The 53723-nt window shown below is 66.2% G+C and carries 58 protein-coding genes (1 of these 58 running past the window's edge); 31 read left to right on the forward strand and 27 right to left on the reverse strand.

The window, feature by feature from the left end; translation table 11 throughout:
- Positions 1-320: 320 nt before the first annotated feature.
- The 12 genes from AABN02_RS16310 to AABN02_RS16365 are packed head-to-tail and all read right to left on the reverse strand — an operon-like array spanning position 321 to position 10129.
- Positions 321-1040, reverse strand: coding sequence for a YebC/PmpR family DNA-binding transcriptional regulator (locus AABN02_RS16310; RefSeq protein WP_338415979.1), 720 nt, complete (start codon positions 1038-1040; stop codon positions 321-323).
- Positions 1041-1076: 36 nt separating this feature from the next.
- Entirely contained in the window at positions 1077-1736 is a 660-nt protein-coding gene (locus AABN02_RS16315; protein ID WP_338415980.1) for a class I SAM-dependent methyltransferase, read from the reverse strand.
- Between the two features lie 5 nt (positions 1737-1741).
- Positions 1742-2992, reverse strand: coding sequence for a glycosyltransferase family 4 protein (locus tag AABN02_RS16320; RefSeq protein WP_338415981.1), 1251 nt, complete (start codon positions 2990-2992; stop codon positions 1742-1744).
- Positions 2993-3008: 16 nt separating this feature from the next.
- Positions 3009-4145 (reverse strand): glycosyltransferase, encoded by a 1137-nt coding sequence (locus AABN02_RS16325; protein ID WP_338415982.1) that lies wholly within the window; start codon positions 4143-4145, stop codon positions 3009-3011.
- Positions 4142-4762: an acyltransferase gene (locus tag AABN02_RS16330; protein ID WP_338415983.1), complete on the reverse strand. Its 621-nt coding sequence runs from the start codon at positions 4760-4762 to the stop codon at positions 4142-4144. The genes AABN02_RS16325 and AABN02_RS16330 overlap by 4 nt, the downstream gene beginning before the upstream one ends.
- A 50-nt stretch (positions 4763-4812) precedes the next feature.
- Entirely contained in the window at positions 4813-6006 is a 1194-nt protein-coding gene (locus tag AABN02_RS16335; protein WP_338415984.1) for an oligosaccharide flippase family protein, read from the reverse strand.
- A 1-nt stretch (position 6007) separates the two neighbouring features.
- A complete protein-coding gene (locus tag AABN02_RS16340; protein ID WP_338415985.1) occupies positions 6008-7120 on the reverse strand; it encodes a DegT/DnrJ/EryC1/StrS family aminotransferase in 1113 nt (370 codons plus the stop codon).
- Positions 7121-7136: 16 nt separating this feature from the next.
- The gene (locus AABN02_RS16345; RefSeq protein WP_338415986.1) at positions 7137-7640 is read right to left on the reverse strand and encodes a hypothetical protein; all 504 of its coding nucleotides are present in this window, start codon (positions 7638-7640) and stop codon (positions 7137-7139) included.
- A complete protein-coding gene (locus AABN02_RS16350; RefSeq protein WP_338415987.1) occupies positions 7640-8848 on the reverse strand; it encodes an AAA family ATPase in 1209 nt (402 codons plus the stop codon). The genes AABN02_RS16345 and AABN02_RS16350 overlap by 1 nt, the downstream gene beginning before the upstream one ends.
- Positions 8845-9441 (reverse strand): acyltransferase, encoded by a 597-nt coding sequence (locus tag AABN02_RS16355; RefSeq protein ID WP_338415988.1) that lies wholly within the window; start codon positions 9439-9441, stop codon positions 8845-8847. The genes AABN02_RS16350 and AABN02_RS16355 overlap by 4 nt, the downstream gene beginning before the upstream one ends.
- Positions 9442-9473: 32 nt before the next feature.
- Complete coding sequence (locus AABN02_RS16360) at positions 9474-9881, reverse strand: type II toxin-antitoxin system VapC family toxin (protein WP_338415989.1); 408 nt, start codon at positions 9879-9881, stop codon at positions 9474-9476.
- The gene (locus AABN02_RS16365; protein ID WP_338415990.1) at positions 9878-10129 is read right to left on the reverse strand and encodes an AbrB/MazE/SpoVT family DNA-binding domain-containing protein; all 252 of its coding nucleotides are present in this window, start codon (positions 10127-10129) and stop codon (positions 9878-9880) included. Before AABN02_RS16365 ends, AABN02_RS16360 begins: the two co-directional genes overlap by 4 nt.
- A gap of 273 nt (positions 10130-10402) precedes the next feature.
- Here AABN02_RS16365 and zorA point away from each other — a divergent pair, with 273 nt between their 5' ends.
- Genes zorA through AABN02_RS16385 form a run of 4 tightly spaced genes read left to right on the forward strand, consistent with a single transcriptional unit; the run spans position 10403 to position 18970 of the window.
- Positions 10403-12916 (forward strand): anti-phage ZorAB system protein ZorA, encoded by a 2514-nt coding sequence (gene zorA / locus AABN02_RS16370; RefSeq protein ID WP_338415991.1) that lies wholly within the window; start codon positions 10403-10405, stop codon positions 12914-12916.
- A 3-nt stretch (positions 12917-12919) separates the two neighbouring features.
- On the forward strand, positions 12920-13615 hold the full coding sequence (locus AABN02_RS16375; protein WP_338415992.1) for an OmpA family protein: 696 nt from the start codon (positions 12920-12922) through the stop codon (positions 13613-13615).
- Positions 13612-15219, forward strand: coding sequence for an EH signature domain-containing protein (locus AABN02_RS16380; protein ID WP_338415993.1), 1608 nt, complete (start codon positions 13612-13614; stop codon positions 15217-15219). Before AABN02_RS16375 ends, AABN02_RS16380 begins: the two co-directional genes overlap by 4 nt.
- A 1-nt stretch (position 15220) precedes the next feature.
- Positions 15221-18970, forward strand: coding sequence for an SNF2-related protein (locus AABN02_RS16385; protein ID WP_338415994.1), 3750 nt, complete (start codon positions 15221-15223; stop codon positions 18968-18970).
- On the opposite strand, the gene AABN02_RS16390 is transcribed toward AABN02_RS16385, so the two are convergent.
- Positions 18971-20029, reverse strand: a complete 1059-nt coding sequence (locus tag AABN02_RS16390) for a Gfo/Idh/MocA family oxidoreductase (protein WP_338415995.1) — start codon at positions 20027-20029, stop codon at positions 18971-18973.
- 76 nt (positions 20030-20105) lie between these two features.
- Between AABN02_RS16390 and lysS the strand changes: the two genes are divergently transcribed.
- Positions 20106-21623, forward strand: a complete 1518-nt coding sequence (gene lysS, locus AABN02_RS16395; RefSeq protein WP_338415996.1) for a lysine--tRNA ligase — start codon at positions 20106-20108, stop codon at positions 21621-21623.
- 61 nt (positions 21624-21684) lie between these two features.
- Here lysS and AABN02_RS16400 read toward each other — a convergent pair whose 3' ends face one another.
- Both AABN02_RS16400 and AABN02_RS16405 read right to left on the reverse strand, forming a co-directional pair.
- Positions 21685-22059 carry a DUF4148 domain-containing protein gene (locus tag AABN02_RS16400; RefSeq protein WP_338415997.1) on the reverse strand — a complete coding sequence of 125 codons (375 nt, stop codon included), beginning with the start codon at positions 22057-22059 and terminating at the stop codon, positions 21685-21687.
- 57 nt (positions 22060-22116) lie between these two features.
- The gene (locus tag AABN02_RS16405; RefSeq protein WP_338415998.1) at positions 22117-22500 is read right to left on the reverse strand and encodes a DUF4148 domain-containing protein; all 384 of its coding nucleotides are present in this window, start codon (positions 22498-22500) and stop codon (positions 22117-22119) included.
- A gap of 164 nt (positions 22501-22664) precedes the next feature.
- On the opposite strand from AABN02_RS16405, the gene AABN02_RS16410 reads away from it, so the two are divergent.
- The 6 genes from AABN02_RS16410 (at position 22665) to AABN02_RS16435 (ending at position 28249) form a co-directional block, all read left to right on the forward strand.
- Positions 22665-23252 carry a pyridoxamine 5'-phosphate oxidase family protein gene (locus AABN02_RS16410; protein WP_338415999.1) on the forward strand — a complete coding sequence of 196 codons (588 nt, stop codon included), beginning with the start codon at positions 22665-22667 and terminating at the stop codon, positions 23250-23252.
- A gap of 111 nt (positions 23253-23363) precedes the next feature.
- A complete protein-coding gene (locus AABN02_RS16415; protein WP_338416000.1) occupies positions 23364-23840 on the forward strand; it encodes a DUF3429 domain-containing protein in 477 nt (158 codons plus the stop codon).
- Between the two features lie 27 nt (positions 23841-23867).
- Entirely contained in the window at positions 23868-25589 is a 1722-nt protein-coding gene (locus AABN02_RS16420) for a peptidase M61 (protein ID WP_338416001.1), read from the forward strand.
- Between the two features lie 64 nt (positions 25590-25653).
- Positions 25654-26796, forward strand: coding sequence for a DUF3108 domain-containing protein (locus AABN02_RS16425; protein ID WP_338416002.1), 1143 nt, complete (start codon positions 25654-25656; stop codon positions 26794-26796).
- A 90-nt stretch (positions 26797-26886) separates the two neighbouring features.
- The gene (locus AABN02_RS16430) at positions 26887-27669 is read left to right on the forward strand and encodes an enoyl-CoA hydratase (RefSeq protein ID WP_338416114.1); all 783 of its coding nucleotides are present in this window, start codon (positions 26887-26889) and stop codon (positions 27667-27669) included.
- A 13-nt stretch (positions 27670-27682) separates the two neighbouring features.
- The gene (locus AABN02_RS16435; RefSeq protein ID WP_338416003.1) at positions 27683-28249 is read left to right on the forward strand and encodes a CAP domain-containing protein; all 567 of its coding nucleotides are present in this window, start codon (positions 27683-27685) and stop codon (positions 28247-28249) included.
- Between the two features lie 28 nt (positions 28250-28277).
- Here the strand turns inward: AABN02_RS16435 and AABN02_RS16440 are convergent, their stop codons facing one another.
- Together AABN02_RS16440 and AABN02_RS16445 are read right to left on the reverse strand one after the other, a co-directional pair.
- On the reverse strand, positions 28278-29003 hold the full coding sequence (locus AABN02_RS16440) for a DsbC family protein (RefSeq protein ID WP_338416004.1): 726 nt from the start codon (positions 29001-29003) through the stop codon (positions 28278-28280).
- A gap of 36 nt (positions 29004-29039) precedes the next feature.
- The gene (locus AABN02_RS16445) at positions 29040-30200 is read right to left on the reverse strand and encodes an FAD-dependent monooxygenase (protein WP_338416005.1); all 1161 of its coding nucleotides are present in this window, start codon (positions 30198-30200) and stop codon (positions 29040-29042) included.
- 39 nt (positions 30201-30239) lie between these two features.
- Between AABN02_RS16445 and AABN02_RS16450 the strand changes: the two genes are divergently transcribed.
- The 4 genes from AABN02_RS16450 to AABN02_RS16465 all read left to right on the forward strand — a co-directional run bounded on the left by AABN02_RS16450 (position 30240) and on the right by AABN02_RS16465 (position 33983).
- A complete protein-coding gene (locus AABN02_RS16450) occupies positions 30240-31145 on the forward strand; it encodes an MOSC N-terminal beta barrel domain-containing protein (protein WP_338416006.1) in 906 nt (301 codons plus the stop codon).
- Between the two features lie 64 nt (positions 31146-31209).
- Positions 31210-32301, forward strand: coding sequence for a redox-regulated ATPase YchF (ychF, locus tag AABN02_RS16455; protein ID WP_338416007.1), 1092 nt, complete (start codon positions 31210-31212; stop codon positions 32299-32301).
- 78 nt (positions 32302-32379) lie between these two features.
- Entirely contained in the window at positions 32380-33279 is a 900-nt protein-coding gene (locus AABN02_RS16460) for an aldo/keto reductase (protein ID WP_338416008.1), read from the forward strand.
- Complete coding sequence (locus tag AABN02_RS16465; RefSeq protein ID WP_338416009.1) at positions 33279-33983, forward strand: hypothetical protein; 705 nt, start codon at positions 33279-33281, stop codon at positions 33981-33983. The genes AABN02_RS16460 and AABN02_RS16465 overlap by 1 nt, the downstream gene beginning before the upstream one ends.
- 19 nt (positions 33984-34002) lie before the next feature.
- Here the strand turns inward: AABN02_RS16465 and AABN02_RS16470 are convergent, their stop codons facing one another.
- The 5 genes from AABN02_RS16470 to AABN02_RS16490 form a co-directional block, all read right to left on the reverse strand.
- On the reverse strand, positions 34003-35616 hold the full coding sequence (locus AABN02_RS16470; protein WP_338416010.1) for a peptide chain release factor 3: 1614 nt from the start codon (positions 35614-35616) through the stop codon (positions 34003-34005).
- Between the two features lie 67 nt (positions 35617-35683).
- Complete coding sequence (locus AABN02_RS16475; protein WP_338416011.1) at positions 35684-36013, reverse strand: HepT-like ribonuclease domain-containing protein; 330 nt, start codon at positions 36011-36013, stop codon at positions 35684-35686.
- A complete protein-coding gene (locus tag AABN02_RS16480) occupies positions 36003-36320 on the reverse strand; it encodes a nucleotidyltransferase domain-containing protein (protein WP_338416012.1) in 318 nt (105 codons plus the stop codon). The genes AABN02_RS16475 and AABN02_RS16480 overlap by 11 nt, the downstream gene beginning before the upstream one ends.
- Before the next feature lie 30 nt (positions 36321-36350).
- A complete protein-coding gene (locus tag AABN02_RS16485; RefSeq protein WP_338416013.1) occupies positions 36351-36902 on the reverse strand; it encodes a YaeQ family protein in 552 nt (183 codons plus the stop codon).
- A 28-nt stretch (positions 36903-36930) separates the two neighbouring features.
- Positions 36931-37599, reverse strand: a complete 669-nt coding sequence (locus AABN02_RS16490; protein ID WP_338416014.1) for a hypothetical protein — start codon at positions 37597-37599, stop codon at positions 36931-36933.
- Between the two features lie 135 nt (positions 37600-37734).
- Here AABN02_RS16490 and AABN02_RS16495 point away from each other — a divergent pair, with 135 nt between their 5' ends.
- A complete protein-coding gene (locus tag AABN02_RS16495; protein ID WP_338416015.1) occupies positions 37735-38046 on the forward strand; it encodes an antibiotic biosynthesis monooxygenase in 312 nt (103 codons plus the stop codon).
- A gap of 11 nt (positions 38047-38057) precedes the next feature.
- Positions 38058-38678, forward strand: a complete 621-nt coding sequence (locus AABN02_RS16500; protein WP_338416016.1) for a methyltransferase domain-containing protein — start codon at positions 38058-38060, stop codon at positions 38676-38678.
- A gap of 22 nt (positions 38679-38700) precedes the next feature.
- On the opposite strand, the gene AABN02_RS16505 is transcribed toward AABN02_RS16500, so the two are convergent.
- Together AABN02_RS16505 and AABN02_RS16510 are read right to left on the reverse strand one after the other, a co-directional pair.
- Positions 38701-38949, reverse strand: coding sequence for a hypothetical protein (locus AABN02_RS16505; RefSeq protein ID WP_338416017.1), 249 nt, complete (start codon positions 38947-38949; stop codon positions 38701-38703).
- A gap of 244 nt (positions 38950-39193) precedes the next feature.
- Positions 39194-41065: a phosphoenolpyruvate carboxykinase (GTP) gene (locus AABN02_RS16510; RefSeq protein WP_338416018.1), complete on the reverse strand. Its 1872-nt coding sequence runs from the start codon at positions 41063-41065 to the stop codon at positions 39194-39196.
- Positions 41066-41313: 248 nt separating this feature from the next.
- Between AABN02_RS16510 and AABN02_RS16515 the strand changes: the two genes are divergently transcribed.
- Together AABN02_RS16515 and AABN02_RS16520 are read left to right on the forward strand one after the other, a co-directional pair.
- A complete protein-coding gene (locus tag AABN02_RS16515; RefSeq protein ID WP_338416019.1) occupies positions 41314-42216 on the forward strand; it encodes a recombination-associated protein RdgC in 903 nt (300 codons plus the stop codon).
- 99 nt (positions 42217-42315) lie between these two features.
- A complete protein-coding gene (locus AABN02_RS16520; RefSeq protein WP_338416020.1) occupies positions 42316-42624 on the forward strand; it encodes a hypothetical protein in 309 nt (102 codons plus the stop codon).
- Here the strand turns inward: AABN02_RS16520 and AABN02_RS16525 are convergent.
- Together AABN02_RS16525 and rfaE2 are read right to left on the reverse strand one after the other, a co-directional pair.
- Positions 42596-43351 carry a 16S rRNA (uracil(1498)-N(3))-methyltransferase gene (locus AABN02_RS16525; RefSeq protein WP_338416021.1) on the reverse strand — a complete coding sequence of 252 codons (756 nt, stop codon included), beginning with the start codon at positions 43349-43351 and terminating at the stop codon, positions 42596-42598. The two genes, AABN02_RS16520 and AABN02_RS16525, sit on opposite strands and share 29 nt — an antisense overlap.
- A 33-nt stretch (positions 43352-43384) precedes the next feature.
- The gene (gene rfaE2 / locus AABN02_RS16530) at positions 43385-43894 is read right to left on the reverse strand and encodes a D-glycero-beta-D-manno-heptose 1-phosphate adenylyltransferase (protein ID WP_338416022.1); all 510 of its coding nucleotides are present in this window, start codon (positions 43892-43894) and stop codon (positions 43385-43387) included.
- Between the two features lie 89 nt (positions 43895-43983).
- Here rfaE2 and AABN02_RS16535 point away from each other — a divergent pair, with 89 nt between their 5' ends.
- The gene (locus tag AABN02_RS16535) at positions 43984-44688 is read left to right on the forward strand and encodes a glutathione S-transferase (protein WP_338416023.1); all 705 of its coding nucleotides are present in this window, start codon (positions 43984-43986) and stop codon (positions 44686-44688) included.
- An 8-nt stretch (positions 44689-44696) separates the two neighbouring features.
- On the opposite strand, the gene AABN02_RS16540 is transcribed toward AABN02_RS16535, so the two are convergent.
- A complete protein-coding gene (locus tag AABN02_RS16540; protein ID WP_338416024.1) occupies positions 44697-46211 on the reverse strand; it encodes a YifB family Mg chelatase-like AAA ATPase in 1515 nt (504 codons plus the stop codon).
- 264 nt (positions 46212-46475) lie between these two features.
- On the opposite strand from AABN02_RS16540, the gene AABN02_RS16545 reads away from it, so the two are divergent.
- From AABN02_RS16545 to rpsE, 11 genes are all read left to right on the forward strand, one after another.
- Positions 46476-46814, forward strand: a complete 339-nt coding sequence (locus tag AABN02_RS16545) for a P-II family nitrogen regulator (protein WP_179633193.1) — start codon at positions 46476-46478, stop codon at positions 46812-46814.
- 31 nt (positions 46815-46845) lie between these two features.
- Entirely contained in the window at positions 46846-48633 is a 1788-nt protein-coding gene (gene amt / locus AABN02_RS16550) for an ammonium transporter (protein WP_338416025.1), read from the forward strand.
- A 127-nt stretch (positions 48634-48760) separates the two neighbouring features.
- Positions 48761-50056 carry a glutamate--cysteine ligase gene (gene gshA / locus AABN02_RS16555; protein ID WP_338416026.1) on the forward strand — a complete coding sequence of 432 codons (1296 nt, stop codon included), beginning with the start codon at positions 48761-48763 and terminating at the stop codon, positions 50054-50056.
- A 233-nt stretch (positions 50057-50289) separates the two neighbouring features.
- Positions 50290-50658: a 50S ribosomal protein L14 gene (gene rplN / locus AABN02_RS16560; RefSeq protein WP_173805738.1), complete on the forward strand. Its 369-nt coding sequence runs from the start codon at positions 50290-50292 to the stop codon at positions 50656-50658.
- A gap of 21 nt (positions 50659-50679) precedes the next feature.
- Positions 50680-50997 carry a 50S ribosomal protein L24 gene (gene rplX / locus AABN02_RS16565; protein ID WP_179633191.1) on the forward strand — a complete coding sequence of 106 codons (318 nt, stop codon included), beginning with the start codon at positions 50680-50682 and terminating at the stop codon, positions 50995-50997.
- A gap of 14 nt (positions 50998-51011) precedes the next feature.
- A complete protein-coding gene (rplE, locus tag AABN02_RS16570; protein WP_338416027.1) occupies positions 51012-51569 on the forward strand; it encodes a 50S ribosomal protein L5 in 558 nt (185 codons plus the stop codon).
- A gap of 7 nt (positions 51570-51576) precedes the next feature.
- Positions 51577-51882: a 30S ribosomal protein S14 gene (rpsN, locus tag AABN02_RS16575; RefSeq protein ID WP_338416028.1), complete on the forward strand. Its 306-nt coding sequence runs from the start codon at positions 51577-51579 to the stop codon at positions 51880-51882.
- A gap of 32 nt (positions 51883-51914) precedes the next feature.
- Positions 51915-52310, forward strand: coding sequence for a 30S ribosomal protein S8 (rpsH, locus tag AABN02_RS16580; protein WP_179633188.1), 396 nt, complete (start codon positions 51915-51917; stop codon positions 52308-52310).
- Positions 52311-52326: 16 nt separating this feature from the next.
- Entirely contained in the window at positions 52327-52860 is a 534-nt protein-coding gene (rplF, locus tag AABN02_RS16585; RefSeq protein ID WP_179633187.1) for a 50S ribosomal protein L6, read from the forward strand.
- Positions 52861-52871: 11 nt separating this feature from the next.
- Positions 52872-53237, forward strand: a complete 366-nt coding sequence (gene rplR, locus AABN02_RS16590) for a 50S ribosomal protein L18 (protein ID WP_310460636.1) — start codon at positions 52872-52874, stop codon at positions 53235-53237.
- Between the two features lie 30 nt (positions 53238-53267).
- Positions 53268-53723, forward strand: the 5' portion of a protein-coding gene (gene rpsE / locus AABN02_RS16595) for a 30S ribosomal protein S5 (RefSeq protein WP_179633185.1). The gene runs 63 nt beyond the window's last position; only the first 456 of its 519 coding nucleotides appear in the window; its start codon is at positions 53268-53270; its stop codon lies beyond the right edge, outside the window.

Below are 53723 nucleotides of genomic sequence, written 5' to 3' on the forward strand. Positions count from 1 at the left end.
GCGGGCACAGCGAGAACGCGGACCTGAACGCCGCAAAGAACATACGGGCCGCGGGACACGCGGTCTGGGTCGAAAGGCCCGAAGCCTGTGGAGCGGAGGTCAGACGCGCCAGACCCGTGAGGGGACGACGCGCAGCCGCGATGAAGCAGGAACCCGCCGAAGGCTCGGCCGCGCAAGCGGTCACGCCCGCCGGAATCCCCGTCCTTTAGGGCGGGGAGGATGTCAATGTGCCGGCATCATGCGCACGGAGTCGGTGCGGGCCGGGGCGCTGATCGACGAGAACCTGTACCTGCTCGAGACCGCGCCCGAGGCGACCGAGGTCAGCCGCCCAGCCCCGCGAACACGTTCTGCACATCCTCGTTCGCATCCAGCGCGGCGAGGAAGCTTTCGACCTCTTCGAGCTGCTCCGCGCTCAGGCTGTCCGGCGCGACCGGGTTCTTCGGCTTGTAGCCCAGCTTGGTCGACAGCACCGTGAAGCCGTGGGCGGGCAGGGCGCGGCTGACCAGATCCAGCTCGGTGGGCGCCGTGTAGAACAGCGTCGTGCCGTCCTCGTCGCCGGCTTCCAGGTCCTGCGCGCCGGCTTCGATGGCGGCCATTTCCGGGTCGGAGCCGGCCTTGGCGTCGGTCGGTTCGGCTTCGATCATGCCGAGGTGGTCGAAGTCCCAGGCGACGGAGCCGGAGGTACCGAGCTGGCCCTTGCGGAACAGCACGCGCATGTCGGAGGCGGCGCGGTTCACGTTGTCCGTCAGGCACTCGACCATCACCGGGACGCGGTGCGGCGCAAAGCCTTCATAGACCACGTGCTCGAAGTTCACCGATTCACCCGTCAGGCCCGCGCCCTTCTTGATGGCCCGGTCCAGCGTGTCCTTGGGCATCGAGACCTTGCGCGCCTGCTCGATCACCAGCCGCAGCCGCGAATTGGCGGCCGGGTCGGCGCCGTGGCGGGCGGCGATCATGATGTCCTTGGCGAGCTTGCCGAAGAGACGGCCCTTGGCGTTAGAAGCCAGGTCTTTGTGCTTTGCTTTCCACTGCGCGCCCATGGCGATTCCTGTGAGTCTGGAGGTGAGCCGGGCAGTCTAGCGGGCGCGGGCGTCCTTTTCGATCCACGCCAGCACATGCGTGCGCAGCAGCGGCATGGCATTCAGCACCGGGTACAGCCCCGGCCAGACCCGGCACGCCGGCCGCGCCAGTGGCGGCGCCAGCGTCACGCGCTGCGCGCGGATCCGCCCTTCGGGAAACAGCGCCCGCACCCGCTGCAGCGGCACACCGCGCACGTTCCGGTTGCGCGGGTTGTCCACGGTGAAGTCGTACCAGAGCACCGCGCCGCCCGGCTTCACCCAGCGCCACATCGCGGCCGCCAGCTGCTGCTGGACGGCGTCGTCGAGCAGCGACGAGAACACGGTCGCCTGGAAGACGAGGTCGCAGCCCGCCTCGGCGATCGGCACCGTGCGGGCATCGCCGAGGTGCAGCGCCACGCGCTCGGGCAGCACGTCGCGGGCATGCGCGTGGCGCTCGGGCAGCAGCTCGATGCCGGCGAGGTGTTCCGGCCGCCAGCCCATGCGCAGGAATTCGAGCAGGTTGCCACCCGTGCCACAGCCGACTTCGAGCAGCGTGCGCTCGCGCAGGTCGTGCCAGCCGTGGAGCGCCAGCAGGCCCAGCAGGGCGCGCTGGCGCTCCTGCACGGTCTGCCAGACATCGGGGTGCAGCAGGCTGTAGCGGTCGGCGGGCGCGCCCATCGCCTTCAGCCGCCCGTGCAGGCGGCCAGGAAGCGCCGCGCCAGCACCGGGTAAGTGTGGTGCGCCTGCACAAACGCCTGGCCGCGCTCGCCCATCGCGTGGCGCTCGGTGGGCGTGAGGGCGGCCATGCGGCGCAGGCCCTCGGCCACGGCGTCGGCCGACTCGGGCGCCACGGTCAGGCCGCAGCCGGCTTCCGCGACCGGGTCGTTGCCGGCTTCCACCGAGTGCAGCACCGCGCAGCCGGCCATCATGTAGTCCATCAGCTTGTTCGGCGCGATGCCGAAGCGGTAGATCGGCACCCGCTGCCAGCCGATGTAGGCGATGTCGATCTCGGCGAGGAAGGCGGGGATCTGCACCTTCTGGATCGGCGGCAGCATCTGCACGTTCGCCAGTCCCTCGGCCTGCACGCGCGCCGCGAGCCGTTCGCGCTCGTGGCCGCCGCCGACCATGACGAGGGCGATCGGCGCGCCCTCGGCCTGCAGCTGGCGCATGGCGTCGAGCAGCGTGTCCAGCGCATTCGGCAGGCCCATCGAGCCGGCGTAGCCGACGACGGTGGTGCCGCGTGCACGGGCCTGTTCGACCGCGGCCGCCACGTCGGGGCGCAGCGGGGGTAGCTCGCCGGTCCACTCGTCGAGCGTGATGCCGTTGGGCACGATGTGCAGCTTCTTCAGGTCCAGTCCGCGGCTGGCCATGTGCTCGTGCACTTTGGGCAGCATCGAGACGACCACGTCCGCGTCGCGGTAGGCGTCGTCCTCGGCCTTCTGGCACAGCACGATGAAGGGGTGCCGCGGCGACATGCCCGACAGCTCGATCGGCGACAGCGGCCAGAGGTCGTGCACCTCGAACACCAGCTTCGCCCGCGCCATCCGTGCCAGCCGCCGCGCGACCCAGATGTCCATGGGATAGGTGCTCGACGCGATCACCACGTCCGGCCGGAACTGCGTGGCGATGCGGCGCGAGGCCCGCCAGACCTGGCGCAGGAAGGCCCAGATGTTCTTCACCCGTCCCAGCCCATTGCCCTGGTAGGCGGGGCCGGGGAACCAGAGGTAGTCGATGCCGTCGATGTCCTGGTGCGTGGGCGCGTTGATCGGGTGGTCGCGGTGGGTCGGGGCGACGGCGCGGTAGTGCGAGGTCGCGCACGCCAGGATCTGCACCCGGTGGCCCAGCCGGGTCCACTCGCGGGCGAGGTAGTAGGGCCGGTATTCCATGCCCAGCGCGGGCGCGCCGGCGTAGTGGTTCAGGTAGAGGATGTTCATGCGGCAGCGCCGGGGTTCACATCAGTTCGGACAGCCGCCCGAGCAGCCCTTCCACCGCGGGCGCGAACTGGCCGTGCAGCCGCACCCACTCGTGGTTGTCGCGGCCGATCTGCACCGCCTGCGGCAGCAGCGGCGCGAGCTGCTGCGGCAGGTTCATCAGCTCGATCGGGGCGTCCGTCAGGATCAGCCCGTTCAGGCCCGAGCGCACCAGTTCGTGGTTGGCCGGCAGGTCCGACAGCAGCGGGATGCAGCCGTGCGCCATCGCCTCCAGCACCGACACCGCCACCGAATCGCTCGACGGCAGGCTCAGGTACCACTGCGCGCGTTCGTAGCAGCGTGCCTGCGCTTCGGCGTCGAGTCGGCCGACGAACTCGATGTGGTTCGCCAGGCCTAGCTCGCCCACGCGTTGTTCGAGCGCGGCGCGCAGCGAGCCGTCGTTGGCGATCGTCAGCCGCGCCTCCGGGTAGGCCGAGACGATGGAGGCGAACGCGGTGATCACCCGGTCGGGCCGGTAGATCGGTTCCAGCCCGCGGTTGGCGAAGAAGCTCCACGGCGCCTTGTGCGGCGGGCGGGGCGGCATCTGCTCCAGCCCGAAGGGGAACACGCGCACCTCGCCCGCGCCGAGCTGGCGCATCTGCGCGGCCATGTGCTCGGAGTCGCTGGTGGTCAGCGTGCAGGCCTTGAGGATCTGCGAGGTCACCCAGCGGTAGTGCGGGCCGCGCTTCGGGGTGACGAGGATGTCGCTGCCCCAGGCGGAGCCGACGATCTTCCCGCGCAGCTTCCAGCCCTTCTTGGCACCCATGGCCAGCGTGCCGTGCGAGGTCAGGTAGTGCGGGTGGATCCAGTCGGCGTCCACCTCCTGCAGCCAGCGGCCCAGCTCGGGCAGGCGCCTGAGCAGGCCGACGTTGCCGCCGGAGTGGTCCATCGATTCGCCGAGCGCCAGGCGCCCGCGCGGTGGCACGAGGTCGTCGAATCCGGGCAGGAAACCGCGGCTGGACGCCACCCACAGGTCCACCTGCGGGGCGAGGGCGCGGGCCCATTTCAGCAGGTGCGGGCTTTCGCCATCGCCAATGAGCACATGGCGCCAGCGGCCATAGGCGGGCGGGTCGGTGGCGGGGGGCAGGTCGACGAGGGGGCGATACGGTCGGGTCATGGGAGGCGGCGGTCGCAGTCGTCCGGCTCGGGCATGGTGGCCCAAGCGTCGTGGTTCACCCTGAATGCTGGATTTTGTCGAAGCAGTGTCGCATCCCCGTCACGGCTGTCACCGACCACCCGCGCAGGTGCGCCATCGAGAATTGCGAAATCCGGAAATGCCCCCCGCACTCGGGCGCCTGCGCAGACGATGGTGCCGCGCCCGAGCTGCGAATTGGCCTCGATGACGCTGTGCGGGCCGATGAAGCTCCAGGCGCCGATGTGCACCGGACCGCCGATCCAGCCGGGTCGCTCGCCGGGTCCGGCCCAGGTGGCGAAGGCGCGGCCGAGCAGGCGCTGGCTGCGGTGCGAGCTGTGCGTGACGATGGCGCAGTGGCTGGTGATCTGCACGCCTTCGTCGATGGTCAGGCCGCCGCTGGCGTCGAGCAGGTTGAAGTGGCCGATGTAGACGTGGTCGCCCAGCACGAGGCGGTCCTCGCACTCGATGCAGGTGGACGGCGAAATGCGCGTGTGCGGCAGGTCGCGGCCCTGCGAGCGCTCGCCGAAGAGCACGCGGAACTGCAGTCCGCGCACCAGTCGGCGTCGCCAGCGGTTCAGCGCCGCGCGCAGTCTCAGCATGTCTCCATCCGTTCGGTCCTTGCCTTGCCCAGAGTTGCCTGGTTGTCGTGTCAGTCCGCCACCGGCCAGGTGGCCAGCCGCCAGAAGTACCAGCCGAAGTAGCCCGCCATCGCCGCAGAGACGCCCCAGCCCGCGCCCGCCAGCCCGCCCAGATGCAAGCCCAGGGCCAGCGCGCCGACAAACGCCGCCTGTCCCCACAGCGCCAGCCGCAACGCCCAGGCCTGCGCGCCCCAAGCCATCGTCACCACCGCCAGCGGCGCGGCCACGAAGTGTGCCCCGATGTAGGGCGCCAGCGTCCGGGAGAGTTCCCCAGCTTGACGCCACTCGGCGCCGAACAGCCGCTCGAACGCCCATGGCCCGAGCACCCAGAGCACGGCCACCAGCGCCAGTCCTGCGGTACCCAGCACGGCCATGATCCGCCGCACCGCTGCCCGCGCAGCGCGCGTCGGCCCCGGTCCCTTGGCCGCCAGCTGCGGATACAACGCCTGCGACACCGCGCTGCCGACCAGCGTGGCTGGCGCCTTCAGGTAACGCAGTGCCAGGCCCCAGAAGCCCGCGGCGGCGGGGCCGAGCGTGGCGGCGATCAGCGCCAGCGAGACCGTGTCCTGTAACGCGCCAAGGAAGGCGTGCGGCGTGTTGAGCAGGGGGAATTCCTTGTAGCGCCGGGCGATGTCGCGCAGTGGTGGCGTGTCGGTTGCGGGCGTCACGGCCGGGCCGCGCAGCAGCAGCGTCGCCAGCGTCTGCGCCGCGATGGGCGCGATCACCAGCCCGACCACCCCGCCGTGCAGCCACCCGGCCAGCGCCTGCGCCAGCGCTGCGCCGCCGTACTGCAGCACCCGCGCCACCGCCAGCGACTGGAAGCGCGCGGCCCGCGTCGCCCACATCGTCGCCAGCGACAGCGCCCCGCCAACCGCCACCGCCGGCCCCAGCCACAGCGCCCAGCGCAACCCGCTCCACCACGCCCAGCCCAGTCCGCCCAGACTCGCCAGCCCCGCCACCAGCCCGAGGATGCGCAGGCACAGCCGCCGCAGCGCTTGCGCCTCGCCGTCGCCCCGCGCCAGCGGCAGCGCGAACTCGTAGCGCCCGCAGGCGACCACCGCGAGGTTGGTTGCTACCGCTGCGAAGAGGTGGAAGGCGCCGAAGTCGTCCGGCGTGTACAGCCGCGTCAGCAGCGGCCCGAGCAGCAGCGGCAGCGCCTGCGCCAGCGCGCCGCCGGCCAGCAGCGTCAGCGTGGCGCGCAGCAAGTCAGAGGCCTGCGAGCGCGTCGGCCAACGCGGCGACCACGCGGTCCTGGTCGGCCTCGGACAGGTCCGGGCTCATCGGCAGGCTCATCACGCGGGCGGCGGCGGCCACGCTGTGCGGGCAGCAGTCGGGGCAGCAGAACGCGGCGTAGGCGGCCTGGTGGTGCAGCGGCTTCGGGTAATGCACGGCGGTCGGGATGCCCGCGGCCTGCAGCGCGGCCTGCACCTTCGCCCGCTCCGGCACGAACACCGTGTACTGGCCCCAGACGCTGTCGCGGTCCGGCCGCACGGTGAGCAGGCCGAAGCCGGGGTGGCGTTCGGCCAGTGGCGCGAGCAACTGGTGGTACCGCGCTCCGAGTTCGCGGCGGCGCTGCAGCTCCCAGTCGAAGCGCGGCAGCTTGGCGAGCACCACGGCGCACTGGAGCGTGTCCATCCGCCCGCCGAGGCCGACGCGGGTGTGGGTGTAGCGCGCGCTCTGGCCGTGGACGCGTATCTCGCGGGCGGCCTGCGCCAGCGCGTCGTCGTCGGTGAACAGCGCGCCGCCGTCGCCGTAGCAGCCCAGCGGCTTGCTCGGAAAGAAGCTGGTGCAGCCGATGGTGGACAGGTGCCCGCTGTGGTCGCCGCGGTAGGTGGCGCCGAAGCTCTGCGCGGCGTCCTCGATCACCGGCAACTGGTGGCGGGCAGCGATGGCGTTGACCTCGGCCATGTCGGCGACCTGCCCGTACAGGCTCACCGGCATGATCGCCCGCGTCCTGGGCGTGATCGCGGCTTCGATGAGCGCTGCGTCGATGTTGCAGGTGTCCGGCTCGATGTCCACGAATACGGGCCTGGCGCCGAGCAGCGCGATGACCTCGGCGGTGGCCGCGAAGGTGAATGGTGTCGTGATGACCTCGTCACCGGGTTGCAGGTCGAGGGCCATCAGCGCGATCAGCAGCGCCTCGGTGCCGCTGGAGACGGTCACGCAGTGCTTCGCCCCGACGCGCTCGGCCAGCGCGGTTTCGAGCTGCTTGACCTCGGGGCCCATGATGTACTGGCCGTGGTCGAGCACGCGGTGGATCGCGGCGTCGATGTCGGTCTTGAGGGTGGCGTATTGGGCCTTGAGGTCGATGAAGTGCATGGGGCGATCTGGAAGTTCAGGGAAGCTCGACATGGCGTTGTGGTGACGACAGACCCGCCTGTGCCAGTCGCCGCGCCTCCCGGCTATTGGGCAGGATGCGGATGGCGCCTGTCATGGCCAGCCAGCGGTAGGCGGACACCTTGTGCTCCAGCGTGCGCAGTCCGTCGAAGTCCGGTTGAGTCAGCTTGGCTTTCAGCCACGCCAGCTTGTCGAGCATTTTCTGGACTTCGCCCGTGCTGGAGGCCGGATGCGCCTCCAGCCAGACGAGTAGTTCCTGGCCTGCTTCGCTGCGCATTCCGATGCCATAGTCCCACCGAGAGGATGTCGGTTCGGTCGCCAGAAAGGCGGCGTCGATGTCCAGACTGGCTGTATGGCGATGGCCGGAGCGCAACGCGACCCCTGCTCGGTATTCGGCCTTGATGGCGCCTAGCCCGGGCTGCGTCGGCAATCCGGCGACCTTGGCAGCCGTTTCAAATGCGGAGTCCGTCCGAGCGGTCCGTGAAGTGCGGCGGGTGGCCATCAGCCCGTGACCCCGGCGGCCCGGTTCACTGCGGATGCGATCGCATCGTTGACCCTTGACGAGAATCCGGTGATGCCGCCCCATTCGGATTCGGCGACTGCTTCGGCACCCGGGCTGAGGTTCGAGATGTCGCGCACCGCGTGTTGTCGATCAAAGTAATAGACCCGGTAGTCTTTCTCCAGCGCTGTTCGCCCCAGTTCCTTGGCTGGGGCTGTGGCCTTCAGGTCGAACAGCCTGCGGACATCCGATTCGTCCGCGCCGAGTTTCTTGAACTCCTGCAAGGCCCAGACCATCTCCAGCACCACAGGCGAATGCGTCGAAATCACGACCCGGTATCCGCGCCGCAGCAACTCCAGCACCATCAGCAGCACGGCGGCGATGCCCTGGGGATGGAGGCCCATCTCGGGTTCCTCGATGACCACCCATTCGATGACTTCTTCTTGCGCCTTGCCGGACATGCGCTGTGGGTGTCGTACGGCGCACAGCCAGTAAAGCCCCATCAGCATCGGCGCAAATTCACGCTGCCCTGCTGACCACGACAGGAACCCCAGCGGCTTCGACTGCCCTGGTATCGCCAGCGCCAGCCGCTTGGTGAAGTCCGAGTCGTCGATCACCAGCTTGTTGCCCCCGAACAGATGGGCATTGATCGGCTCCCGCAAGGTGGCGTTGAGACGGTTGGGAGCAGGGAACAGCTCCCCCTTCGCTCCGAACTCGTTCTGGATCAGGCCATGCACTGCGTCGCTGAAGACGCGCAGCGTGTAGGGGTCGCCATAGTTGAACTGGCCGAAGTTTTGCGATACCCCGCCCGGCAGGCTCATGACGCGCTGGGCCGGGATGTAGAACAGGCGCTCGTGCAAAACCTTGCCCTTGGGGGATTTGGTGGGGGCGGCGTAGTCGGGCAACTGGATGCGCTTGCCGTTCCAGACGAGGCGCGACTGTTCGATCTGCCAGGCCCCTGCCATGCCGCGGCCGAAATAACCGTCCAGGAACGCCTCCGTCCGCCCGCTGAAATGCATGCTGTGGTGGCGGAAGGTCTCGTGGATCTGGTCGCGGTCGATCAGCAGCTTGAGCGTCTGCAGGAAGATGCTTTTTCCGGTGGCCTGCGGACCGACGATGACGGTCAGATCCCCGAAGATCACGTCTGCCTGCTGGATCGGCCCCATCCGCTCGACCTGAAGGCGCGGCTGCGCCTGCGTAGCGCCGTTCACGGGGTTTCCAGGCGTGTCACGATATCGCCGCTGAGCCGATACCGCTCCCCCGTCGCCGGACACGCCGCCTCGCCCTCGCCGCGCACCGCCAGCCCCAGCCGCTCGCCGTTGCGGCTCATCCAGCCGATCCGCCGCGCCGGCACGCCCACCATCAGCGCGTAGTCCGGCACGTCGCGGTTGATGACGCTGCCCGCACCGACGAAGGCGTATTGCCCGACCGTCGTGCCGCAGACGATGGTGCAGTTCGCGCCCAGCGTCGCGCCGCGTTTCACCACAGTGCGCAGGTATTCGTTCTTGCGCGAAACGGCCGCCCGCGGGTTGTAGACGTTGGTGAACACCGCGCTCGGCCCGCAGAACACGTCGTCCTCCAGCGTCACCGAGTCGTAGACCGACACGTTGTTCTGGATCTTCACGCCCGAGCCGATCACCACGTCGTTGCCGACGAAGACGTTCTGGCCGAGCGAGCAGCCCTCGCCGACGCGGGCGCCGGCGCAGACGTGGCTGAAGTGCCAGACCTTGGTACCGGCGCCGATCTGGGCGCCGGTGTCGATGATGGCGGTGTCGTGGTGCCAGGCGGGGGCGGGTATCGTCATTTGTAAGTCCTTGGTATCCATGGAGCCACGGGTCAGTTGACGGTGCCCAGTAGCGTGACACCGGCCAGATGGCGCATCTTGCGATCGAAGGTGACCACGGCGTCACACCCTTGCCGCTGTGCCTTGACCGACAGCAGGCAGTCCGCGAAATCAGCCGGGCCTTTCTCGTAAAGCACCAGCGCAGCGCGGATGTCGGTGGCCGACTCCAGCGCGACCGTGGCGTGACGCACCAAGGCGGTCAGCGCGGTGGCGATGTCGGCCCGACTGCGGTCGTAGGCACGTGCCAGTGTCCAGGCGATTTCCACGACCACGACGTCGCTCAGCCACAGCGAGCCGTCCTGGTCGGCGTGGTCGTCGAACAACTGGCGGGCGAGCTGGGCCTGGTGGGCGTCGTCACCGACCAGCAGTCGCACCACCACGTTGGTATCGACGGCGATCACGGCGCCTCCTGCCGTTCGCGCACGGTGTCGGTGATGGCTTGGTCCATCTCTTCTAGGCTGCGCGTGCGCTCGCCTGGGCGGCTCAGCAGACCGAACAAGCCCTGCGAGCCACGCGCCAGCACCCGCACCCGCAGCGAACCGTCTTCCAGCGCTTCGACATCCAGCCGTGTGCCAGCGCTGATGCCCAGGTGCTGTCGCAGGCTGTGGGGCAGGGTGATCTGACCTTTGTCGCTGACGGTGACTTGCATGGTGGTTTCCGACTGACTATCACTTATCTTACTGCATGTTCTGCATCAGAAATCTGACCCGCAGTGTGCATGGCTGCTGCTGCGACAACCCCGAGCCCAGCCGACGTGTCGAGTTCGGTGATGGACTGATCTGTACCGAATGATCTGAAAATTCACGGAATTCACGATTTTTCGGGCTCGGCGAGTCTGTACGTATATGGCTTTCTTGGCAGTGTCAGCAATAGTCATGTTTTTCGCAGTCGTGCATACAATACAAAAGCTGTAATTAAAACCATGAATTCATCCGCATTAAATTTGACTGAATTGCTTAAAAGCAAGGGTATCGATGGTCCTGCTGGTATTTTGGTGGTGCTTGCGATTATTGGTCTGTCACTGGCATTTTTATGGTGGTTCTTCCTGCCTGCAGTTTTTGGCTGGATAAAACTAGTCAAGATTGGGGCGAGTCTCAAAGAATTCTCTGCTCGACCTACGCCGAATGACTTGGAGAAGGTGTTCTCTAGTGATGAAAGGTTGAAGGAGCAATGGGCGCAATACTCTGAATCACTGCATCAGCAGCACCAAGAAAAGAACGGGATGATGCAAGCCGGTGCTTGGCGTGCGACCTTGCCGGCCGAGGTATTTTTCAATCCTCAAAATATTGTGGATGGCCGATTGAATGTTGAATTCTTCAAGCATTTGCCTGGGATATTGACAGGCATTGGGATAATTGGGACATTTGCAGGACTGATCCACGGCCTGGAAGGTTTCAACGTCAGTGGTAGCGATCCCGATCAAGTCAAGAAGAGCTTGGATGGGCTAATGAATTCCGTCAAGCACGCTTTTTGGGTGTCGGCTGGGGCAATTCTGGCAGCAATGGTAATAACTGTGCTGGAAAAATTTTTGCTGTCCCGCCTTTATTCCAGAGTGGAGTGGATCGCCGGTTCAGTGGATAAATTTTTCGAAGGTGGTGCCGGTGAGGAATACTTGTCTCGCTTGGTGCGTGCGTCCGAAGATTCAGCCAGTCAGTCAAAAATCCTCAAGGATGCCTTGGTCAAGGATCTGGGGGATCTCCTGAAGAATTTAACATCTACCCAACTCAATGCCTCGAACAAGTTCAATCAGGAATTAATAAACCAGATCAGGGAAAGCGCAGAGCAGCAAAAAAAATCAGCCAAAGACAATGCCGACATCATGAGTTCTGCGATTGCGGAAAGTATTCGGCAAAGCTTGGATGGGCCGTTGCAGCACATTGCGCAAGCCGTTCAGAGCTCCACGCGTGATCAAAGTTCTTCCGCCGCTCAGATGCTCGGTGATGTCATGGCGGGATTCAGCGAGCGTTTGAACAGCCTGTTCGGCGAGCAGATCAGCGGCATCAACGAACTGAATCGCCAGACAGCCCAGGGTATGCAGGGGGCCGCTGATTCGCTCAATGCGCTGGTGACTCGATTGGAAGAGTCTAGCTTGCGCTCGGCCAATGACATGGCCACCCACACGACGCATGCCATTCAAACCATGGGTGAAGGACTGACCCATATTCAGGACCGCGTGCTCGAAAACAACCGCGCACGCGAGGAGGCAATGAATGAGCGTACCCATGCGCTGGTTAACGGAATGGCGGAGCGGGTCGAAGTGGCGATGCATGAAGTCAGCGCGACAACTTCCGGTTCACTTGGGAACCTTGTTACGAGCATTGAACAAGCCAGTCAACGTTCTGCGAATGATCTGACTGTGCGGATGACGGCATTTATCGATCTTATGGAAAATCGCCAGCGCGATATTTCAGCGCAGACTCAAGGTTTTGTTGAGCAGATTCATTATTTGGCTGGAAACTCTCAGGATCAGACGCAAAAGAAAATTCGGGAAACAATGGATGTGTTGGGTCAGAATGTGAATGGACTGGTGGCCGCGCTAGAAAATTCTCAAGCCCGTGTGCTGAAAAATAATCAGGATCGCGAAGAGAAGATGACCCAGAGAGCGCAGGACATGGTGAATGTTCTGGCTGAGCAGGTCGGGGTCGCTGTCAATCAACTCAGCACGGCCACGACCGGTTCGCTGGCTGCACTGGGGCAGGAAACCTCGGGTCTTCTCAATACCTTGCGTGATGCACAGTCCGATGTTTTCGAGAAGCAGGGGGCTCGGGAGAAATCGATGGTGGCTCGGGTGGAAACCTTGGTCAGTGAAATGGCTCGGATGGTGGACAAAGTGGTCAAGGCGTCAAACGATGCCACGCAGAAGATGGCCCACGGTGTAACCGAACTGACGAGCGTCAGCACGACAGCGATCCAAGGCATGAAAACCGGCGCCGAGCTTATCAATGTTGCGGCCGATAAATTCGCGGACGCTGGCCGGAGTGTGGCGGGCGTAATGACTCAAACCGCGGTGGTCGCTAAAAGCATGGACATTGCCTCGCAGGGTTTGTTAGATGGCGCCAAATCGCTCTCTGCAGAACTGCAGGATCACCAATCGCGGCGCAATGAAATGGCGCAATTGCAGCGCGAGGTCTGCGCGATTGCGGAGTCTTCTCGTCGTGAAGTCGGTATGACCGCTGATGTTCTTCAACGCATTGAAGGATCAGTTTCCAAGATTAAAAATGCGCAGGTCGAACTGGCTGAATACTTGGATGGGGTCAATGATGTGCTAAAAGATTCCAACGACGCATTTGCCGATGCTGTGACTAATGCAATCGGGCGTGTGAATAACAAGTTTCATGAGGATCTGGTGCGATCCGTCAACTTGCTGCGCGGCGGAATCGAGCATCTCCAGCAGGTTCTCGATGACCTTCCCTCGGCGAATGGCAACAAGATTTGATGTATGTTTGGTCCAAAATTTTCCATCAAGCGCGGCGCCCGTGATGAGGCGGAAAAACCATTCTGGATCTCATTTGCCGACCTCATGACAGCGTTGATGGTCTTGTTTCTGGTGGTCATGGGGGTGGCATTGCTGGCTGTGACCGATACATCAGGGGCAGATGAGCACGAGACACAGATTCAAACCTTCCTCAATGAGCTTGAGTCGGCTGCCAACAGGCAAGAAGGCATCCAGATTGATCGGAATCGCCACGTCGTGAATTTCGGTGAAAAAGCTAGGTTTGCATTTGCTAAATCCAGTCTTTCTCGTGAGCAGGAGTCCGTGTTGCGGCAGTTTGTCCCTGAGTTGCTGGTGCTGGCGAATAAACCACGTGGCATGAAAGTTCTCAAGCGCGTGGTTGTAGAGGGCTATACGGACAAAACTGGGTCGTATCTTTCCAATCTGAACCTGAGCTTGCAACGAAGCCAGCGTGTCATTTGCGCCATGTTTTCCGCCACTGGATCCTATTTGCTCACGGATGTTCAGAAAGAGGAAGTCCGTGCGCTGTTTCTGGTGGGAGGGTATTCTTTCAATGCAGCCAAGGATACCGATGAGGAAAGTCGTCGTGTCGAGATCAGGCTGGAGTTTCTCAAGCATGGCGAGACTCGTCCGCCCGCACCGAACGCCGTTGGTAATTTTGGAGCCTGTGCCTTGCCATGAATGCGCTGACCAGACTCGCTGCTGCCTTGTATCACGACAAGAAGGTGATTGATTTTCCCGTCAGCGACAGCATGGAAAAAGTTGCTAACTCCTTGGAGTTGCAGTTCAAAGCTGCAGAAAAAGCACCGGAGTCGCACGACCTGTTGCTGCAAGCAGTCAAAGCGTTCTGGGTTGACTCCCAATTGCATAGCGTCCGACAGGCTCGGTTGGTGTCCTATGCACTGACGCTGCCTGTTCATCTGTCAGGGCAATGCTTGATGGATGATGCTAATCGATTTGGTTGTCTGCTGGAGGGACTCAAGCGATTGCGGAATCGGCCCCTGGAATATCGCCGCTGCTATCAAGGCCTGCTGCATTCATATTTTGGCTACGATACCTACCGCGATCAAACGTCTGATGCAGGCCGTATCAACTGGCGAGCCTTGCGTCAGCATCTGCATGAGAATCATGCGCTTCTCAATTGCGGCCGGATCACTCTGGACTGGGCACATGCAGTCGCCGAGAACTTGCATGTGTTCGGTGATGATCCATGCGCACCATATGCCAAATTGTTGTTGGAGGGAAACTCATCGGTCATCAATAAACTCTGCGAAAGACTCAGAATAACCAAAGGGTCATGGTTTTGGCGTGAGTTGGTCATCGCTCAAATTCGATGGAGTGTTCGAGAAAAACGCGATGTGTTCCTGAAGTACATGCCGAGACTTCTTGATTTGCTTCGCGATAATGAAGTCTTGCGGGACAAAGGACTGACGATCATTCTGGGTCATTACGCTTCTGTGCCCCATCCGGAAATCAATGTGGTGTTGAGAGATGCTGCGGTGGAGTTCTGGGGGAGTCCTTGGCTACCTTCCAACAAGGCGCGCTGGGGTGGCGTAGCGATCGAAGCCAAGGACATGATTTCCGATTGGCTCAAGCGCGATTTGATCAAGGCATTCTTTGATGTCTTGTCTGCCGATGGTGTTGCAAATCAGCGGCGTGTCAATTTTTGGCTCAAATATGTCGGTTCAATTGATAATATCCATTTTGCATTGGGATCTTGGGCTTTGGACGGGAATAATAAGAACATGCAAGCGCTACTCAGAAGAATGGTGGGTTTGACAACTGAGTTGAAAGATGGTGGGCGGCATAACAATGCATTTATTATGTGCATGGGAGATTTTGTTGCGGTTGAGTTTGGTGGCGTTGGGAATAGTTGCTATGTTTATGACAGGAAGTCTGGGCTGCCTTTTTCCTTGGATCGGCGTGTCACAGTGGGTGTGAATGCGGAAAATTCTCTGAAAAATGATAGGCGTTTGTTCAAGTTGCCGCACCACGATGGTGCAATGGAGTCGTGGGAAGAGAGATTTTCCGTAGAGCTGCAAAGGGAGTTGAATGTATTCCCGGATGGTATGAGAAGTTCTATAAGGAAATCAGTTTCGCCTGCATCATCTCGCGCGACTTCCGATGTTTTGATGATGGCGAAAGCCAAGGGTCTAGTCATTGAGGATTTACGGGAGAAAAACGGAAACCTTTGGATAAAAACTGACTCATCAGACCTTGAGTTTGGTAGGTTATTGGCGAGGACAGGTTTTAAGTACAAGTTTGGCAAGGGCTGGTGGAAGTAATATGTTCGGATTGACAGGCAGGAAGACAAAAGCAGTTCGAGAACATCCGGCGGCATGGCACAGACAGTTGTCAGCATTGGGCTTGCTTGTCACGCGTGAAACGCAAGGTACCGCGCTGAACGATCCGTTGCTGGGTGGTTATCTGGACCAGCTCAGTGATGATGGCTATCTGGTTGAATCCCGCATCGGACGCCACCTGTCTTGGGAAAAATTGATGGCGGCGCTGGAGCAGCCGGGCTATGAGGGTTTGTCGCAGGCGCTCGCGCTTCCAGCCGTCACCACGCTTCGTCCAGCCTTGTGCAGCCGTGATTCGCTGTCCGACAGCAGTTTTTCGATTGCATTGGCTGGCTGGGTGGACGAAACCGGGCGTACCCGAGTTGCCGAGGTGACCGGACCCATCGTGTCGCTGGGCGAGCGTGCGGAAAGAATGTCCCCCGCACAGTGGAAACTGGTCCGTGCGGTCATCGAATTCGCGCAGCGCCCCGCGTCACAGCACACTGATCAGGTTCATCGCGAAGCATGGGGTCGGATTCGCCAGATCGCCTTGGCCGCTGACGCCCGATTGGACGATTTTCTATCCCGGTCTGTCGTGCTCACGCCTGAAAAGCTTGACCTCCAGATGCGCCGCTCGCCGGTGCTGAAGGAAGAAAACGTCATCGAGATCGTGCCCGGTTTTGCGCAGGCGCCCGCGGATTGGCTGGATCGCTTCGATCGCAACCCTGCCGTGTTGGACCGCTACGACCTGCCGACACACGAAGGCATCGTGCAGGTGCTCATCACCCCCGAGGTCAAAACGGTGCTGCAGGAAATCAAGCGATTTCCGGCGCGGCGGGTGGCCGGTGTGCGGGCGCAGGCATTCATCCTCAACCCCTTCGCTGCGCTGGGTGCGGAAGCCCACGCGGTCATCCAGGAACAGCAGTTCGAGCAGGCACGCGAGGCGGCCGGCTTGCGTTACGAACGGTTCCTGCCCGTCATTGACCGCGATGCGAGCGGCTATCCCCTCAGCGTCTGTCTGTCGATCGAGTCCACTGGCGCATCCCTCTCGACTGCCTCGGAACTGGTCCCTTTGTCCGATGAGACGTTGGCGGCCTTCGTGGACAAGCTGAAACGCTCCTTGTCACGTGGCTTCCTGCTGATGGGCTGGAACGGCTACGACCTCGAACTTCAGGGTGATGCACCTGCCCATCTGGCGGAACTTCAGGAAGCCTTGGCTGCACGCACACGGCCCCGGCTGCTGATCCTGTATGCCCAGGTGCATGACCTGAGCGCCTATTCGCCTCGCGTCGAAGGTATCGGAATCGAGAAGCCGTACTACTCGCTCTACATCGCTAAGCAAAAGGAGGCGGACGGCTGGTTTCCTGACGATGTCCCGCCGATCATCGTTTTCACTCCGCCAGGGCAGACCGAGCCGGTTGCCATCCATGCGACCAAAGAGGTGATCCGGCAAATAGCGCAGGGAATTGAGGCGGCGCAAGCTAGCGGGGCGACCACCCTCACGCTGCCCGGGCTGCCTGTGCCGATGCCAGTGTCCGAGGCCAAAAATATCCTCGAGATATTCAAGCCTGTTGGGGACGACATCAAGACTGGATGCCCACCGAAACCATCGGGTCCTGGAGCGACGAGACCGGTGGTGGATGGGAAAACCCTGGTGCTGCGGCCCAACATCGACACCCTCGACCACGACGAATCACGCCGCCAGACGCTGCTGGTCCAGCCTGCGGCGCCGGAGTTGCCCACCCGTTTCAGGCAAGGCACGGCGCTGCTTGCGCACCAGCACGACGGTTTGGCTTGGTTGCAGCATCTGCACCGCCTGCGTTCCTCCCATCAAGTGCGCGGCGCCGTGCTGGCCGACGACATGGGGCTGGGCAAGACACTGCAACTGTTGTCGTTCATGGTGAGCTTGAACGAGCGGCAGCCGCAAGGTGATCCGATGCTGGTCGTGGCACCCGTGTCGCTGCTGGAAAACTGGAAGGAGGAAGTGGACAAGTTCTTCCCACCAGGCACGCTGCCCGTCCTGGCCGCCTATGGTGCCGATCTGAAAAAGCTGCGTGTCCCGCGCGAGGCCATCGATGAACGTCTGCGCACCGAGGATGGGCTGGTGCGTTTCCTGCAGCCGAATTGGATCGGCTCGGCCCGCCTCGTTTTGACCACCTACGAGACCTTGCGCGATCTGGAGTTTTCGTTCGCGGCCCAGCGGTGGTCGGTGATGGTGTGCGACGAGGCGCAGCGCATCAAGAATCCCGCTGCCATGGTGACGCGGGCCGCCAAGAAACAGAACGCTGATTTCCGGATCGCCTGCACCGGCACGCCAGTCGAGAACACGCTGGCCGATCTGTGGTGCCTGTTCGACTTCATCCAGCCCGGTTTGCTAGGGACTCTGAACGAATTTGGCCGGCGCTATCGCAAGCCGATCGAAGCTCGCACGGACGAGGAACGATCGCGGGTCGGGGAACTGCGTACCCGCATCGCGCCGCAGCTCCTGCGCCGGACCAAGGCAGAGGTGGCCAAAGATTTGCCGCGCAAGATGACTGATGAGTCTTGTGCCCGTCTGCCGCTGTCAATGGCTCAGCGCAACCTGTACGCACAAGCCGTCAAGGACTTCAAGTCGCGTGATGTGGATGGTTCGGCGGCCCCTTTCCGGAATCACCTGAGCCTGCTGCATTACCTGCGGCTGATTTGTACCGATCCATGTCGCCCCGGTATGACGGCCTTCAAGCCCGAGCCGATCGCCGCGTATCGTGCCAACGCGCCGAAGCTGGATTGGCTGCTGCGGCAGCTCGATCGCATCCGAGCGCGCCAGGAAAAGGCCATCGTGTTCTGCGAGTTCCGCAACATTCAGCGCCTGCTGCAGCATTACATTGCCGAGGCATTCGGCCTGCGTGCGGACATCATCAATGGCGACACCAGCGCGGCGGTTGGCCACGAGGCCAGCCGGCAGAAGCGCATCAAGGCGTTCCAGTCGCAGCCGGGGTTCGGCGTCATCATCCTGTCGCCGGTTGCTGTCGGCTTTGGCGTCAACATTCAGGCTGCCAACCATGTGGTGCATTACACCCGGACCTGGAATCCCGCCAAGGAAGACCAAGCGACAGACCGGGCCTACCGCATCGGCCAGACGAAGGACGTGTTCGTGTATTACCCCGTCGTGCAGGCGGACGATTTCTGCACTTTCGATGTCAAGCTGGATCGTTTGCTGACCCACAAGCGCGAGCTGGCGCAGGACATGCTCAACGGTTCCGGTGACATCGGCCCCGGCGATTTCGGTGATCTGGGCGACCAAGTGCCACCAGATCAGGCCGGAGGGCTGGATGAGCCTGTCACTGCGGATCTGGTGTTGCGCATGGATGGCCGCTATTTCGAAGGCTTGATTGCCATCCTGTGGCAGAAACAAGGGTTCGGAACCTGTTACTGCACACCGGCTTCTGGGGACAACGGGGTGGATGTGGTCGCAATCGGAGGGGCACAGGGCGTTCTGTTGCAGACCAAAACCAACAGCCGGGAAGGGGGGCGACTGGGGTGGGACACCGTGAAGGAGGTGGTCGGCGGAGAAGCCTTTTACCGCAGGCGCCATCCGGACACGGTGTTTCGCAAAGTGGGCGTGACGAACCAATTCTTCAATGCCCAAACCCATGAACAAGCCGCACTGAACCAGGTCGATCTGGTCGAACAGCCGCTCTTGCTGGAATTGCTGCGTCAGTTTCCAGTCACGATGCTGGAGGTCGAGCGCATGCTCTACACCGACTGGCAGACTTGATCAGAACACCAGCGGCAACCCGACCCGCACCCCATCCCGCGCACTCCGGTACCCCGCGATCAGCACCTCCAGCGACCTCAGCCCGCTGTAGCCATCGACCTCCGCGTGCGCCTCGCCGCGCAGCGTGTCGATGACGTTGGCGTAGTAGAGCGGATGGCCGAAGCCGTAGACCGAGGTGGTCGCGTAGCTGGCGGCCTTGATCTGCTCGTCTTCCGGCGTGGGCGTGTCGAACTCCCAGTGCTGGATGTCGTTCACCGCCACGCCGCCGATGCGCACCGTGCCGCGTTCGCCCAGCACCGTGATCGAGCCTTCGAGGTTCTTCGGGTAGGTCAGCATCGTCACGTTGATGCTCGCCAGCCCGCCCGCGCGCAGGCGCAGGCTCATGACGCCCGAGTCCTCGGCCTCGATGTCGCGGCCCTGCGTCGCGGTGTAGGCGTGCACGTTGTCCACCGGCCCGACCAGCCAGTCGACCATGTCCACGTAGTGGCTCGCCTGGTTCATGAAGGCGCCGCCGTCCATGTCCCAGCGGCCACGCCACGGCGCCTCGTCGTAATAGCTTTGCGGGCGGGTCCAGAACACGTTGACCGTGACCATGTGGATGCGGCCGAAACGCTTGTCGTCGATGGCCTTCTTCAGCAGCTGCATCGTGGCGTTGAGGCGGTTCTGCTTGACGACGAAGAGCTTGACGCCCGCGTCGCGGCACTCGCGCACCATCGCCATGCCCTCGTCCCACTTGGTGGCCATCGGCTTCTCGCTGAGCACATGGCGGCCGGCGCGGGCGACGCGGATGGCTTGCTGCGAGTGCAGGCCGCTCGGGGTGGTCAGCACGACGATGTCAGCATTGCTCTCGGCCAGCAGCGTGTCCAGCGAGGTGAAGGCCTGCGCGCCGGTCTGCGCAGCAGCGGCCTCGGCGCGCTCGGGCAGCTTGTCGCAGACCGCCACCAGTTCGGCGCGGTCGGCGTGCTGCTGCAGCGAGCCGAAGTGGTTCTTGGCGATGCGTCCGCAGCCCACCAGGGCGAAGCGGATCTTGCGGTCGGTGATCGGGTGGGCAACAGTCATGGGAGCAATTTTAGAGGCGCCCCTGCGCGCAGCCTAAAATTGCAGCAAATTCAACAAGTTGAAGTCGAGTCCGCCGATGAGCCACGCCCCCACCCCCGCCGTTCCTGTCGATGACAACCAGCAGATCGCCGAACGCCGCGAAAAACTCGCCGCGATCCGCACCCAGGGCATCGCCTTCCCGAACGACTTCAAGCCGCGCGACCATGCCGCCGACCTGCACCGTGTCGCCGATGGCCTGGACAACGAGGCCCTCGAAGCCGCGCCGATCCCCGCCTGCGTCGGCGGCCGGATGATGCTCAAGCGCGTGATGGGCAAGGCCTGTTTCGCGACGCTGCAGGATGGCTCGGCCAAGGGCACGGACCGCATCCAGCTCTACATCACGCTCGACAACGTCGGCGCCGAGAAGCTGGCCGCCTTCAAGCACTGGGACCTGGGCGACATCCTCGGCGCCGAGGGCACGCTGTTCCGCACCAAGGCGGGCGAGCTGTCGATCAAGGTGACGGGCCTGCGCCTGCTGACCAAGGCGCTGCGCCCGCTGCCGGACAAGCACCACGGCATGAGCGACCAGGAGCAGAAGTACCGCCAGCGCTACGTCGACCTGATCACCGACGAGGCCGCGCGCACCCGCTTCCGCGCCCGCAGCAACGCGGTCTCCAGCATCCGCCAGTTCATGATCGAGCACGACTTCCTCGAAGTCGAGACGCCGATGCTGCACCCCATCCCCGGCGGCGCCAACGCCCGGCCCTTCACGACGCACCACAACGCGCTCGACCAGGAGATGTTCCTGCGGATCGCCCCCGAGCTGTACCTGAAGCGGCTGGTGGTGGGCGGCTTCGAGCGCGTGTTCGAGATCAACCGCAACTTCCGCAACGAAGGCATCTCGGTTCGGCACAACCCCGAATTCACGATGATGGAGTTCTACGCGGCCTACTGGAACCACCACGACCTGATGGACTTCACCGAGCAGGTGCTGCGCCACGCGGCCGTGTCGGCGACGGGTTCTGCGCGGCTGAGCTACGCCGGCAAGCCGGTGCATCTGGACGAGCCGTTTGCGCGCCTGTCGGTGCGCGACTCGCTGGTCGTGCACGCTGGCCTGACCGAAGCCGAGGCCGATGACGCGCACGCGGTCCACGCCAAGCTGAAGTCGCTCGGCGAAGAGCCGCCGAAGCACTGGAAGCTGGCGCAGCTGCAGTTCGGCCTGTTTGAAGCCGCCGTGGAAGACAAGCTCTGGCAGCCGACCTTCATCATCGACTACCCGGTGGAGGTCTCGCCGCTGGCCCGTGCCTCGGACACCAACCCGGCGATCACCGAGCGCTTCGAGCTGTTCATCACCGGCCGCGAGTTCGGCAACGGCTTCAGCGAGCTGAACGACGCCGAGGACCAGGCCGCGCGCTTCCAGTCCCAGGTCGCCAACAAGGAAGCCGGCGACGACGAGGCGATGTTCTTCGACGCCGACTTCATCCGCGCGCTGGAATACGGCATGCCCCCGACCGGCGGCTGCGGCATCGGCATCGACCGGCTGATGATGCTGATCACCGACTCGCCGAGCATCCGCGACGTGATCCTGTTCCCGGCGCTGCGCCGCGAGGGCTGAAGCCGGAACGGGCCAGAAAAAAGCGACCCGAGGGTCGCTTTTTTCATGTCCGCGGAGATGCTCAGTTCACGTTCTGCACCTTGGCCTGACCGGCCAGCGCCGGATCGTTCTTGGGCAGGCGCTTGACGACCACCAGCGACGGCTCGTCGCTGTGCAGCAGCGCGTATTCACCGGTGGCCTTGGCTTCACGCAGTTCGGCCATCACTTCGGCGCGGGTGCGCGGCGTGGCAACGACCGGGGCGGTGGGCAGGTCGGTGTCCGTCCAGACGAAATTCTTGCCGGCCTGACGGGCTTGCTGCATCTCGGCGATGACTTCGGCGCGGGTCTTGGCGATGCCCATTTTTTCGTGCTCGAACACCGGGGGCGCACCGGCGGCCAGGGCGTTGAAGGACAGGGTCGAGGCGACGAGCAGGGCGGAGAGGGTGAGCTTGTTCATGGTGGTTCCTGGAATCTGGTTCAGTTCAAAGCGATGTGGTGCAGCGGAAGGCGTCGCTCAGTGCGTGTCGCCCTGGACCGGCTTGCCGGCAACCTGGCTGTCGGACTTGGCCCGCTGGCGCTGCAGGACATTGCCCGGGGCGATCGGCGAATCCGAGTGCAGCAGGGCGTAGCTGCCGTCGGCCTGGGCCTGGCGCAGTTCGGCCAGCACTTCGGCACGGGTGCGCGGGGTGGCGGTGACCGGGGCGACTGGCAGGTTGGTGTCGGTCCAGACAAAATTCTTGCCGGTCTGGCGGGCTTGCTGCAGTTCGGCAATGACCTCGGCGCGGGTCTTGGCGGCGCCGGTGCTTTCATGCTTGAACGTGGGGACCACGTCGTCGGCCAGGGCATTGAAGGACAGGGTCGAGGCGACGAGCAGTGCCGAGAAAGTGAACTTGTTCATGATCGTGGTTTCCTGAGAGCATCCGGTTCTGGGTGAGGCGTCCGTCGGGGATGCGTATCCGGCGTCGTCCATGCAGTGAACTTTATAGTTCTCGAACCAGTGGATAAATCACCTATAGATGCTTACAGTATTTTTGTTTTGCGAATAATAGAGGGAGGCACACCATGGCCAGCGACAGATCCGGCGATGAATTGCGGACACAGGGTGCGGCGCTCTGGGCCGAGCTGGTGCGGGCAGCCGGCCTGCGCGGACACCCCTGGCGGCAGCCGGTGCTGGCAACCACCTGCGCCCTCCGCGGGGCACAGGCGCGCACGGTGGTGCTGCGCGAAGTCAGCCCCGGCGACCACGCGCTGATCGTCTACACCGACGCCCGCACGTCCAAGCTGGCGCAGCTGGACCGCGACCCGCGCGCCCAGCTCGTGTGCTGGTCGCCGGTGCTGGGCTGGCAGCTGCGTCTCAGCTGCGTGGTCACCAGCGAGTCCGACGGGCTGGATGTCACCTCCCGCTGGGCCACGCTGCGCCACACCCGCGCGGCGCAGGACTACCTCTCGCCGCAGGCGCCGGGCAGCGCGCTGTCCACGCCCGGCGATGCCGCCGAGAAAACGCCGGGCGCGGTGCGCGGCACCTTCACGCTGCTGCGGGCACAGGTGCTGGAGATGGACTGGCTTGCGCTCGATCCGGACGGACACCGCCGCGCCGTGTTCGATTACCGCGACACCGCGGCCCCTCAGGCCCGCTGGCTGGTACCGTGAAGTTCGCCCTGCTGCGCGCGCCACCGCGGCGCAGCGGCGACAATCGACGGCGCCGTGCGCATCCCGCCGGCCGTTCCCCTGTCCTGACCTTCCCTGACGAATAGAACCACCGTGTCCGCATCGCCCCTCACGCCCGCTTTCTCTGCTTCCCGGACCCTGTCCGTGCCCGACCGGCTGGCGGTGCGGCTGGGGCATGCGGGGCTGGCGCCCTTCGTGCTGGGCGCCGTGCTGGCGATGCTGGTGCGGGCCGATGTGCTGCCCTATGTGGTGCTCTCGCTGTCGGTCTACGCGGGGATGATCGTGTCCTTCCTCGGTGGCATCCACTGGGGCATGCTGATGATGGCCAACGACGCCACCCCGCGCCGGCTGGTCTGGGCGGTCACGCCGTCGCTGTTCGGCTGGGTGTCGGTGGTGATGCCGCCGCACGCCGGGCTGGTGATCCAGGCGCTGCTGCTGATCGTGTGCTATCTGGTCGATCGGCGCGTCTACCCGGCCTACGGGCTGTCGAAGTGGCTGACCCTGCGCTTCAGGCTGACGCTGGTCGCGTCGATGAGCTGTTTTCTCGCGGCCGCTGCTGCCAGCAACTAGATCTGACCTGACCCACCGGGACCCCGCATGCTCCGCTACCACCTGGAGATCGACGATCTCCACAGCCACCATTTCCGCGTCACGCTGACGCTGCCGCACCCGGCACCGGCGCAGCGCCTGTCGCTGCCGGTCTGGATTCCCGGCAGCTACCTGGTGCGCGAGTTTGCGCGCCACCTGTCGGCGATCGAGGCGCGCCAGGGCCGCCGCACGGTCGCGCTGACGCAGCTCGACAAGCACACCTGGCAGGCCGACTGCACCGGCCGCGCCGCCCTCACGGTGAGCTGGCGCGTCTACGCCTTCGACAACTCGGTGCGCTGCGCCTGGCTCGACACGCAGCGCGGCTTCTTCAACGGCACCGGCGTCTTCCTCTGCGCCGAGGGCCGCGAGGCCGACGAGCACCGCGTCACCCTCGGTCCGCTGCCGACGGGCTGGGACGTCGCCACCGGCCTGCACGAGGTCGCGCCACGCGAGTACGCCGCGCCCGACTACGACGCGCTGATCGACCATCCCTTCGAGCTGGGCAGCTTCTGGCGCGGCCACTTCACCGCCTGCGGCGTCGAGCACGCGTTCGTCGTGGCCGGCGCACTGCCGAGCTTCGACGGCGAGCGGCTACTGGCCGACACGCGCCGCATCTGCGAGGCCCAGATCCGCTTCTGGCATGGCGACGGCCCGGCGCCGTTCGACCGCTACGTCTTCCTGCTCAACGCGGTCGACGATGGCTACGGCGGCCTGGAGCACCGCAACAGCACCGCGTTGATCTGCAACCGCCGCGATCTCCCGCGCCGCAGCGAGCCGGGGCTGAACGACGGCTACGTGACGCTGCTCGGCCTGATCAGCCACGAGTACTTCCACACCTGGAACGTCAAGCGCCTGAAGCCGCGTGAGTTCGCTCCCTACGACCTGCGCGGCGAGAACTACACCGCGCTGCTCTGGTTCTTCGAGGGCTTCACCAGCTACTACGACGACCTCTTCCTCGTGCGCGCCGGGCTGATCGACCAGACGCGTTACCTGCGGCTGGTCAACAAGACGGTCAACCAGGTGTTCGGCACGCCGGGCCGCCAGGTGCAGAGCGTGGCGCAGTCCAGCTTCGACACCTGGGTCAAGTATTACCGCCCGGACGAGAACAGCGCCAACGCCACCGTCAGCTACTACACCAAGGGCGCGCTGGTCGCGCAGGCGCTGGACCTGACGCTGCGTCAGGAGGGCAAGGGCACGCTCGACGACGTGATGCGCGCGCTGTGGCAGCGCAGCGGCGGTGGTCCGATCGGTGAAGACGACATCGCTGCGGTGCTGGCCGAGGTGGGCGGGCGCTCGTTCGCCGCGGAACTCGCGGCGTGGGTCCACGGCACGGAGGACCTGCCCACGCAGCCCCTGCTCGCCGCCCACGGCGCGGACTGGCAGCGCGAGCGGCCGCTGTTCGCGCAGCGCCTCGGCGCCCGCCTGAGCGAGTCGGCGCAGGGGCTGAAGGTGCTGGCGGTGCAGCGCGGTGGTGCCGCCGAACAGGCCGGGCTGGCGGCAGGCGACGAACTGCTGGCGCTGGGCGACTGGCGCGTGGTCAAACCGGAGGATCTGGCGCTCTACGGCGCCTTCGAGCAGCCGCAGCCGCTGCTGGTCAGCCGGGACCGGCGCCTGCTGCGGCTGACGCTGCCGGCGTCGAGCGCCGAGGGGGCCGTCGCACTGAGCTGGCAGGCCCGCCCGGTGGCGCGGGTGAAGCGGCTGCGTGCGGCCTGGCTGGGCGAGACGGCTTGATGCGCACCCGGACCGGCTGATGCGCGGCGCGCGGCTTCGGTCCCCGGCAGGGTGGGGGCTGGCGGTGCTGGTCCTGCTGGTCGTGCTGCTGCACGGGCTGGCCCTGGACGGACTCAGCCAGGCGCTGGCGCTGGCCGACCCCGCCAAGCCCTCGATCGCCCGCATCGAAGCCACCTACACCCGCGTGGTCGCGCAATCCGCCGCGCCGACCGGCCCGCCGGTGGCGCCTGCGGCGCAACGACCGAAGCCGCGTCCAGCCGCTGCCCGGCCTGCGGCCACCCCCGCCAGCGAGGCCGCTGCGGACACCTCGGTCGAGATCACCGTCTCGGACCCGGGTCCCGCCGCGTCGGAGCCTGCGTGGGACCCGAATGCCGCGCCCGGTTCCGTGGCCGGTCCGCCTCCGGTGGCAGCGGCACCTGGGGCCTCCGCGCCGCAGATGGCGAGTGCGGCGTCCGCGCCGGCCGTGCCCGACGGTGCCGCGTCCGGCCCCGCCTTCACCTGGCCGGTATCGACCCGGCTGACCTACACGCTGGAGGGCTGGTACCAGGGCGAGGTCCACGGCGACGCGCAGGTCGAGTGGCTGCGCGACGGCGACCGCTACCAGGTCCACCTCGATGTCAGCGTCGGCCCGCGCCTGGCCCCGCTGGTGGCGCGCCGCATGAGCAGCGAGGGCCGCATCACGCCGGACGGCCTGCGCCCGCAGCGCTACGAGCAGGCCACGCGCCAGATCATCGGCCGCAACCGGCTGGCACAGCTGTCGTTTCCGGACGAGCGCAGCGTGCGCCTGCAGGACGGCAAGCTCGCTGCCACCCGCGCCGACGTGCAGGACACCGCCAGCCAGTTCATCCAGATGGTCTTCCTCTTCTCGACCCGGCCGGCGCTGCGCGAGAAGGGCCGGCGCGTCGAGTTCGACCTCGCGCTGCCGCACCGGGTGCGCCGCTGGGCCTACGAGGTCGGCGACACGCTGCCGACGATGACGCCACTGGGCGAGCTGGAAACCTTCCATGTTCGCCCCGTGCCTCCGCGCGACAGCGTGGCCGAGACGCCGAGCGAGGTCGCCCGCTCCGGCGGCAGCGTCCTCAGCGCGCAGGTCTGGTACGCGCCGACGCTGCAGATGCTGCCCGTGCGCATCCGCATCGAGCAGGATGCCGAGACCTGGATCGATCTGCGCCTGTCCGAGCCGCCGCGGCAGGCGGCCGTGCCCTGACCGTGCCACAAAAACGAACGGTCGTTCTATAGTGCAGTGCAGCACCCAACCTGACCAGGAGATCCTGTGACCGCCCCGACCTACGAAACCATCCTCGTCGAAACCCGCCCCGGCACCGGCGAGAACGCCCTGCGCTACGGCTGGATCACGCTGAACCGCCCCAAGGCGCTCAACGCGCTCAACGACACGCTGATGGACGAACTCGGTGCCGCGCTGCTGGCCTTCGACGCCGATGACGGCATCGCCTGCATCGTGCTGACCGGCAGCGAGAAGGCCTTCGCCGCAGGCGCGGACATCACGATGATGCAGCCCTTCGACTTCCCGAACGCCTACCGCAAGGGCCTGATCTCGCGCAACTGGGACACCATCCGCCAGGTGCGCAAGCCGATCATCGCCGCGGTGTCGGGCTTCGCGCTCGGCGGTGGCTGCGAGGTGGCGATGGGCTGCGACTTCATCATCGCGGCGGACAACGCCAAGTTCGGCCAGCCCGAGATCAAGCTCGGCATCATCCCCGGCGCGGGCGGCACGCAGCGCCTGCCGCGCGCGGTGGGCAAGAGCAAGGCGATGGACCTGGCGCTGACCGGCCGCATGATGGACGCGGTCGAAGCCGAGCGCGCGGGGCTGGTGTCGCGGGTCGTGCCGCTGGCCGAGCTGCACGCGGAAGCCGACAAGGCCGCGCAGGCCATGTGCGGCTACTCGCTGCTGGCGCTGATGGCGACCAAGGAATGCGTGAACCGGTCGTTCGAGGCGCCGCTGACGGAAGGCCTGCTGTTCGAGCGCCGGCTGTTCCACGCGCTGTTCTCCAGCGCGGACCAGAAGGAGGGCATGGGCGCCTTCCTCGAAAAGCGCGCGCCGCACTTCACGCACCGCTGACACGTCGTCGGCGATGTCCCGGCCCACCCCGACCACGCGGCGCTGGATGGCTGCGCTGCTGGGCGGGGTGATCGGGTGGAGCGGCGCCACGGCGGGCGACTCGGCCGCGCCTGCGGGACTCGATGCGGCGCAGCGCAGCGAGGCGCTCGCCGCCCACAACCGCTGGCGCTCCCGGGTTGGCGTGCCGCCGCTGGTCTGGTCGGATGCGCTCGCGGACTCTGCGGCCCGCTGGGCGGCGCGGCTCGACCAGGGCGGGCAGTGCCAGATGGAGCACAGCGATGCGCCCGACCTGGGCGAAAACCTCTACTGGGCCAGCCCCATCCGCTGGAGCACCGGCCTGGTGACGGTGCAAGACGTCCGCCCCGGTTTCGTCACCGATGTCTGGGGGCGGGAATCCGCGGATTTCCAGGTCGAGAGCAACACCTGCCCGCCCGGCAAGACCTGCGGCCACTACACCCAGATCGTCTGGCGCTCCACCCGCGAGGTGGGCTGTGCCGTGCGGGTGTGCGGCGCGAAGGACCAGGTGTGGGTGTGCCAGTACCGGCCGGCAGGCAACTTCATCGGAGAGCGGCCGTTTTGAAGGCGGCCGCTCGGCCGGGGACGGACCCTCAGGACTTGCCGGCCAGCCTCTTCTCGATTTCTGCAGCCGGAATCGCCCCGGGTGCCCGCGTGCCATCCTCGAAGACGATGGCGGGCGTGCCCGTGACCTTGTGCTTCTTCGCCAGGGCCGAGTTGCGCTCGATCGCCGAGGCATCGCACTGGCCCATCACCCGGGCCGGTGCATTGCCATCGACCATCCAGCCGCGCCAGGCGGCCGTGTTGTCCTTCGCACACCAGATCGCCTTGGCCTTGTCCGGCGAGTCACCTCCCAGGATCGGGATCAGGAAGTTGTAGACCGTCACGTCCTTCACGTTGACCAGGTCCTTCTCCAGCCGCTTGCAGTAACCGCAGTTCGGGTCGGCGAAGACGGCGATCTTGCGCTTGCCATTGCCGTTCTTCCAGACGATGGCGTCCTTCAGCGGCAGGCTGGCGAAGTCGATCGCGGTGAGCTTGTCGACGCGCTCTTCCGTCAGGTTGCGGCGCGTGGCGGTGTCGATCATCGAGCCCTGGAGCAGGTAGGTGCCCTTGGCGTCGGAATACATGATGTCGGTGCCGATGCGCACCTCCCAGACGCCGGGCATGGGCGTCGGGCGGATCTCGTCGATCTTGGGCAGGTTGGCGAAGCGCTCGGTCAGCGTCTTGCGGATCTCGTCCTCGCTGGCGCGGGCAGGCCCTGCCAGGAGGGTCAGGGCAGCGAGCGCGGCGGCGGTGAACGTGGCGAGGCGCGGAGTCATGGTGCGGTGTCCTTGGTGCGGGTGTCAGTGCGTGGTTCAGGCATCGAGCGCCCGGGAGGTCAGCCAGCGCTTGAGCGGGCCGAGATGATGCACAAGAGTCATGCCATGGTTGCGCAGTTCCTTCAGCGGCGCTGAAGGCTGTGCAAAAAGGTGCAGAAGACCGTCGGTCAATCCGCTCATGGCGCGCGTCGGGGCGCTGCGTTCACGGGCGTAGCGGCGCAGCGTGCGCTCGTCGCCGAGCGATTTCCACGGCGCCGCCCGCCGCGCATCGACCAGCACCTGCGCCAGCGCCCGCACGTCCGCCAGCCCCAGGTTCAGCCCCTGTCCCGCCAGCGGATGCACCGCGTGTGCCGCGTCGCCCAGCAGCACCCAGCCCGGCCCGCACCAGCGCTGCGCATGCCCCAGCCGCAGCGGCCACGCAGCCCGCGGCGAGCCGAGCCGCAGCGTGCCGGCCGCGCCACCGGTGGCGGCGTTCAGCTCGGTTTCAAACTCGGCATCCGACAGCGCCAGCAGCCGCTCGGCCTCGGCCTGTGGCTGCGACCAGACCAGACCGAAGCCGTGGTCGACCTGTGGTCGGTCGAAGGGCAGCAGCGCCAGCACGTCCGGGTGGCGGAACCACTGCCAGGCGGTGCCGTGGTGTGGCCGGTCGCTGACGAGGCGGGCCGCGACGCCGTGGTGGCCGTAGGGGAAGGACTCGAAACCGGCGCCCAGCAGTTCGCGCGTGGCGGAATCCTTGCCCTCGCAGACGGCGGTGAGCTGCGCGGCGGCGGGCTGCGTCAGCCGCTGCACATGCGGGGCGTAGCGCACTGCCTCCCCGAGCACCTGCTCCAGCGCCGCAGCGTCCACGATCCACGCCAGCTCGCCGATGCCCTGCTGCCAGGCGCTGAACTCGATCGCGCCGCCGTCGTCGCCGTGGATGCGCATGTCCTGCACGGCGGTGCGGGCGTCCTCGGGCAGCGCGTCCCACACGCGCAGCTCGCGCAGCAGGGTGACCGAGCCGGCGTTCAGCGCATAGGCGCGCACGTCTGGCGCGGCGTCCTTCTTTGGCAGCGCACCGAGCAGGCCGACACGCAGGCCGTCCCGCGCCAGCGCCAGCGCCAGGCCCATGCCGACCGGGCCACTGCCGCGGATCAGCACGTCGAGCGAGGGCGAGCCGGCCGGGGCCGGATGCGGAACAAGGGAGGAGGGCGCGGTCATGGGGCAAGATTGTAGGAACTGACCGCACCGAGACCGCAGATGAATCCCCTTGACCTTGATTCTCCACAGGCAGACGGCCATGGCAGCGACGACGGCAGCAGCCCCGTCACCATCGCCAGCCTGCACGTCTACCCCATCAAGTCCTGCGCCGGCTTGTCGCTGGCGCAGACCGAACTCGCCGCTACCGGCTTAGCGCACGACCGTCAGTGGATGCTGGTCGACGACCAGGACGAGTTTCTCAGCCAGCGCGAGCACGCCCGCATGGCGCTGGTCCGCCCGGCGCTCGGCGACGACGGCGGGTTGACCGTGACGGCGCCCGGTTGCGTGCCGCTGGTGCTGCCGGCGGTGGCGGCGGGCGAGGCGCTGCGCGTGCGGGTCTGGGATGCCGCCGTGGACGCCCGCGCCGCCAGCGCGGCGGCGGACCGCTGGTGCAGCGACTTCCTCGGCGTGCCGGTGCGGCTGGTGCAGTTCACGCCCGGGCAGCGGCGGCTGTCGAGTGCCCGCTGGACCGGCGCGCTCGAAGCGGAAAACAGCTTCTCCGACGGTTACCCCATCCTCGTCACCACGGTGGCCGCGCTGGACGAGCTGAACCGCCGCCTCGTGCTCGGCCACCACGCGCCGGTGACGATGGCGCGCTTCCGCCCCAACCTCGTGCTCGACGGCCTGGGCCCGCACGGCGAGGACGGGCTGGACGAGCTGCAGTTCGACACGCCGGACGGGCCGGTCACGCTGCGGCTGGTGAAACCGTGCGCGCGCTGCCCGATCCCGAACATCGACCCCGACACCGCCGTTGCTGGGCATGAACCCGGCGACACGCTCGCGCGCTACCGGGCGGATGCACGTGTCGGCGGGGCGATCACCTTCGGGATGAACGCGGTGATCGTCGAAGGGGTGGGGCGGCGGCTGGTGGTCGGGCAGGGCGGGCGGGGGACGGTGCGGTTCTGAGCCTGTCCCTGCGGATGGCCGGCGCCTACAATCGCCGGATCTCCCCCCGAACCCATACACCACCATGAGCCTCAAGTGCGGCATTGTGGGCCTGCCCAACGTCGGCAAGTCCACCCTCTTCAATGCGCTGACCAAGGCCGGCATCGCCGCCGAGAACTACCCGTTCTGCACCATCGAGCCCAACGTCGGCGTGGTGGAGCTGCCGGACCCCCGCCTGGACAAGCTCTCCGAGATCGTCCAGCCGGAGCGGATCGTGCCGGCCATCGTCGAGTTCGTGGACATCGCCGGGCTGGTGGCGGGCGCGTCCACCGGCGAAGGCCTGGGCAACAAGTTCCTCTCGCACATCCGCGAGACCGACGCCATCGTCAATGTCGTGCGCTGCTTCGAGGACGAGAACGTCATCCACGTCGCCGGCAAGGTCGATCCGATCGCCGACATCGAGGTGATCCAGACCGAACTCTGCCTGGCCGACATGGGCACGGTCGAGAAGAGCCTGCACCGCTATTCCAAGGTGGCCCGCTCCGGCGACAAGGAAGCCGCGGCGCTGGTCAAGGTGCTGGAGAAGTGCCAGGCGGCATTGGACCAGGCGCTGCCGGTGCGCGGCATCGACTTCAGCAAGGAAGAGCTGGTCATCCTCAAGCCGCTGTGCCTGATCACCGCCAAGCCGGCGATGTTCGTGGGCAACGTGGACGAGAGCGGCTTCGAGAACAACCCCTTCCTCGACCGCCTGCGCGAGTTCGCCGCCAAGCAGAACGCCCCCGTCGTGGCCATCTGCGCCAAGACCGAGGCCGAGCTGTCCGAGATGGAGGACGAGGACCGCGCGATGTTCCTGGCCGAGATGGGCCAGGACGAACCGGGCCTGAACCGCCTGATCCGCTCGGCCTTCAAGCTGCTGGGCCTGCAGACCTACTTCACCGCGGGCGTGAAGGAAGTGCGCGCCTGGACCATCCACGTCGGCGACACCGCGCCGCAGGCCGCGGGCGTGATCCACACCGACTTCGAGAAGGGCTTCATCCGCGCCCAGACCATCGCCTTCGAGGACTTCATCGCCTTCAAGGGCGAGCAGGGCGCCAAGGATGCCGGCAAGATGCGCGCGGAAGGCAAGGAATACGTCGTCAAGGACGGCGACGTGCTGAACTTCCTGTTCTCGAGCTGATTCGCCCGCGGACGACCCACGGATGGCGTCTTCGGGCGCCATTTTTCATTGTTGATGCGCTTTCGACAGGAGACGGCCATGCCGCTGACGAACCGAATTCAACTGGACCGACCCACCCTGTCCCCGGTCATCGCCGGCTGCTGGCGCATGGCCGACTGGGGCTGGACGCCGATGGAGCGTGTGCGCTGGATCGAGCAGTGTCTGGACCGCGGCGTGACCACCTTCGACCACGCCGACATCTACGGCGGCTACACCGTCGAGGCCCTCTTCGGCGAGGCGCTGGCGCTGGCCCCGCACCTGCGCAGGCGGATGCAGCTCGTCAGCAAGTGCGGCATCCAGCTGCTGCACCCGGCACGGCCCGAGCACCGGCTCAAGTCCTATGACACCTCCGCCGAGCACCTCATCGCCAGCGTGGAGAACAGCCTGCGCGCCCTGCACACCGACCGGCTCGACCTGCTGCTGATCCACCGGCCGGACCCGCTGATGAACCCGTTCGAAGTCGCCGAGACCTTCACGCGGCTGCACGCGGCGGGCAAGGTGCGCGCCTTCGGGGTCTCGAACTTCACGCCGTCGCAGTTCGCCCTGCTGCACCAGTCGGTGCCGCTGGTGACCAACCAGATCGAGTTGCACCCGCTGCACCGCGCGCCGCTGCACGACGGCACGCTCGACCAGCTGCTCGGCCTGAACCTGCGCCCGATGGTCTGGTCGCCGCTGGCGGGCGGGCGGCTGTTCACCGGCACGGCGCCGGATGCGCTGCGCGTGCGCGCCGCGCTGGAAGCCATCGGCCGCCGCCACAGCGTGGCCCCAGCCACGGTCGCCTACGCCTGGCTGATGCGCCATCCGAGCCGGCCGCAGCCGCTCGTCGGCAGCCAGCGCATCGCCGCACTGGACGAGGCGCTGGCCGCGCTCGGACTGGCGATGGACGCGCAGACCTGGCACGAACTCTGGAGCGCCGGAGAAGGCGCCGAGGTGGCCTGATGGGGACGCGGCTGCAATCCGAATGGGACCGGCTCTACCGCTGCGGGCCGGTGGCGGATCCGGCGTCAGGTGACCCCGGCCTGATCGACGCCGATGGCCGTGTGCGTGCGCTGGTGCTGTCGCTGGCGCGGCCGGCCGACTGGGCGGTGCTCGGGCGGGTGTGGCAGGGCGTGCAGGCCGATCTCGGCTGGCCGGCGCCCGGCATCGCGGTGTCGGGCACGGACGCCTGCCAGCTCTGGTTCTCGCTGGCCGAGCCGGTGCCGGCCGCTGACGCACACGCGCTGCTGGAGCATCTGCGCACCCGCTATCTGGCCGGCGTCCCGCCACACCGCGTCGCGCTGCTGCCCTCGGCCGATGGCGTGGACCTGGCGCCGCCGGTCCCGGCGCTGCAGGCCGACGGCGAGGTCTGGTCCGCCTACGTCGCGCCGGATCTGGCACCAGTGTTCGCCGACACGCCGTGGCTCGACGTCCGGCCCAGCCCGGAGGGGCAGGCGGAGCTGCTGGCGCGGCTGTCGAGCATCCGCGCGGCGGAGTATCGGGCGGCCTTGCCGGCGGCCCCGGCTGTTCCTGTTCCTGCCACGGCGTCAGTGGCGGCCACCAGCTTCACCGATCCGCGGCAGTTCTTGCTGCAGGTGATGAACGACGGGCGGGTGGAGATGGCGCTTCGGATCGAAGCGGCGAAGGCGCTGTTGCCCCGATCCTGAAGTCGCCGCCCGGCGCGGTTTACAGCGTCGGCGCCTGCCCGAACACCCGCCCCGAGTGCTCCCGCATCGCGTGGAACTGGATGTCCGGCGCCCGCTCCTGCGCGACGCGGAGGTCCGAGCTGTACTGCACCAGGAAGGCCGGCGCGCCGACCACGTCGTAGGCGATGCGCAGCTGCTCCGACTCGATGAAGCGCTTGAGCTTGTTCTCGTCGTCGCTGGTGATCCAGCGGGCGATGGAGAAGCGGCACGCATCCAGCCGCGCGTCCACGCCGTACTCGCCTTTCAGGCGGTGCAGCACGACCTCGAACTGCAGTTGCCCGATCGCGCCGAGCATCAGCGAGCCGCCCGCGACCGGGTTGAACACCTGGATCGCGCCTTCCTCGCCGAGCTGCTGCAGGCCCTGGCGCAACTGCTTGCCACGCAGCGGATCCTTGATTTCCACCGTGCGGAAGCTTTCCGGCGCGAAGAAGGGCAGGCCCGTGTAATGCAGCATCTCGCCCTCGGTCAGTGTGTCGCCGAGCTGCAGCACGCCGTGGTTCGGGATGCCGATGATGTCGCCGGCCACGGCCTCGTCCACCAGCTCGCGCCGCTGTGACAGGAAGCTCACCACCGTCTGTGGGCGCATTTCCTTGCCGTTGCGCACCACCTTCAGCCGCATCCCGCGGATGAACTTGCCCGAGGACACGCGCACGAAGGCGATGCGGTCGCGGTGGGCGGGGTCCATGTTGGCCTGCACCTTGAAGACGACGCCGGTGAACTTCGGCTCGGTCGGCTCTACGGTGCGCTCGATCGCCTGCCGGTTGCCCGGCGGCGGCGCGAGGGCGACCAGCGCGTCCAGCACCTCACGCACGCCGAAGTTGTTGATCGCCGAGCCGAAGAACATCGGCGTCTGCCGGCCGGCGAGGAACTCGTCGTGGTCGAAGGCGGGCGCGGCTTCACGCACCAGCTCGACCTCGCCCAGCGCCTGCTCGTAGGGCGCGCCGAAGCGCTCGGCGTGGACCGGGTTCTCCAGCCCGTGCAGCACTTCCTCGTCGCCACCGGCGCGGTCTTCGCCTGGCGCGAACAGGCGCATCTGGTCCTCGCGCAAGTCCATCACGCCGTGGAAGAACTTGGCCATGCCGACCGGCCAGGTGAAGGGCACGACGGTCATGCCCAGCTCCTGCTCGATCTCGTCCATCAGCGCCAGCGGGTCTTTCACCTCTCGGTCCATCTTGTTGATGAACGTCAGGATCGGCGTGTTGCGGGCGCGGCAGACCTGCAGCAGGCGGCGGGTCTGCGGCTCCACGCCGTTGGCCGCGTCGATCACCATCAGCGCGGCGTCCACGGCGGTCAGCACGCGGTAGGTGTCTTCCGAGAAGTCCTGGTGGCCGGGGGTGTCGAGCAGGTTGATGACGCAGTCGCCATACTCCATCTGCATGACGGAGGAGGCGACCGAGATGCCGCGCTGCTTCTCGATCTCCATCCAGTCGGAGGTGGCGTGGCGGCTGGCCTTGCGCGCCTTGACCGACCCGGCGATCTGGATCGCGCCGGAGAACAGCAGCAGCTTTTCCGTCAGCGTGGTCTTGCCGGCGTCAGGGTGGGAAATGATCGCGAAGGTGCGGCGGCGGCGGATCTCGGTGGAGAGGTCGGACATGGTGGGCGGTGGGCAAGAGCGGCGGCGTCAGGGGGTGACGCGCGAAGGGGGCATTGTCGCTTGTGCCTCAGATCGCTTCCATCTCCGCGATCAGTTTGTCCAGCGGCCCCGACAACAGCCCCCAGATCACCGCGTCATCCACGACGGAATACGCCTGCGCCAGGATGTTGCGCAACCCGACCGCCCGAGGCAGATCCGGAATCCGCGCCGCCGTGCCCGGATCGATCTGCCGCAGCCGCCCGAGGGCTTCCCCGACGATGAAAAGCTGGCGCTCGACGGCCGAGCGCAGCATTGCGTCGGTCTGGTAGTCAGCGAACGAGCGGCCCTGCACGAAGCTCAGCGCCAGTCGCGCCGCCCCGATGGCGTCGCAGAGGAAGGTGCGTGCATCAGGCGACATGGAAAACCTGCTGCCGCTCGGTTGCGACCCGTGCCTGGAAGTGCGGATTGCGGATCGCCCGATCGACCACCAGATCGACCGACCGGCTGAACAGCCCCTCCAGCCCTTCCTTCAGCGAGAAATAGGCGTCGTAGGCGTCGACCGGTGGCAACTCGTCGAACGAGACCAGGAAATCGAGGTCACTGCGCTCGGCCGAAAAATCCGCCCGCACCGCCGACCCGAACAAGTCCAGCCGCCGCGCATGGTGCCGCTGGCACAGCGCGGCGATGTCGCCTTGGCGGTCGAGGATGAAGCGTGGCAGGCCCATGGATCCGTATGGTAGACCCGCCCGGCCGGATCAAGCCGGCTTGTCGCCCTGCCACAGCACCGGCGTCACCTCGACGCTGTTCTTCTCTCCCGCGAACAGCAGGTGCCCGTCCTGGATCGTCACGCCCAGCCGCATCGTGCGCTCGACCAGCGTCTGCAGCGCTTCGCAATCGGCTTCGGTGATGAACCACATCGTCAGCTTGCGCAGCTTGGCGAGCGCGGCGGCGTTTTCGGTGCGCCAGACCTCGGCCTTGCGGCCGCCGTAGGTGAACAGGACCACCTCGTCCGAGCGCCCGCTGGCCTTGCGCAGCATGCGCTCGTCGGGCAGGCCGACCTCGATCCACTGCTGGATGGAGCCGGTGTCGTCGCAGCGCCAGAAGTCCGGCTCGTCGTCGGTGGAGAGTCCGCCGGCCGGCAGCAGCCGCTCGTGCGCGTGCATCGCGAAGGCGACCAGGCGCACCATGAGGCGCTCTTCGGTTTCGGAAGGGTGCCGGGCCAGCGTGAGGGCGTGGTCGGCGTAGTAGTAGCGGTCGATGTCGGCAATCGACAGCTCGGCTTTGTGAACGGTGGAGCGGATGGCCATCGAAGGATTCTAGGTGAGCGCCCCGGTCTCACCGGCCGGTGTCGGTGAGCAGCGCGCGGGCCGCGTCGAAGGGGGCGAGGCCGGGTGCGAAGCCCTCGCGCCGCACCCGGTCCAGCGCGGCGCGGGTGTCGTGCGCGCCCGCCGACAGGGTGACGTTGCCGCGCAGTCGCTCGAAGGCACCAAGCACGGCATCGAACTGTGCCGGCGCGGCCTGCGCCACCCAGGCCAGCGCGGCGACATCGGCGAAGGTTTCCTCGTCGCGCATGCGCTGGTGGACCTCGTCGAGCCGGCGGCTGTCGCGGCCGGCGGTGCCGATCAGCGCCGCGAACTGCTGCAGCGCGGCGTCCTGGCCCTGCCAGCGCCAGCAGTGCGCGATCTCGTGGACGAGGATGGCCTGCATCCAGACCCGGCGGTCTTCCGGGGCCGCTTGGCGCAGCAGCAGCTCGGCGACCGGATTGCCACGGGTGCGCAGGTGCAGCACGCAGCGCCCGCCGCCGATCTGCATCTCTGCTGGCGCGTGGCCAGTGCTGGTCACGATCCGGATCGGCAGGGCCTTGAACCCGGGCTGGCGGAGCAGGTCGGCCGCGACCACCTCCCAGTCCGTCGCCTCGGCGCCCGGCGCAGCCCGGGCCGCGCCCGACCCGCCGACCAGCAGGCACAGCAGGAACCAGAGGGCGAGGACGGCAGACGTGTGCATGTCGGCGAGTGTGAAATTCGCCACACCGTGCCACCATCCCGGGACTGCCGGTCGGCAGGCCCCGGTCTGGGTGGTGACACCCCTCGGTTGCCGCTGCGGCTACGATGCGGGCACCGTTTTTCCGGAGACAGCACCGTGATCCTCGAACTTGCCGACATCCGCATCCAGCCCGGCCGCCAGGCCGACTTCGACGTCGCCATCCAGCGCGGCGTGGAGACCATCATCAGCCAGGCCAAAGGCTTCTTTGGCTACAAGGTCAACAAGGGGGTCGAGTCGCCCGAGCGCTACGTGCTGATGATCTGGTGGGAGACGCTGGAGAACCACACCATCGACTTCCGCGAGTCGCCCGCCTTCGCCGAGTGGCGCGCCATCGTCGGACCGTTCTTCGCGCAGCCGCCGCAGGTCGAGCATTTCACGCTGCTGGCCAAGTCGGCCGAGCCGCGCTGAAGGAGCCTCCCATGGCCGGTCCCAACGTCGATTTCTGGCAGCAGCGGTTCGAGGCGGATGACATCCCCTGGGACCGCGGCGCCGTGAGTCCGCAGCTCGCACCATGGCTGGCCGATGGCACGCTCGCCGCAGGCCAGCGCGTAGCGGTGCCGGGCTGCGGCAGCGGGCACGAGGTGCTGGCGCTGGTGCAGGCCGGATGCCAGGTCACCGCGATCGACTACGCCCCGGCGGCTGTTGCGCGGACTGCGCGGCGTCTGCACGAGGCTGGTCTGGGCGACGCGGCCTGTGCGCTGGTGCAGGCGGACGTCCTGCAGTGGCAGCCGCCCGAGCCGCTGGACGCGGTGTTCGAGCAGACCTGCTGGTGCGCGATCCACCCGGACCACTGGGTCGACTACGCCGCGCAGTTGCACCGCTGGCTGCGGCCGGGCGGGCGGCTGTGCCTGATGGGGATGCAGGTGCTGCGGCCTGGTGCGGCCGTCGGTCGCATCGAGGGGCCGCCGTACCACCTCGACATCAATTTGCTGCGGGCGCTGTTGCCGGGGGATCGCTGGGAGTGGCCGGCACCGCCGTACGAGGCGGTGCCACATCCGCGCGGGTGGCGGGAGCTGGCGATCGGGCTGGTGCGGCGCTGACCGGGCAGCGCGCCGGTGGGCCTCAGTCGCCGTTGCCCGAGGGGGTGAAGTCGTACTGCGGTGTGCGGATGGTGCGCAGGTAGCCGGAGACATCGGCCAGATCCAGACCGCCGTCCGACAGGTCGAACAGCCGGGAGCCTGGAACGGGATCTGGGGATTCGATGCGGATGGTCACTGGACGGTGCGGCAGCGGCGCCTGTTCTGCCAGCCGGTGGCGCCACGCGAGGGGCAATTCACTCACCGGGACATGCTCGAACACGATGGTCGTCATGGGGACTCCTTCAACACTGGTCGGCTGGGTGCTGCTGCAGCACGATCGTGGGGTTGGCTTCCGGGGAAGCAGGATCAGCCTGGAGACTTTCCCACTTCGCAGGGCGCAGCGCAGCGTTTTCGGCAGATAGTTGCGGCGGTAACGTCTTGTAGCATTCTGGGGGCGACCGGGCAAGAAAAAACCCGCCGGGGTGCGGCGGGTTGCAGGCGGATCCCGGGGCGGTGCCCCGGGTCAGGCTGGAAGGTCAGGCGTTCAGCTTGGCTTCGATCGCGGCCTTGGTGGCCGTCAGTTCGGCGGGCAGCTTGTGGGCCAGTTGCTCGAACAGCTCGCCGTGCAGCTTCATTTCCTGCTGCCAGGCGGCGTGGTCGATGCCGATGACGCTGTCGAACTCGGCCTGGCTGAAGTTCAGGCCGGTCCAGTTCAGGTCGCCGTAGTTCGGGCTGACGCCGAAGATGTTTTCCGTGCCGCCGGCCGTGCCTTCGAGGCGGCCGAGCATCCACTGCATGACGCGGGCGTTGTCGCCGTAGCCCGGCCACACGAACTTGCCGTCCGCGCCCTTGCGGAACCAGTTGACGCAGTAGATCGCCGGCAGCGTGGCGCCTTCGGCCTCCAGCTTGGCGCCGAGGTTCAGCCAGTGCTGGAAGTAGTCGCTCATGTTGTAGCCGGCGAACGGCAGCATGGCGAACGGGTCACGGCGCACGACGCCCATCTGGCCGGCGGCGGCAGCGGTGGTTTCCGAGCCCATCGTGGCGGCCATGTAGACGCCTTCGACCCAGTTGCGGGCTTCGGTCGCCAGCGGCACGGTGGTCGAGCGGCGGCCACCGAAGATGAAGGCGTCGATCGCCACACCGGCCGGGTTGTCCCACTCGGGGTCCAGCACCGGGTTGTTGGTGGCGGCCACGGTGAAGCGGGCGTTCGGGTGCGCGGCGGGGCGCAGCTTGCCGTCGGCGCCACGGGCGGTTTCCGGCGTCCAGTCCTTGCCCTGCCAGTCGATCAGGTGCGAGGGCAGCTCGTCGGTCATGCCTTCCCACCACACGTCGCCGTCGTCGGTCAGCGCGACGTTGGTGAAGATGACGTCCTTGTTCAGCGACGCCATGCAGTTCGGGTTGGTCTTGTAGTTGGTGCCCGGGGCGACGCCGAAGTAGCCGGCTTCCGGGTTGATCGCGCGCAGCTTGCCGTCGACCGGCTTGATCCAGGCGATGTCGTCACCGATGGTGGTGACCTTCCAGTCGCCCAGCTCGACCGGCGGGATCAGCATGGCGAAGTTGGTCTTGCCGCAGGCGCTCGGGAAGGCGGCAGCGACGTGGCTCTTCTTGCCTTCCGGCGAGGTCACGCCCAGGATCAGCATGTGCTCGGCCAGCCAGCCCTGGTCGCGGCCCATGTTCGAGGCGATGCGCAGGGCGAAGCACTTCTTGCCCAGCAGCGCGTTGCCGCCGTAGCCCGAACCGTAGGACCAGATCTCGCGGGTCTCGGGGTAGTGGACGATGTACTTGGTCTTGTTGCAGGGCCAGGTCACGTCGGCCTGACCGGCTTCGAGCGGCGCGCCGACGGTGTGGACGCAGGGCACGAAGTCGCCATCGGCGCCGAGCACGTCGTACACGGCCTTGCCCATGCGGGTCATGATGCGCATGTTGACGGCGACGTACGGGCTGTCCGACAGCTCGATGCCGATGTGGGCGATCGGCGAGCCGAGCGGGCCCATCGAGAAGGGCACGACGTACATCGTGCGGCCCTTCATGCTGCCCTTGAACAGCGGGGTGTCACCGGTCTGCAGCAGCGTGCGCATCTCGGCCGGGGCCATCCAGTTGTTGGTCGGGCCGGCGTTTTCCTTGGCGGCCGAGCAGATGTAGGTGCGGTCTTCGACGCGGGCGACGTCGCTCGGGTCGGAGCAGGCGAGGAAGCTGTTCGGGCGCTTGGCCGGATTGAGCTTCTTGAAGGTGCCGGCATCGACCAGTTGCTGGCACAGGCGGTCGTACTCTTCGACGCTGCCGTCGCACCAGTAGATGGCGGCGGGTTGCGTCAGGGCAGCGATCTCGGCGACCCAGGCGATCAGCTTGGCGTTCTTGACGAAGGAGGGGGCGTTGACGTTCACGCCGGCCATCAGGGGTTGGTTCATTGAGAGGCTCCGAAGGTTGAAAAAAGGCATCTCGAAAACAGTGCGCTGCGCTGCTTTCGGGATGCCCCCGCGGTCAGTGTAGGCGGGGGCATCTCGGCATTACATGGTGGTTACATGCGTTATTTGCATGACCTGCCACTGTGTTCGACCTATCTATCCCGGAATCCGGCACATCCGTGACACCTTCATCGGGTAGACCTGCATGTGCAGGGCCGCCGACAATCAGGGCTTTTGGAGAAGGAAGCTGCGTGTTCACGTTCAAGAATCTGACGGTGTTTCGCATGGAGCCGGGCTGGTCGGCATCGCTCGCAGAGATCGAGGCCGGGCTGGAGAAGGCCCGCTTCGTCGAGTGTGGCTCGACCCAGGAGGAGTCAGCGGGCTGGGTGCCGCCCCGTGGGCCCGCCGAGGCGCCGCTGGCCGAGACCGTGCGCGGGCAGTGGCTGATGCGGCTGATGATCGAGCAGCGGGTGCTGCCGGGTTCGGTGGTCAAGCGCCGCATCGACGAGATCGCGGCCCGGATCGAGCGCGAGACCGGCCGCAAGCCGGGCCGCAAGCAGACCAAGGAACTCAAGGAGCAGGCCACGCTGGAGCTGCTGCCGATGGCCTTCACCAAGCGCTCGGCCGTCAATGTGTGGCTGTCGCCCGACACCGGCTTCCTGGTGCTCGACACCAGCAGCCCGGGCCGTGCCGACGAGGTGGTGACGCTACTGGTCAAGGCGCTCGACGGCCTGTCCGTCCGGGCGCTGCACACCGAGGAGTCGCCGGCCGCCGTCATGGCCGACTGGCTGCTCACCGGCGAGCCGGCGGCCGACTTCACGGTCGACCGCGAGTGCGAGCTGAAGTCCAGTGACGAGATGAAGTCGGTGGTGCGCTACGCCCGCCACCCGCTGGACACCGACGAGGTGCGCCAGCACATCACGCAGGGCAAGATGCCCACCCGGCTGGCGATGACCTGGAATGGCCGCGTCTCCTTCGTGCTGACCGAGGGGATGCAGCTGCGCAAGATCGAGTTTCTGGACGGGGTGCTGGACGCGGAAGGCAACGCCGAAGAGCGGTTTGACGCCGATGTGGCCATCATCACCACGGAGTTGACCCATGGGTTGACGGCGTTGATCGAGGCTTTGGGCGGGGAGCATCAAGTTGTAATGTAGGCATCAACTCTGTTGCTTCGCGTTGCAACCAGTTCGGTCAAACCGCACGCAGCCGTGGCTGCTGCCGTTAGACTGAATTTGCAGTTCTGGATTCCTCCCATGTCATTACACAGAAAACCCAAGTCCCAACAAGCTTTTCTGCTGGAAGCCATGCAGCGCATGGACATGGACCACGACCAGTTCGCACGCCGGCTGGGGGCTTCGCGCCGCCGGCTGGACGACTGGCTCAAGCGCACCGGCGAGCCCGGATCGATCGAACTCGACCCGGTGATCTGGACCTTCGTGCGCGAACTGGTGCAACGTGCCGAGGAAGAAGAGGCGCGTGACAGCGCAGCAGCCCCGCTGGGCGGACCGGAAGTGCCGGTCGGCCGCGCGATGTTCAGCTCGCCGGGTCGCTGGCTGGCCTGAGCCCGAGCGCGGCCAGTACCGCCAGTGGCGCCGTTTCCGAACGCAGGATGCGCGCGCCCAGACTGATGGCGCGGGCACCGATGCCGCGCACCAAGGTTTCTTCCGCCGGACTGAAACCACCTTCCGGACCACTGTAGACCCGCAGCCGCCCGACACCGCCGCCGAGATCCTGCGCCAGTCGCTGGGCCATGGGCACGGCTTCGGCCAAGCTCAGCAGCCAGTTGGGCGTGTCCGCGTCGGCCGCAGCCAGGGCTGCCGCCTGCGACAGGGTGCGCACGGGTGCGATCAGCGGCACGCGGGTGCGCCCGCTCTGCTCGGCTGCCGCCACGGCCACGGCTTGCCAGTGTTCCCGCTTGCGCTCCGCCCGCTCGCCCGACAGCCGCAGCACCGAACGCTCGCACACCACCGGCTCGATCGCCGCCACCCCCAGTTCGGTCGCCTTCTCGATCAGCCAGTCGAAGCGGTCATTGGCCGGCATGCCCGCCACCAGCGTCACGGCGATCGGTAGCTCGCGCTCGACCGGATCGTGCGCCGTCACCCGCACCTCGACCGACTGGCGGCCCATGCGCAGGATCTCCGCGCGCCACTCGCCGCCCTGTCCATTGAACAGCGTGACCACCTCGCCCGGCTGCAGGCGCAGCACCTGCACGTGGCGGGCGGCGCCGGCGGGGAGGGCGAGTTCGGCATCGGCGCTCAGCGGCGCATCCAGATAGAGACGGGCGGGCATGGTGGGGGTCGGGTGCGGTCGGAGGTGAGGGGCTCAGGTGCGGATGCGGCGGACGAGGGCGGTGGTCGAGTAGCCATCGACGAAGGACAGCGCCTGCGCCCGGCCCCCCCAACTGCGCACGAGGCGTGTCTCTTCGAGTGCTTCGATGTCGTAGTCGCCGCCCTTGACGTAGACGTCGGGCCGGATCTCCTGCAGCAGCGCGCAGGGCGTCGGCTCATCGAACAGCACGACCAGGCTGATGCTTTCCAGTGCTGCCAGTACGCAGGCGCGGTCGGCTTCGGCGTTGAGCGGACGGTCCGGGCCTTTTCCCAGCTGACGGGCCGAAGCGTCGCTGTTCAGCCCCAGCACCAGACTGGCACCGAGCGCACGCGCCTGCGCCAGATAGGTCACATGGCCGCGGTGCAGCAGGTCGAACACGCCGTTGGTGAACACCATCGGCCGCGGCAGCGCCGCCAGCCGCGCGGGCAGGTCCTCGCGCCGGCAGAGCTTGTCGAAAAAGGCGGGCAGGTCGGGCAGGGCGGGCAGGGCAGGGGCGTCGTTCATGGGGCGGGATTGTCGCCGCAGTTACTGCCGGTGGCCGGGGCGGCGGCTAGAGTGCCCGCAGTCCGCCCCACACCACCACGGAGACCGCCATGACCACGTCCACCACCGCTCCCGCTGCCCCCGTCCTGCGCCTGCACGGCTTTGCCCTGTCCAACTACTACAACAAGGTCAAGCTGGTCCTGCTGGAGAAGGGGCTGCCTTTCGAGGAGGTCGTGGTGCTGCCGCGGGGCGGCGAGGACGTGCTGGTGAACTCCCCGCTCGGCAAGCTGCCCTATCTGGTCACCGCGCACGGCCCGCTGTGCGAGAGCGCGGCGATCGTCGACTACCTGGAGGCGGCCTATCCCGCGGTGCCGCTGGTGCCGGCCGACCCGTTCGGTGCGGCCAAGGTGCGCGAGCTGTCGCTGTTCATGGACATCCACCTGGAGCTGGTGGCGCGCATGCTCTATGCGCAGGCTTTCTTCGGCGGCAAGGTGTCGGACGGCGTGATCGCCAAGGCGCGTGGCCAGTTGCAGAAGAACATCGCCGCGTTCAAGCGCCTGGCGCGCTTTGCCCCGTACGTGGCGGGGGACACCTTCACGCTGGCCGACTGCACGGCGGTGGCGCACCTGCCGCTGGTGGCGATGTCGACCAAGCTGGTCTGCGGCGAGGACCTGCTGGCGGCGCAGGGCGTGGACTGGAAGGGCTACGTCAAGCTGATCGAGCAGCGCCCGACCGCGCAGAAGGTGGCCGCCGACCGCAAGGCCGACCAGCAGCGCGCCGCGCAACTGGCGGCGATGGGCAACGCGCCGGCCTGACGCGGCGCTCACCGGCCCGGCAAGGCGCGGCGCAACTGGATCGCCTCGGCGATGTGGCCGACCTCGGTGTCCATGGCGCCGGCCAGATCGGCCACGGTGCGCGCGACACGCATCACCCGGTGCAGGCTGCGGCCGGACCAGCCCAGCCGCGCGGCGGCGGTGTTGAGGAAGTTGGTCGCGGCCGACTGTGCGCGGCAGTGTTCCGCCAGCACGCCGGCTTCCAGTTCGGCGTTGCATACACCCTGGCGCGCGTGCTGGCGCTGCCGGGCGGCCACGACCCGCGCGGCGATGGCCTCGCTCGGCTCGCCATCCGGCGCCGAGGACAGCTCCTCTGGCGCGATGGCCAGCACCTCGACCCGCAGGTCGATCCGGTCCAGCAGCGGCCCCGACAGCCGGCCCTGGTAACGCGCGACGGCTTCGGGCGTGCAGCGGCAGGCGCGCATGGTCGAGCCGAGCATGCCGCAGGGGCACGGATTCATCGCCGCGACGAGCTGGCAGCGCGCGGGGAACTCGGCCTGCTGCGCGGCGCGCGAGATGGTGATGCGGCCGTTTTCCAGCGGCTCGCGCAGGGCCTCGAGTGCGGCGCGCGGGAATTCCGGCAATTCATCGAGGAACAGCACGCCGTGGTGCGCCAGTGAAATCTCGCCGGGGCGTGGCGGTGAGCCTCCGCCGACGAGGGCGACCGACGAGGCACTGTGGTGCGGGCACCGGAGCACGCGCGTCGACCAGGTCCCCGGGTCAAACCGCCCGGCCAGACTCAGCACCGCGGCCGACTCCAGCGCCTGCGTTTCCTCCAGCGGGGGCAAGAGGCCGATGAGGCGCTGGGCCAGCATGGACTTGCCGGTGCCGGGTGGACCGACCAGCAGCACGCTGTGCTGGCCAGCGGCGGCGATTTCCAGTGCCCGCTTGGCGACGGCCTGACCGCGCACGTCGCGCAGATCGGGCAGTGGCGCCGCCGGCCGGCCTGGTGGCGGCTGTGGGGCACGCAGCGGCACGCAGTCGTCGCCGGGCTGCAGCGCGTGGACGACGTCCATCAGGTGGTCCGCGCAGCGCAGCGCGAGGCCCGGCACGCGCGCGGCTTCCTCGGCGCTGGTACGTGGCAGCACCAGGGTGCGGCGTGCGCCGCCGCGTTGCAGCGCGAGCGCCATCGCCAGCGCGCCGCGCACCGGCCGCAGATCGCCCGCCAGCGACAGCTCACCGGCCAGCTCCAGCGTCTCCAGTGCTGCCGGGTCGATGTGGCCGGCGGCGGCGAGGATGCCGAGCGCGATCGGCAGGTCGAATCGGCCGCCCTCCTTGGGCAGATCAGCCGGTGCCAGATTCACGGTGATCCGCTTGTTGTGGGGGAATTCGAGTCCGCTGTTGTGCAGCGCGGCGCGCACCCGCTCGCGCGACTCCTTGACTTCGGTGTCGGCCAGACCGACCAGCGTGAAGCTGGGCAGGCCATTGGCGAGGTGGACCTCGACGGTCACCGCCGGGGCTTGCAGGCCGAGCAGGGCGCGGCTGTGGACGATCGCGAGTGACATGGTGGTGCGTGCCCCGGGTCGGAACGGTGCGGTGGAAGAGATGCTCCGCCCATTCTGCGCAGGTCCGCACAGTTCGGAACTCACCCTGATGGGGGTGTTGCACCTATGTGGTGCATTCCAGGGTCACCACATAGGTGCATTGCCGGGGTGGTGCACGCCCAGTGGATGGTCACCGGATGTTTCGAGACGTGGCACGGAAGATGCAGAAGGTTGCGGGTATCTGTTCCAACACCAGTCAACCAGTCAGAGCAACCAGGAGCTGCCATGAAGATGGTCACTGCCATCATCAAGCCTTTCAAGCTTGATGAGGTTCGAGAAGCCCTCAGCAACATCGGTGTGCAGGGCATCACCGTCACCGAGGTCAAGGGGTTCGGGCGCCAGAAGGGCCACACCGAGCTGTACCGCGGTGCCGAGTACGTCGTCGATTTCCTGCCCAAGGTCAAGGTCGAAGCCGCTGTGGACGACGCGGTCGTGGACCGCGTGATCGAGGCCATCGAAGGCGCTGCACGCACCGGCAAGATCGGTGACGGCAAGATTTTCGTGACGTCCCTGGAGCAGGTGCTGCGCATCCGCACGGGCGAAACCGGCAAGGATGCCCTGTGAGCGCTCGCCACAGGAACGAGGAGAACACCAAATGAAGAAGCTGATCGCGTGGTTCGCCGCGCTATTGACGGTCGTGGGCATGCTGGGCTTCGCGCCTGCAGCACTGGCCGCTGATTTCCCGGACGCGAAGGTGATGTTCGAGTCCGGCAAGGCGGAGGTGCCTGCGGACGCTGCGGCCTCCATGAAGGCCGTGGCCGATTTCCTGGCCGCCAACGCGGATGCCAAGGTGCAGCTGTCCGGGTTCGCGGACAACTCCGGTTCGCTGGAAGTCAACAAGGAACTGTCCAAGCAGCGCGCCCTCGCGGTGCGCGAGGCGCTGAAGGCGGCGGGCGTCGACGAAGCCCGCGTCGTGCTGCAGAAGCCCGAGGACATCACGGCCGGCGAGGGCGATGCTGCCCGCCGTGTCGAGATCACGCTGGCCAAGGTGGCGGCCGCTGCTGAAGCGGCGCCCGCCGCCTCGGACGCGGCACCGGCCCCCGCGCCGAAGATCGACAAGGGCGACACCGCCTGGATGATGCTGTCCACGCTGCTGGTCATCCTGATGACGCTGCCGGGTCTGGCGCTGTTCTACGGCGGCCTGGTCCGCTCGAAGAACATGCTGTCGGTGCTGATGCAGGTGATGGTGACGTTCTCGCTGATCGTCGTGCTGTGGTTCGTCTACGGCTACAGCCTGGCGTTCACCGAAGGCAATGCGTTCATCGGCGGCTTCGACCGGCTGTTCATGAAGGGCGTCTGGGACAATGTCGCTGGCACCTTCGCGCCTGCGGCCACGTTCAGCAAGGGTGTCTACATCCCCGAGATCGTGTTCGCTGCGTTCCAGGCCACATTCGCAGGCATCACCTGCTGCCTGATCGTCGGCGCCTTCGCCGAGCGCATCAAGTTCTCGGCCGTGCTGATGTTCATGGTGCTGTGGTTCACCTTCAGCTATGCGCCGGTCGCGCACATGGTCTGGTACTGGATGGGTCCGGATGCCTACGCCTCGAAGGAAGTCGCTGACGCGATGACCGCCAAGGCTGGCCTGATCTGGCAGTGGGGCGCGCTGGACTTTGCTGGCGGCACCGTGGTGCACATCAACGCCGCCGTGGCCGGTCTGGTCGGCTCCTACATGGTCGGCAAGCGCGTCGGCTATGGCCGCGAAGCCTTCACGCCGCACTCGCTGACGCTGACCATGGTCGGTGCCTCGCTGCTGTGGGTGGGCTGGTTCGGCTTCAACGCCGGCTCTGCCCTGGAAGCCAACAACTTCGCCGCGCTGGCGTTCATCAACACCTTCATCGCCACGGCGGGCGCCGTGCTGGCGTGGTGCATGGGTGAAGCGCTGATGAAGGGCAAGGCGTCGATGCTGGGCGCTGCTTCGGGTGCGGTGGCTGGTCTGGTGGCGGTGACGCCGGCAGCGGGCAACGTCGGCATCATCGGTGCGCTGATCATCGGTGTCATCGCCGGCTTCGTCTGCCTGTGGGGCGTGCATGGCCTCAAGCGCCTGCTGGGTGCCGATGACTCGCTGGACGTGTTCGGCGTGCACGGCGTCGGTGGCATCCTGGGTGCCCTGCTGACCGGCGTGTTCAACTCGCCGAACCTGGGTGGCCCGAGCGCCGTGGCCGACTGGGTGACCGTGGGCATGGTGGCTCCGGATGCCTACTCGATCGCTGCACAGGTGTGGATCCAGGCCAAGGCCGTGATGCTGACCGTCGTGTGGTCGGCCGTGGTCTCGGTGATCGCCTACAAGATCGTGGATCTGGTGATCGGTCTGCGTGTGCCGGAAGACGACGAGCGCGAAGGTCTGGACATCACCTCGCACGGCGAAACCGCCTACGCCAAGTGATCGTTTCCTGCTGATTGCCCTTCAAGGGGCCGCCTTCGGGCGGCCCCTTTTGTTTTGCCGCTGCACCCGCATCTGAAGACCTTCCTAGAATGGCCCTCATTCCCCTTTACAGCGCAGGTCACCCACCATGGTTCCCCATCTCGTCACCGCACTGACCGGCCCGATCAACGAGCTTGAAGCCCGCATCCTCGACTCCATGCCGGCCATCGAGCGCTGGTTCCGCCTGGAGTGGATGGAGCACACGCCGCCCTTCTACACCTCGGTCGATGTGCGCAACGCCGGCTTCAAGCTGGCGCCCGTGGACACCAACCTGTTTCCGGGCGGCTGGAACAACCTGACGCCCGAGATGCTGCCGCTGGCGGTGCAGGCGGCGATGGCGGCGATCGAGAAGATCTGTCCCGAGGCCAAGAACCTGCTGCTGATCCCCGAGAAGCACACCCGCAACACCTTCTACATGACCAATGTGGCGCGGCTGGTGCAGATCTTCACGCAGGCCGGGCTGAACGTGCGCCTGGGCTCGCTCGACCCGGAGGTGAAGGAGCCGACCACGTTCGAGCTGCCGGGCGGCGAGTCGCTGACGATGGAGCCGCTGCTGCGCACCCAGCGCCGCCTGGGGCTGAAGAACTTCGACCCCTGCACCATCCTGCTCAACAACGACCTGTCGGCGGGTATTCCGTCGGTGCTGGAGAACCTGCACGAGCAGTACCTGCTGCCGCCGCTGCACGCGGGCTGGGCCGTGCGCCGCAAGACCAACCACTTCCAGGCCTACGAGGAAGTGGCCAAGAAGTTCTCCAAGCTGATGGGGATGGATCCGTGGCTGATCAACCCGATGTTCAGCCAGTGTGGCGAGGTGAACTTCGCTGAAGGTTCGGGCATCGAGTGCGTGCAGACCAATGTCGATGCGCTGCTGGGCAAGATCCGCCGCAAGTACAAGGAATACGGCATCAACGAGAAGCCCTTCGTGATCGTCAAGGCCGACAACGGCACCTACGGCATGGGCATCATGACCGTGCGCGACGCCAAGCAGCTCGACGAACTCAACCGCCGCACGCGCAACAAGATGAGCGTGATCAAGGACGGCCAGGAGGTCACCGAGGTGATCATCCAGGAGGGTGTGCCGACCTACGAGCGCATCAACGACGCGGTCGCCGAGCCGGTGGTCTACATGCTGGACCGCTACGTCGTGGGCGGCTTCTACCGCGTGCACGCGGACCGTGGCATCGACGAGAACCTCAACTCGCCGGGCGCGCAGTTCATCCCGCTGGCCTTCGCCGAGAGCAACCACCTGCCGCGCCAGGGCACCAAGCCGGGGGCGAGCGCACCGAATCGGTTCTACATGTACGGCGTCGTGGCCCGGCTGGCGATGCTGGCCGCCAGCTACGAGCTGGAGGCGACCGATCCGGACGCAGAGGTCTACGACTGAGCTGCGCCCTCTGCAGATTTCGGCGCTGGGGGAGTTGACATGATTTCCCAGCTCTGACATACTCTTAGGCTCTTCTGGCTTGCGCACGTGCCTAGCCGCATGTGGCGCAATCTGGCTCCGCCCCAAACGCAACCGCTTGGTGAGTTTTCACCCAGTCGTTGTGACGGGCCCAAGACTGACCGCGAGCGGTGGCCGAGTGGGGCTATCAGCGCGGGATAAGTTGGGGATTCGACATGATCCAAATGCAATCGCGACTCGACGTCGCGGACAACACCGGTGCGAAGTCCGTCATGTGCATCAAGGTGCTTGGCGGTTCTAAGCGTCGTTATGCCGGTATCGGCGACGTGATCAAGGTCAGCATCAAAGAAGCTGCACCGCGTGGTCGCGTCAAAAAAGGCGAGGTCTACAACGCCGTGGTCGTTCGCACGGCCAAGGGCGTTCGCCGTCAGGACGGCTCGCTCGTCAAGTTCGATGGCAATGCAGCCGTGCTGCTCAATGCCAAGTTGGAGCCGATCGGCACCCGCATCTTCGGCCCGGTGACGCGTGAACTGCGTACCGAGCGCTTCATGAAGATCGTGTCCCTGGCTCCGGAAGTGCTCTAAGCCGACTGCGAAGGACAGGCCATGAACAAGATTCGCAAAGGCGACGAGGTCATCGTGCTGACCGGTCGCGACAAGGGCAAGCGCGGCGCGATTTCGCTGCGCGTTGATGAAGACCATGTGGTGGTTGACGGCATCAATGTCGTCAAGAAGCACGTGCGTCCGAACCCGCTGAAGGGCACGACCGGTGGCATCGTCGACAAGACCATGCCGATTCACCAATCGAATGTGGCGATCTTCAACCCCGCGACCGGCAAAGCCGACCGCGTGGGTATCAAGCTCCTGGCTGACGGCAAAAAAGTGCGCGTCTTCAAGTCCAGTGGCGAAGAGATCAAAGCCTGAGGCGGGAATTCGAGATGGCTCAACAACAAGCTCAAGCTCGTCTGCAAGCGTTCTATCGCGAGAAGGTCGTTCCTGACCTGATGCAGAAATTCGGCTACACGTCGGTCATGGAAGTGCCGCGTTTCGAGAAGATCACCCTGAACATGGGTGTCTCCGAAGCGGTCTCCGACAAGAAGGTCATGGACCACGCCGTCGGCGACCTGACCAAGATTGCCGGTCAGCGTCCTGTCGTCACCAAGTCCCGCAAGGCCATCGCCGGTTTCAAGATCCGCGAAAACGTGCCCATCGGCTGCATGGTGACCCTGCGCGGTGTGCGCATGTTCGAATTCCTGGACCGTTTCGTGACGATCGCGCTGCCGCGCGTTCGTGACTTCCGCGGTATCTCGGGTCGTTCGTTCGACGGTCGCGGCAACTACAACATCGGCGTCAAAGAACAGATCATCTTCCCCGAAATCGAATACGACAAGGTGGATGCTCTGCGTGGTCTGAACATCAGCATCACGACGACGGCCGGTACCGATGACGAGTGCAAGGCGCTGCTCACGGCCTTCCGTTTCCCGTTCAAGAACTGAGGCCCTCATGGCAAAAGTCTCTCTCATCCAGCGCGAAGAAAAGCGCGAGAAGCTGGTGGCCAAGTACGCCAAGAAGTACGCGGAACTGAAGGCCACCATCGACGACAGCAACAAGTCGGAAGAAGAGCGCTACATGGCGCGTCTGGCTCTGCAGCAGCTGCCCCGTAATGCCTATCCGACCCGTCTGCGTAGCCGCTGCGGGATCACCGGTCGCCCGCGCGGCACGTTCCGCAAGTTCGGTCTGGCGCGCAACAAGATTCGTGAACTGGCCTTCCGAGGCGACATCCCCGGTCTCGTCAAGGCGAGCTGGTAAGCCGGCCCCAGGGCACGAACAGGAGTTATTCCATGAGCATGAGTGATCCTATCGCCGACATGCTGACCCGCATCCGCAACGCGCAGATGGTCGAGAAGGCCAGCGTAGCGATGCCAGCGTCCAAGTTGAAGGCTGCCATTGCGCAAGTCCTCAAGGACGAGGGTTACATCGACGGTTTCGCAGTCAAGACGACGGACGGCAAGTCCGAACTCCAGATCGGTCTGAAGTATTACGCCGGCCGCCCGGTGATTGAGCGCATCGAGCGCGTCAGTCGCCCTGGTCTGCGTATCTACAAGGGCCGTCACGACATCCCCCAGGTCCAGAACGGCCTGGGTGTCGCCATCGTCACCACCCCCAAGGGTGTGATGACCGACCGCAAGGCGCGCGCTTCCGGTATCGGTGGCGAAGTCCTCTGCTACGTCGCATAAGGCAGGAGACCCGGAAATGTCCCGCGTTGGAAAAATGTCGATCACCGTCCCGCAAGGCGTGGACGTGTCGGTCACCGAAGACCAGATCAGCGTCAAGGGTGCCAAAGGCACTCTGGTGCGTCCGGTGCATCGCCTGGTCAAGGTGAGCAACGAATCTGGCAAGCTGTCTTTTGCTCCGACCGATGATTCGGCCGCAGCCAATGCCATGTCCGGCACCGTGCGTGCGCTGGTCAACAACATGGTCAATGGCGTGAGCAAGGGTTTCGAGCGCAAGCTGAACCTGGTCGGCGTGGGTTTCCGCGCTCAAGCCTCGGGTCAGAAGCTCAACCTCCAGATCGGGTTCTCGCACCCCGTGGTCAAGGAAATGCCGGAAGGCATCAAGGTCGAGTGTCCCACTCAGACCGAAGTCCTGATCAAGGGTGCTGATCGCCAGGTCGTCGGCCAGCTGGCTGCAGAGGTTCGTGCCTTCCGTCCCCCCGAGCCCTACAAGGGCAAGGGCATCCGATATTCGGATGAGAAGGTCACGATCAAAGAGACCAAGAAGAAGTAAGGAGCCGCACCATGTTGAACAAGAAAGAACAGCGCCTGCGCCGCTCCCGTCAGACCCGTGCCCGCATTGCATTGCAGGGCGCGGTTCGTCTGAGCGTCTTCCGCTCGAACCTGCACATCTACGCCAGCGTGATTTCCGGCGACGGCTCGAAGGTGCTCGCCAGCGCCTCGACCGCCGAAAAGGAAGTCCGCGAGCAGCTCGGCACGGCTGGCAAGGGCGGCAACGTCGATGCCGCCACGCTGATCGGCAAGCGCATCGCCGAGAAGGCCAAGGCCGCCGGCGTCGAGAAGGTGGCGTTCGATCGCTCTGGTTTCGCGTATCACGGCCGCATCAAGGCGCTGGCCGATGCAGCGCGCGAAGCTGGTCTGCAGTTCTGATCCGCCTCGCTCGAAACGAAGGAATACAAAATGGCTAAGTTTCAACCGAAGGTTGCTGACGAAGGTCGCGACGACGGCATGCGCGAGAAGATGATCCAGGTCAACCGCGTGACCAAGGTGGTCAAGGGCGGCCGGATCATGGCGTTTGCTGCACTCACCGTGGTGGGTGATGGCGACGGTCGCATCGGCATGGGCAAGGGCAAGGCACGTGAAGTGCCGGTGTCCGTCCAGAAGGCGATGGAATCGGCGCGCCGCGGCATGGTCAAGATCCCCCTGCGCAACGGCACCGTGCCGCACAACGCGACTGGCGAGCATGGTGCTGCCAAGGTCCTGCTGGCGCCCGCGCCGGCCGGTACCGGCATCATCGCTGGCGGTCCGATGCGCGCTGTGTTCGAAGTCATGGGCATCACCGACATCGTCGCGAAGAGCCTCGGCTCCTCGAACCCGTACAACATGGTTCGCGCCACGTTCGACGCCCTGTCTCGC

It is taken from the genome of uncultured Sphaerotilus sp. (assembly GCF_963924895.1).
Lineage (GTDB): Bacteria > Pseudomonadota > Gammaproteobacteria > Burkholderiales > Burkholderiaceae_C > Sphaerotilus.

Excerpts from the sequence above, each read along its gene's own strand:
- AABN02_RS16310 (WP_338415979.1), bottom strand. The coding sequence starts at position 1,040 with ATGGGCGCGCAGTGGAAAGCAAAGCACAAAGACCTGGCTTCTAACGCC.
- AABN02_RS16315 (WP_338415980.1), bottom strand. The coding sequence starts at position 1,736 with ATGGGCGCGCCCGCCGACCGCTACAGCCTGCTGCACCCCGATGTCTGG.
- AABN02_RS16320 (WP_338415981.1), bottom strand. The coding sequence starts at position 2,992 with ATGAACATCCTCTACCTGAACCACTACGCCGGCGCGCCCGCGCTGGGC.
- AABN02_RS16325 (WP_338415982.1), bottom strand. The coding sequence starts at position 4,145 with ATGACCCGACCGTATCGCCCCCTCGTCGACCTGCCCCCCGCCACCGAC.
- AABN02_RS16330 (WP_338415983.1), bottom strand. The coding sequence starts at position 4,762 with ATGCTGAGACTGCGCGCGGCGCTGAACCGCTGGCGACGCCGACTGGTG.
- AABN02_RS16340 (WP_338415985.1), bottom strand. The coding sequence starts at position 7,120 with ATGCACTTCATCGACCTCAAGGCCCAATACGCCACCCTCAAGACCGAC.
- AABN02_RS16345 (WP_338415986.1), bottom strand. The coding sequence starts at position 7,640 with ATGGCCACCCGCCGCACTTCACGGACCGCTCGGACGGACTCCGCATTT.
- AABN02_RS16355 (WP_338415988.1), bottom strand. The coding sequence starts at position 9,441 with ATGACGATACCCGCCCCCGCCTGGCACCACGACACCGCCATCATCGAC.
- AABN02_RS16365 (WP_338415990.1), bottom strand. The coding sequence starts at position 10,129 with ATGCAAGTCACCGTCAGCGACAAAGGTCAGATCACCCTGCCCCACAGC.
- zorA (WP_338415991.1), top strand. The coding sequence starts at position 10,403 with ATGAATTCATCCGCATTAAATTTGACTGAATTGCTTAAAAGCAAGGGT.
- AABN02_RS16375 (WP_338415992.1), top strand. The coding sequence starts at position 12,920 with ATGTTTGGTCCAAAATTTTCCATCAAGCGCGGCGCCCGTGATGAGGCG.
- AABN02_RS16380 (WP_338415993.1), top strand. The coding sequence starts at position 13,612 with ATGAATGCGCTGACCAGACTCGCTGCTGCCTTGTATCACGACAAGAAG.
- AABN02_RS16385 (WP_338415994.1), top strand. The coding sequence starts at position 15,221 with ATGTTCGGATTGACAGGCAGGAAGACAAAAGCAGTTCGAGAACATCCG.
- AABN02_RS16390 (WP_338415995.1), bottom strand. The coding sequence starts at position 20,029 with ATGACTGTTGCCCACCCGATCACCGACCGCAAGATCCGCTTCGCCCTG.
- lysS (WP_338415996.1), top strand. The coding sequence starts at position 20,106 with ATGAGCCACGCCCCCACCCCCGCCGTTCCTGTCGATGACAACCAGCAG.
- AABN02_RS16400 (WP_338415997.1), bottom strand. The coding sequence starts at position 22,059 with ATGAACAAGCTCACCCTCTCCGCCCTGCTCGTCGCCTCGACCCTGTCC.
- AABN02_RS16405 (WP_338415998.1), bottom strand. The coding sequence starts at position 22,500 with ATGAACAAGTTCACTTTCTCGGCACTGCTCGTCGCCTCGACCCTGTCC.
- AABN02_RS16410 (WP_338415999.1), top strand. The coding sequence starts at position 22,665 with ATGGCCAGCGACAGATCCGGCGATGAATTGCGGACACAGGGTGCGGCG.
- AABN02_RS16420 (WP_338416001.1), top strand. The coding sequence starts at position 23,868 with ATGCTCCGCTACCACCTGGAGATCGACGATCTCCACAGCCACCATTTC.
- AABN02_RS16435 (WP_338416003.1), top strand. The coding sequence starts at position 27,683 with ATGTCCCGGCCCACCCCGACCACGCGGCGCTGGATGGCTGCGCTGCTG.
- AABN02_RS16440 (WP_338416004.1), bottom strand. The coding sequence starts at position 29,003 with ATGACTCCGCGCCTCGCCACGTTCACCGCCGCCGCGCTCGCTGCCCTG.
- AABN02_RS16445 (WP_338416005.1), bottom strand. The coding sequence starts at position 30,200 with ATGACCGCGCCCTCCTCCCTTGTTCCGCATCCGGCCCCGGCCGGCTCG.
- AABN02_RS16450 (WP_338416006.1), top strand. The coding sequence starts at position 30,240 with ATGAATCCCCTTGACCTTGATTCTCCACAGGCAGACGGCCATGGCAGC.
- ychF (WP_338416007.1), top strand. The coding sequence starts at position 31,210 with ATGAGCCTCAAGTGCGGCATTGTGGGCCTGCCCAACGTCGGCAAGTCC.
- AABN02_RS16460 (WP_338416008.1), top strand. The coding sequence starts at position 32,380 with ATGCCGCTGACGAACCGAATTCAACTGGACCGACCCACCCTGTCCCCG.
- AABN02_RS16465 (WP_338416009.1), top strand. The coding sequence starts at position 33,279 with ATGGGGACGCGGCTGCAATCCGAATGGGACCGGCTCTACCGCTGCGGG.
- AABN02_RS16470 (WP_338416010.1), bottom strand. The coding sequence starts at position 35,616 with ATGTCCGACCTCTCCACCGAGATCCGCCGCCGCCGCACCTTCGCGATC.
- AABN02_RS16475 (WP_338416011.1), bottom strand. The coding sequence starts at position 36,013 with ATGTCGCCTGATGCACGCACCTTCCTCTGCGACGCCATCGGGGCGGCG.
- AABN02_RS16480 (WP_338416012.1), bottom strand. The coding sequence starts at position 36,320 with ATGGGCCTGCCACGCTTCATCCTCGACCGCCAAGGCGACATCGCCGCG.
- AABN02_RS16485 (WP_338416013.1), bottom strand. The coding sequence starts at position 36,902 with ATGGCCATCCGCTCCACCGTTCACAAAGCCGAGCTGTCGATTGCCGAC.
- AABN02_RS16490 (WP_338416014.1), bottom strand. The coding sequence starts at position 37,599 with ATGCACACGTCTGCCGTCCTCGCCCTCTGGTTCCTGCTGTGCCTGCTG.
- AABN02_RS16500 (WP_338416016.1), top strand. The coding sequence starts at position 38,058 with ATGGCCGGTCCCAACGTCGATTTCTGGCAGCAGCGGTTCGAGGCGGAT.
- AABN02_RS16505 (WP_338416017.1), bottom strand. The coding sequence starts at position 38,949 with ATGACGACCATCGTGTTCGAGCATGTCCCGGTGAGTGAATTGCCCCTC.
- AABN02_RS16510 (WP_338416018.1), bottom strand. The coding sequence starts at position 41,065 with ATGAACCAACCCCTGATGGCCGGCGTGAACGTCAACGCCCCCTCCTTC.
- AABN02_RS16520 (WP_338416020.1), top strand. The coding sequence starts at position 42,316 with ATGTCATTACACAGAAAACCCAAGTCCCAACAAGCTTTTCTGCTGGAA.
- AABN02_RS16525 (WP_338416021.1), bottom strand. The coding sequence starts at position 43,351 with ATGCCCGCCCGTCTCTATCTGGATGCGCCGCTGAGCGCCGATGCCGAA.
- rfaE2 (WP_338416022.1), bottom strand. The coding sequence starts at position 43,894 with ATGAACGACGCCCCTGCCCTGCCCGCCCTGCCCGACCTGCCCGCCTTT.
- AABN02_RS16535 (WP_338416023.1), top strand. The coding sequence starts at position 43,984 with ATGACCACGTCCACCACCGCTCCCGCTGCCCCCGTCCTGCGCCTGCAC.
- AABN02_RS16540 (WP_338416024.1), bottom strand. The coding sequence starts at position 46,211 with ATGTCACTCGCGATCGTCCACAGCCGCGCCCTGCTCGGCCTGCAAGCC.
- AABN02_RS16545 (WP_179633193.1), top strand. The coding sequence starts at position 46,476 with ATGAAGATGGTCACTGCCATCATCAAGCCTTTCAAGCTTGATGAGGTT.
- amt (WP_338416025.1), top strand. The coding sequence starts at position 46,846 with ATGAAGAAGCTGATCGCGTGGTTCGCCGCGCTATTGACGGTCGTGGGC.
- gshA (WP_338416026.1), top strand. The coding sequence starts at position 48,761 with ATGGTTCCCCATCTCGTCACCGCACTGACCGGCCCGATCAACGAGCTT.
- rplN (WP_173805738.1), top strand. The coding sequence starts at position 50,290 with ATGATCCAAATGCAATCGCGACTCGACGTCGCGGACAACACCGGTGCG.
- rplX (WP_179633191.1), top strand. The coding sequence starts at position 50,680 with ATGAACAAGATTCGCAAAGGCGACGAGGTCATCGTGCTGACCGGTCGC.
- rplE (WP_338416027.1), top strand. The coding sequence starts at position 51,012 with ATGGCTCAACAACAAGCTCAAGCTCGTCTGCAAGCGTTCTATCGCGAG.
- rpsN (WP_338416028.1), top strand. The coding sequence starts at position 51,577 with ATGGCAAAAGTCTCTCTCATCCAGCGCGAAGAAAAGCGCGAGAAGCTG.
- rpsH (WP_179633188.1), top strand. The coding sequence starts at position 51,915 with ATGAGCATGAGTGATCCTATCGCCGACATGCTGACCCGCATCCGCAAC.
- rplF (WP_179633187.1), top strand. The coding sequence starts at position 52,327 with ATGTCCCGCGTTGGAAAAATGTCGATCACCGTCCCGCAAGGCGTGGAC.
- rplR (WP_310460636.1), top strand. The coding sequence starts at position 52,872 with ATGTTGAACAAGAAAGAACAGCGCCTGCGCCGCTCCCGTCAGACCCGT.